The sequence below is a fragment of the Kitasatospora sp. NPDC004745 genome (assembly GCF_042873275.1).
Classification (GTDB): domain Bacteria; phylum Actinomycetota; class Actinomycetes; order Streptomycetales; family Streptomycetaceae; genus Kitasatospora.
Genome location: NZ_JBIALK010000005.1, coordinates 1 through 57,671, shown reverse-complemented (window position 1 = coordinate 57,671; position 57,671 = coordinate 1). Strand labels below are relative to the sequence as shown.

Sequence of the window (57,671 nt, the reverse complement as noted above, 5' to 3'; positions counted from 1 at the left end):
TGGCCGTCAGGACCGTCGTGGTGCGTGCGTGCCGTCCGGTCTCCTGCCCGTCAACGGGCTTGCGCTACCGGCGTTATCAGGCCGTAGTGGCCGTCGTAGCGGCGGTAGAGGACCCGGGTGCGGCCGACACCACCACCGGAGCCGCCGCCGTCACCCGCCGGGGCCGCGGCCTCGGCCTCGGCATACGGGACGAACGGGGCGCCGGTGAGCCAGAGTCGCCGGGCCGCCTCCGCGAGGCCGTCCGGCCGGCCGTCGTCGGCGCCGGTGGGCCACGGCTCGACGGCACCGCTCAGCGGGCAGCGCCGGACCAGGCCGTCCCGGCCGGTCGCGGCGTCCGTGAAGAGGTGGAAGCGCCGGTCCAGCGCCAGCAGTTCGCGGGCGGCCTGCTCCGGCGTGCGGCGGGCGAGGACGACGGCCTTGCGCCGGGCGATCCGCCGCTCGGCGAGCGGACGGGCGGCGTACTGCGGGCGGTAGACGCTCTCGTGGACGGCGGCGAACCCGATGTCGCCCTGCTCGCGCAGCCGGGCGGCGCGGCCGGCGAGGGTGCCCAGGGCGAGGTCGACGGCCTCCCGGGCCGCGCGGGTGGCGAGCTGCACCCGGACCGGTCCGGCACCGTCCAGGTCGACGTCGGCCTGGGCGAGCACGGGCCGGGTCACCGACGGATGCAGGGCCCGGGTGAGCCGGATGCGCAGCAGCCGGGTGCCGGGGCCGAGCGCGGCCGCCGTCTCCAGCGCCTGCGCCCGCGCGTACTCGGCGTCCTCGTGCGGGAGCTCGCCGCGGATCTCCACCCGGACGTCGAGTGCGGACGGGTGGCGCAGACGGGTCATCAGGTTCCTCCTTCTCCGCCACCATGCTGGCCTCCGCACGGCCGGGCGGCGAGGGTCCAAAGACCCTGCCCGCCGGGTCCGCTACGGGACTTCCGGACGGATCCGTCGTCGCAGGTCAGCGCCGTCCCGGGGGGCGGTCCGGGGTGGTCCGGGCGCTGGCCCGTTGGAGTGATCCGCCCGCGTTCGGCGCAACGCCCGTCCAACCCGGCGCGTTTCCCATGGCGTGCGCCCTCTGGCGAAGGTGCGCGCGGGGGTCCCGCGCTGGCCGGCCCCCGCCTCCCGGCCGGCTGCCGGTGCCCCTCCCGGCACCGGTCGCACCGGCCCCTCTGGTGAGAGGTGATGTCATGACCCTGATGACCGAGACCCGGAAACCGGTCGTCCCCCCGAGAGCCGCGCCGCCCTCGCCCGGACCGGCCCGCACGGCCGTCCCCCCGCTCGCCCCGGGCGCCGTCCCCGGGCTCGGCCACGCCGGCGCGCTGCTGCGCGATCCGCTGGGCTTCCTCGGCTCGCTCGCCCGCCACGGCGGGGTCGTCCGCGTCCGTCTCGGGCCGCGCACCGTCTGCGTGGTCACCGACGCCCGGCTGGTCCACACCCTGCTCGTCGCGCTCGCCCACGACTGCCCGCGCGGCGCCGTCCAGGACACCCTCAGGACGGCCTTCGGCGACGGCCTGCTGATGTCCGAGGGCCAGGCCCACCGCGACCGGCGCCGGGTCCTGCAGCCCGCGTTCGGGCCGGACCGGATGGCCGAGTACCTCGCCGTGATGCACCAGGTCACCGAGGAGCGGGCCGGCCGCTGGCGCAGCGGGCAGGTCCTCGACGTGGCGAAGGAGATGAACCACCTCGCCCTCGAGATCGTCACCCGCTCGCTGTTCGACGCCCGGCTCAGCGAGGACGCCACCCAGGCCTTCCACCGGGCGCTTCCGGACCTGGTGAAGGGCCAGATCGTCCAGTCGCTCTACCCGCACCCGGCCCTCGCCCGACTGCCGCTTCCGGTCAACCGGCGCTTCGACGCCGCGGTCCGGGTGCTCAACCGGGTCGTCGACCAGGCCGTCCACGGGACGGGACGCGGCGAGCGGCCGGCCGCGGGCCACGGCGCCACCCTGCCCGCGCTGCTGCGCGCCGCCACCGACCCGGCCACCGGGCGCCCGCTCACCGAGGCGGACGTCCGCTCCGAGGCGATCACCATGTTCGGCGCCGGCACCGAGACCGTCTCCACCACGCTGACCTGGCTGCTCGACGAACTCCTGCGCCACCCCGAGGTGGAGACCCGACTGCTGGCCGAACTCGACCGGCACCTGCCCGCCGGCACCGTGCCCACCCCGGAGGCGCTCGGCCGGCTCGCCTACACCCGCAGCGTCACCCAGGAGGTGGTGCGGCTGCACGCCCCCAACGCCTTCCTGATGCGCACCGCGCGGGTGCCGGTGGAGCTCGGACCGTACCGGATCCCGGCCGGCACCGAGCTGCTGTACAGCCTCACCGCCCTGCACCGCGACCCGCACCTCCACCCGGACCCGCTGCGGTTCCGCCCGGAGCGCTGGCAGGACGGCGGCGGCGCCGGGCGGCCGTCCTTCCTGCCGTTCGGGGCAGGCAAGCACAAGTGCATCGGGGAGGCCTTCGCCTGGGCCGAGCTGACCGTCGCGGCGGCCGCGATCCTGCGCCGGTGGCGGCCGCTGGCCCTGCCCGGGGCTCGGGCCCGCGAGGTGGTCTGGACGACGGTGCAGGCCCAGGGGCTGCGGGTCCGGCTGGTCCCGCGCGGCCCCGGGGGCCCGCGTCCGGACGGGGCGGCCGACGCCGGGGCGGACGCGCTGGCGACCCGACCGGCGGGCGGCGCCCGGCCGGTGGACCGGTGCCCGGTCACCGCGCCCCCGCCGCCACCCCCGTCACCACGCACCCCGGCCACCGCAGCCGCCCCGGTGCCCGTGCCCGTGCCCGCCTCGCCCCTGCGGCACCGAGCCCCGCGCCGCCCCGGCGAACTGCACACCGCCGGGCTCCGGCACGCGGACTGGGTGCTCGAGCGGGGCCTGCTCACCCCGGCCGAACTGCCCCGCTACCGCGCCTACGCCCTGCACCGGCTGATCGGCCACGCCTTCCCGCGCACCCGCGGCGACGACCTCGACCTGCTGGTGGACGTCCTGGGCTGGTTCACGATCCTCGACGACCGCTTCGACGGCCGGCCCGGGCGCCGACCCGCCGAGGCCCGCGCCCTCGTCGATCCGCTGACCGCCGTGCTGCACGGCACCCCCGGCCCCGCGGAGCACCGCCCGCAGGCCGTCGGCCGGACCGGTCCGGAGCCCGACGGGGACGACCGGCTGCTCGGCGCCTGGCGGGACCTGTGGGACCGCCAGACCCGCGGAATGTCCCCCGCCTGGCGCGCCCGGGCCGCGCTGGAGTGGCAGACCTGCCTGGAGACGTTCCCCGCCGAGGCCGGACACCGCTCCCGCGGTACCGTCCCCGCCCTCGGCCTGCCCGAGACGATGCGCCTGCGCCGCCACGGCAGCTGCCTCTACCCGTTCATGAACATACTGGAACGGGTCCACGGCGCCGACGCCCCCGCCGCACTCCACGCGGACCCGGCGCTGCACCGGCTGCGCGCCAACACCGCCGACGCCGCCACGCTGATCAACGACCTCTACTCGCTGGAGCGGGAGGAGCGCCAGAGCGCGGCCGCCTTCAACACCGTGCTCACCGTGCAGCGGGCCCGCGGCTGCACCCGTGGCCGGGCCGTCGGCGCCGTCCGGGCCCGGATCGCCCGGTTGCGGAGGCAGAGCGACGCGCTGCGCGCCGAGCTGGGCCGCCGCCACCCGGCGGGGCGCTGGTACCTGGACGGCACCCGCGAGCTGGTCGAGGGCGCCCAGGCGTGGACCAGCACCAGCGACCGCTACCTGGTGGCGGAGGACGCGGGCCACTGAGGCGCACGCCCGGCGGCCGCGCAGCGGCGGTCGATCACCGGCCGTCGATCACCGGCAGCCGCTCACCGGCCATCGCTCAGTGGCGGTCGCCGAGCGCGAACAGCAGCAGGACGAAGCCCGCGAACAGGTGCGTGGCGAAGATGTAGATGCCGGCCCGGATCAGCATGGCCCGGCGCCTGTTCCGCTCCTCGCTGGTGCCGTCGCCCGGCCGGGCGGCGGTGCCGTCGCTGCTGTCGCTCATGGGCGGGGTTCTCCTCGGGTCGGCCGGCCGGTGGGCGCGGGCTCAGCGGGTCGGCCGGCCGCCGGCGGCGCGCAGCTCGGTGAGCAGCGCGCCCTGGTCGGTGATCAGCTCGGTCAGGATCCGTCGTGCGGCGCGCAGCAGGTCGGCCACGTCCGGGGTGCTGAGCGCGTACACCACGGTGTTGCCCTCGCGGGTGGCCACGACCAGCTGGGTGCGACGCAGCACCGCGAGCTGCTGGGAGAGGTTCGACGGTTCGACCTCGATCTCGGCCAGCAGCTCGCGGACGGGGCGGGGCCCGTCCTGGAGCAGTTCCAGCACCCGGATGCGGACCGGGTGGCCGAGGGTGCGGAAGAACTCCGCCTTGGCCTGGTACAGCGGGACCGGCATCGTCCGCGTCTCTCCCCTCGGGTGCGGCTGGGTGGGCGTCCGGCCGGGCGTCCGCACCGCGGCCGGCAAGCATCATCGCGACGGATGAAGATTTCTTCAAGTCGTCACAGTGATCGCGAACGGGCGGCACCCTGCGGCCGAGGAGCCCGCCGGCGTGCCGTCGCCCCACCGCCAGGGCGCGCCCGGCGGAGCCCGCCGGGCGCACGACGCCGCGCGGAAACACCGGAAGCCGAGCCCGGGACGCTGCCAACTCCCGGACTCGGCCGTCATGGTGACGTCCCGTCAGCAGACTACAGGTACATCCACCGTGACCGGGGCCGGACCCCGCCAGATCGCTTCCACACCGAAGGTCGCGTGGACGGTGGAGCCGCACGGGGCCGTGGCGGCGATGCCGTCGACCCGCAGGGCGCCGCCCGTGAACACGGCACGCCCGTGCACCGAACCGAGCTGGGCAGCGCCGACGACCTCGGCCGACAGGGTGGTCAGCAGTTCCTGCGGCTTCGGCGGCCACGGGGTGTCCGGGGTGGGCGGACCGGCCAGGCCGATCTTCCCGTAGATCACGACGCCGTCGCCGGTGACGTCGGCGCAGACCTTGGTGGACAGCCCGGCCTGCAGGCCGCTGTAGCCGCAGGTGGTGACCGTGGCGGTGTCGGTGGCCGCGGCGGCCGGTGCGGCGAGCGCCGGGACGGGCGCGCCGAGCAGGGCGACGGCACCGGCCGCGCCCACCGCGATCCGGGTGATGCGGTTCATGGGCTCCTCCTTCGGAGGGTGTGAGGAAACGTATCAGAACAGGTGATGTGGCACATGTGACATTTCACAGCTGCCAGAAGGAAACTTTGCCATGCGATTCCTTTGCCATGACTCGCTTTGACCCTTGGAAGTACCGAGCGGACTCAAATCCGACCTTCGATGGCGCAATCACGCCCCGGGCCCACCCGGGGCCCTCCGCCCCGGTTCGCCCGGCTCAGGACAGGGCTCGCCCGGCTCAGGACAGCGAGGCGCGCAGGTCGTCGATCCGGGCCACGGCCGCCGCGAAGGCGCCGCGGTCGAGACGGCCCGAGCCCAGCGCCGCGGCGAGCGCCTCGGTGGCCTGCTCGGCCTGCTGCGGATCACGCGCCGAGCAGAGGATCAGGTCCATCCCGGCCGCGGCGGCGGCCACCGCGCGGGCCCCGGTGTCCCCGTAGGGGTCGAGGGCGCCGGCCTCCAGGGCATCCGTGACGGTGACGCCCTCGAAGCCCAGGCGCTCGCGCAGCTCGCCCTGCACCACGGTGGGCGACAGCCCCGCCGGGCGGGCCGGGTCGAGCGCCGGATAGACCGCCCAGGAGGCCATCACCAGGCGCACGCCCGCCGCGATGGCCGCCCGGTAGGGCTCCTCGCCGCGGGCGCGCAACTCCTCCAGCGGCACCGGCAGGGTGACCGGGCGCGCGTCGGTGTTCTCCTCCTGCGCGGCCGACCCCAGCCCGGGGAAGTGCTTGGCGGTGGCGGCGACGCCCAGGCCCTGCTGGGCGGCCAGGAACGCGCTGCCCAGCCGGGCGACCACGGACGGGTCCCGCCCGAAGGAGCGCTCGTGGTGGTCGATGAAGTCGTCCGGGGCGCCGGCGACGTCGAGCACGGGGGCGAGGTTGACGTTCAGTCCGGCGTCCGTGAGGGTGGCGGCCGCGCCTGCGCCGGCCTCGGTCGCCGCGTGCAGCGGGTTCGGGGCGGCGCCGACCCGGCGGGCGGAGAGCTCGGGCGCACCGGGCAGCCGGCGCACCCTGCCACCCTCCTGGTCGGTCATCAGCAGCAGCGCCCCCGGAACGCGGGACTCGGCCGCCGCCTGACGCAACTGCCCGACCGCTTGAGCCAGTTGTTCGGGGCTCTGGACGTTCTCGCCGAACAGGATGACCCCGGCCGCCCGGCCCTCCCGAATGGTCCGCAGCACCTCGGGCGGCGGGGTCGGGCCGGCGTAGGAGAGCACGATCCGGCGCCCCGCCAGCTGTCGGTCCCGCTGCTGCGCGTCCGCTCCGGACACCGCCACCGTCCTCTCCGCAGGCGCCCGCCGCGACACCGGGGCCGACCCGGCCGGCACCGGCCCGAGCACGGCCGACAGCACCACCAGCACCGCCCCGAGTCGGACGGTGTACCGGAGCGGGTTCATCACGCCTCCAAGGGGGCGGGGGTACGGTCCGTCAGCGTACCCAAGCCCGGCCGCCGCGGCGGCCCGCGCCACGCGCGGGCGCGGGCCCCGTCCGGCCCGGTCGCCTGCCGGCCTCCTGCCGGTCGGCGCCCGGCCGGCGACCGCGCGGGGCGGCGGTACCGGCCGGTCGTCGGCGCGCGGCATCAGGTGGCCAGGCTGGCCACCGGCTCCAGGCCGTAGGTGCGGGCGTAGCCGTTCTCGACGCCCACCAGCAGGTCCACGACCTCGAAGTAGCGTTCCCAGAAAGGGGTTTCGCGCAGTGCGTCGATCAGCAGCCGGTAGGCGTCGTGGTCGTCCGCCTCCCAGACCCAGACGTCGGTGACCCGTGCCGAGTAGAACTCCGTGTCGTAGAAGCGGGAGCGGACGCCGCGGGTACGGGCCTCGATCACCGGGACGACCCGGGTGGTGAAGTCCTCGACGCGTTCGGCAACCGTCATCGCCAGCCACTCGGGCGTGGTCTTGACCAGGATGAACGCGGTGACGGGTGCGGTGCGGTCAGTGGACATCGGTGGCCTCCGGGGCGGCGAGGACGGCGGGCTTGAGGGTCTGTGCGCACCACTGCGCGAATCCGGTGGCCGGGCCCGCCAGCGGCGAGCGCTCGACGCCCGAGTCCAGGCCCTCGTCCTTGGCCCGCTTCATCTCGACGAGGGCCTCGACGAACGCCCCGTCGAGGCCGTAGCCCAGCAGGTCGGACCGCAGCTCCCCGAGCGGCTTGCGCCGGTAGCGGACCGGCCGGCCCAGCTCCTCGGTCATGATGCGGGCCAGGTCGTCGGGCGACAGGTCCTGCGGGCCGAGCACCGGGACGCTTCCGACGCCGCTCCACGAGCGGTCCAGCAGCAGCCCGGCCGCCGTCGCGGCGATGTCGGCGACGGCCACCAGCGGCACCGGGCGGTCCGCGGCGAGGGTGTCGGTGAAGACGCCCTCCGCGCGGATCGAGTCGGCCTCCTCCAGCAGGTTCTCGTAGAAGGACGGGTTGGCCAGGGCGCGGTAGGCCACGCCCGAGCCGGCGATCAGGTCGTCCATGGCCAGGGAGGCGGTGACCAGTCCGGCCCGGGCGGCCAGCGGGGTGCCGCGGCCCAGCGCCGAGACGCCGACGACGTGCCCGACGCCGAGGGCGGCGAACGCCCGGGCGGCCGGGCGGGTGAAGCCGCTGAACCCCGCCTCGGGCGTGACCGAGGCGTCCGGGGGCACCAGCCAGAAGACGGCGTCGGCCCCGGTGAAGGCGCGCTCGACGGTCGCGGGGTCGCCGTGCGAGCCGGTGACCACCTCGACCCGGCCGCGCACGGCCGCGGGGAGCCGGGCGGGATCGCGGACCACGACCCGCAGCTCCTCTCCGTGGGCGGGCGCGGCGTCGACCAGCAGCGACAGCAGTCGCCTGCCGATGTTTCCGGTGGGGGCGGTGATGACGATCATGAAAACCTCTGTGTCCGGATCGGATCTCTGGGGCCCCCTCATCGTGCGGACCGCCACCGCATTGCCACAATGGGAACCTCAGCAAGGAATCATTGCCCGAAACGGAACGATGCCGGTGAGCAGCCCAGTCCCGAACCTCGACGCCAATCTCGCCGTCGCCCTCGACGCCCTGCTGGCCGAGCAGAGCGTCACCCGTGCCGCCGCGCGGCTGCGCACCTCCCCGGCGGCGATGAGCCGCACCCTGGCCCGGCTGCGCCGGGTGCTCCAGGACCCGCTCCTGGTGCGGGCGGGGCAGGCGATGGTGCCCACGCCCCGCGCCGAGGAACTGCGGGACGAGGCCGCCGCGGTGGTCCGGCGGCTGGAGGCACTGCTCGCCCCCGGCGGCGGGACCGACCCCGCCGAGCTGCGGCGCACCTTCACCGTCCAGGCCTCTGACCTGGTCGGCGCGGCGCTGGCGCCCGGTCTGCTCGGCCTGGCCGCGCTGCAGGCGCCGGGCGTCTCGCTGCGGGTGCTGGCCGAGGAGTGGGAGGCCGGGCCGGCCCTGCGCGAGGGCCGGGTCGACCTGGAGGTCGGGGCCATCGACCACGTCGACCCGGAGACCCGGGTCGACGAGCTGGTCACGCTGCGCATGGCGGCCGGCGTCCGGGCCGGACACCCGCTCGCCGAAGGGCCCCTGACGCCCGCCCGGCTGGCCGCGGCCGAGCACGTGGCGGTCAGCCGGCGGGGGCGCTTCACCGGCCCGCTGGACGCGGCCCTGGCCGACCACGGGCTCAGCCGCCGGGTCAGCGCCGTTCTGCCCGGGCACCTGGCGGCGATGACGCTGGCCGCGGCCGGCGACGTGGTCTGCCTGGTACCGACCGCGCTGCCGGGCGAGCCCCCCTCCCCGCTCAGCGACGCGGCGCACGCACTGGGGCTGCGCCTGCTGGAGATCCCGGTACCGCTGCCGCCCCTGTCGATCGGCATGGCCTGGCACCCGCGGCACACCGCCGACGCGGGCCACCGGTGGCTGCGCGGCGCCGTGCGCCGGGTCATCCGGCCGGGCCGCGCCGCGGGGAGGGGCGGGTCCGACGCCTCCTGAGCCGCACGGGCCGCGGCGCGGACCGCGGGGCCGTCCGCCGCTCACCGTCGCCCACCACCGACCGTCAGGTGCCCGGCCGGGCGACCGGCTCGCGGTCGGCCCCTCGGTTCGCCGTCGCCGTCGCCGTCACCGGCGGGTGAGGCGCCCCAGCACCGCGACCCCCTCCTCGATCTCCCCCGGCGCACCGGCCGCGTAGCCCAGCACCAGCCCCGGCGGGTAGGGCAACCGGGTGTGCCAGGACAACGGGTGCACCTTCACCCCGTGCGCGAGGGCCGCCGCGGCCAGCTCGGTGTCGGAGCCGTGTGCTCCGGGCGGGAGGGTGACCATCAGATGCAGGCCGGCCGCCGCCCCGTGGACGGTGGCACCGGGCAGGTGGGTCCGGACGGCCGCGATCATCGCGTCCCGGCGGCGGCGGTGGCGGCGGCGCAACAGCCGCAGGTGGCGCTCGAGTCCGCCGGACTCCATCAGCCGGGCCAGCACCAGTTGCGGCAGCACCGGGTTGCCCAGGTCGGCGAAGCGCTTGGCCTCCAGCACGGCCGCCCGCAGCCGCGGCGGCACCAGCAGCCACCCGGTGCGCAGGGCGGGAGCGAGCAGCTTGGAGACGCTGCCCGCGTAGCAGACCTGCTCGGGAAGCACGGCGCGCAGCGCGGGCAGCGGCGGGCGGTCGTAGCGGTGCTCGGCGTCGTAGTCGTCCTCGATGACCAGGCCGCCCTCACCCGCCCAGCGCAGCAGTTCGCGCCGCCGCTCGCCGCCCAGGACGACGCCGGTCGGGTACTGGTGGGCGGGCGTGAGCAGGACGGCGGGGGCTCCGGTGGCGCGCAGCATGTCGACCCGGACGCCCTCCGCGTCGACCGGGACGGGCGGGGTCGCGTCCAGCCAGTGCGCGAGGTGCTGGCGGGCACCGAGCGAGCCCGGGTCCTCGACGGCGACCTCGGTGACGCCCGTGCGGCCGAGCGCCCGCCCCAGCAGGGCAAGGGCCTGGGCCGTCCCGGCGACGACCAGCACCTCGTCCGGGTCGGCGCGCACGCCCCGGTTGCGGGCCAGCCAGCGGGTGACGGCCAGCCGCAGCTCGGGGGTGCCGCGGACGTCGCCGTAGCCGAGGTCGTGGGCCGCGAGGCCGTCCAGGACGGCGCGCTCGGCGCGCAGCCAGGCCGCGCGGGGGAAGGCGGTGAGGTCGGGGCGGCCGGGGGTGAGGTCGATCCGCGCGGGGGTGCCGCGCAGCAGGTCGAAGACCTCGGCGTCGGGCTCGCCCCGGAAGAGCTCCGGCGCCACGCGGTCGGGCGGGGCGGGCGAGTGCGGGGCGGGCGAATGCGGGGCGGGCGCGGGCGTCACGGGAGCGGGCGTCACGGGAGCGGGCGGCGCCGGGTCCGCGACGACGACCGTGCCGCCCCGGCCCCGGCCGGCGAGCCGGCCCTCCTCCGTCAGCCGCCGGTAGGCATCGGTCACCACCCCGCGGGAGACGCCGAGTTCGGCCGCCAGCACGCGGGTGGCGGGCAGCCTGCCGCCGGCCGGGAGGCGGCCGTCGGCGACGGCCTCGCGTAGCCGGCCGGCCAGCCAGTCGGTGAGGCCGCCGCGCGGGGCGTCGGCGGTGTCCAGCTGGAGGAAGTCGGCACCCGGATCCGCCGTTATGGACCTCTCGGCCCGTGCGTCTTTGGACCTGTTCACCGGGCCATTGTGGCGCGAGGGTGGGGCCATGACCACGGAGACGGCAGGACGGAACGATCAGCGGGACGACGCGGCGACAGCGTACGTCCACGGGTACTCGGACACCGAGGCGCAGCGGCTCGGCGACCAGGCGGACACCCTCGCGGAACTGCTGCACGCGGGCACGGCGTACCCGGCGGGCAGCCGGGTGCTGGAGGCGGGCTGCGGGGTCGGGGCCCAGACGGTGCACCTGCTGGCCGCCAGCCCGGGCGTGCTGCTGACGGCGGCGGACATCTCGGCGGACTCGCTGGCGCAGGCCCGCGTCCGGGTCGCCGCGCAGGCGCCCGCCGCACGGGTCTCCTGGCACCACGGGGACCTGCACCGGCTGCCTTTCGCGGACGGCGCGTTCGACCACGTCTTCCTCTGCTTCGTGCTGGAGCACCTGGCCGATCCGGCCGCCGCGCTGACCGCGCTGCGCCGGGTGCTTCGGCCCGGCGGCACGATCACGGTGATCGAGGGCGACCACGGCTCGGCCTTCTTCCACCCGCGGAGCCGGGCGGCCGACGACGCGGTCGAGCTGCTGGTGCGGCTCCAGGCCCGGGCGGGCGGCGACGCCCTGGTGGGGCGCCGCCTGCACCCGCTGCTGGCGGACGCCGGATTCCAGGACGTGACGGTCCGGCCGCGCACGGTCTACGCCGACGGCGCCCGCCCCGCGCTGGTGGAGGGCTTCACCCGGCGCACCTTCGTCCCGATGGTCGGGGCCGTCCGCGCGGAGGCACTGGCGGCCGGGCTGACCACCCCGGAGGCCTTCGACCGGGGTGTCGCCGAGCTCGGCCGCGCCGCCGAGCCGGGCGGGACCTTCCACTACACCTTCTTCAAGGCCGTGGCGGTCAACCCGTAGCGACGCCCGGCGGGTGGAGCGGGGCGCCGCTCCACCCGCCGGTCGGAACGGCGGCGCTGCTCCGCGACCACCGGGAACGGCAGCGCGACCCCGCGACCACCGGGAACGTCAGCGCCGCCCCTGGCACGGGCAACCCCGGTGCCGCCCAGCGCCCACGGGAACGTCAGCGCTGCTCCGGGCTGTCGCCGAGGGCGGCCAGCATGGCGCGCATCGCGTCGACGAGGGCGGCCGTCCGGGCCTCGTCGAGGCCCGCGAGCAGCCGGCGCTCGGTGGCCAGGTGGTCGGGCAGCGCGCGGTCGATCAGCGCGTGGCCCTCGGGGGTGAGGGCGACGACGCGGCTGCGGCCGTCCTGGTCGCTCTGGGTCCGGGTGACCAGGCCACGGGCCTCCAGCCGGTCGAGGCGCTGGGTGATCGCGCCGGAGGTGACCATGGCGGACTGCATCAGGCCGGTGGGGGTGAGGCGGTAGGGCGGGCCACTGCGGCGCAGGGTGGCGAGGACGTCGAAGGAGGCGGCGTCCAGGCCGTGCTCGCCGAAGGTGCGGTTGAGCTCCCCGTCGACGAGCCGGTACAGCCGCTTGAGCCGGCCGAGCACCTCCATCGGGGAGACGTCCAGGTCTGGCCGCTCGGCGGCCCATTGCGCGACTACTCGGTCCACGTGATCTGCCACGGGTTCAGGGTAGGGGATGCCGCCCGGATTCCTTAGCAGTGAGATAACTGTGAGCCATGTCACGCCGGACCGGCCGTCACATGCCTTAGCGCCGAGATATGTTGGCTTAGTGCTAAGGAATCGACTCGGAATCGTGCTGGTGACAGCCATCGCCCCCGCAGTGTGGGGGTCGACCTACCTCGTCACCACCGAACTGCTCCCGCCCGGCCGCCCGCTCCTCGCCGGTGTCCTCCGCGCCCTGCCCGCCGGGCTGCTGCTGATCGCCCTCACCCGCACGCTGCCGAAGGGCAGCTGGTGGTGGCGCTCACTGGTCCTCGGCGCACTGAACATCGGCGCCTTCCTCGCCCTCCTCTTCATCGCCGCCTACCGCCTCCCCGGCGGGGTCGCCGCCACCGTCGGCGCCGTCCAGCCGCTCATCGCCGCCGGGCTCTCCGCCGCACTGCTCGGCGACCGGCTCACCCTGCGCACGGTGCTGTCCGGCATCGCCGGCATCGCGGGCGTCAGCCTGCTCGTCCTGCGGGCGAGCGCCCGGCTCGACGCCGTCGGCGTGGCCGCCGCCCTCGGCGGCGCGGTGGTGATGGCCACCGGTGTCGTCCTCGCCAAGCGCTGGACCTCTCCCGCCCCGCTGCTCGCCACCACCGGCTGGCAGCTCACCGCCGGCGGCCTGCTGCTCGTCCCCGTCGCCCTGGTCGTCGAAGGCGCCCCGCCCTCCCACCTCAGCGCCGCCAACCTGCTCGGCTACGGCTACCTGAGCCTGATCGGCGCGGCCGTCACCTACGCGCTCTGGTTCCGCGGGATCCGCGCCCTGCCGCCCACCTCCGTCGCCTTCCTCGGCCTGCTCAGCCCCGTCGTCGCCACCGCACTCGGCTGGCTGGCGCTCGGTCAGGACCTCTCCCCGCTCCAGGCCCTCGGCGCCGTCGTCGTCCTCGGCTCGCTGCTCGCCGCCCAGACCCAGCGACCGCGACCCGCCGCCACGGCGGCCGCCACCGCACCCGAACCGGCGGCCGCCACCGGCCCGCAGCTCCGGTCGGCCGGCGAGGCGCTCCGCGAGAACGCCTGACCCCTCGCAACACCCGCCTCACCGCACCCGCACCCGCACCCGCACCCGCACCACCAACCCGAGGAGATCCCCATGCGCATCACCGTGTTCGGCGCCACCGGCAACGTCGGCCGACGCGTGGTCGCCGAAGCGCTCGCCCGCGGCCACCGGGTCACCGCCGTCCTGCGCGACCCGGCCAAGCCGCACGGCCTCCCGCCGGCCGTCACCCTCGCCGTCGGCGACGCCCGCCGGCCCGAGGACGTCACCCGTCTCGCCGCCGGGCAGGACCTCGTCGTCAGCGCCACCCGTCCGGCCCCCGGCAACGAGCCCGAACTGGCCGCCGCCACCCGCGGCCTGCTGGCCGGACTCGCCGGGTCGGACGTCCGGCTGCTCGTCGTCGGCGGCGCCGGCAGCCTCACCCTCCCCGACGGCACCCCGCTGGCCGACGCGCCCGACTTCCCCGCCGAGATCCTGCCGATCGCCCGCGCCTGCAACGAGCAGCTGGACCTCTACCGGGCGGACACCGTCGTCGACTGGACGTACCTCAGCCCCGCCGCCCTGCTCGAACCGGGCGAGCGCACCGGCCGCTTCCGGCTCGGGCGGGACGAACTGCTCGTCGACGGCGACGGCGCCTCGACGATCTCCATGGAGGACCTCGCCGTCGCCCTGCTCGACGAGGCCGAGCAGCCCGCGCACCGCCGCGCCCGGTTCACCGCCGCCTACTGAACCGGGGGCGGGCCGCAGGTCCGGGGTGTACCCAGCACCACCCCGGACACGGACGCGGGCATGATCGACCGTCACGAGGCGCTCGGACAGGATCGACTCCGTGAACACCACGCCGAGCATCACGCCTGACAACGCCCAGCACAGCACCCGGACCAGCGCCAGGGCCGGCGCCGAGGCGACCGCCCCCGCACCGCGGGCGGTCGCCTCCCGCGTCCGCCGCGCCGCGGTGACCGTCGCCGCCGCCACCGCCGTGCTCACCGGCCTCGCCCTGCCGGCCGGCGCGGCCCCGACCGGCAACCCCGGCGACTCCGACCCGGCACCCGCCCGCTACACCCGGCAGACGCTCGCCTGGGCACCCTGCGCGCAGCAACCCGCCCTGGAGTGCGCCACCATGGCCGCCCCGCGCGACTGGCACCACCCCGGCACCGGGGCCGACCTCACCATCGCCGTCTCCCGGCACCGCGCCACCGACCCGGCCGCGCGGAAGGGCACCCTGCTGATGGCCGCCGGCGGCCCCGGCGGCTCGGGCCTGCTGCGCCCGGCCGACCTCGCCACCGCCGCACCCGCCGTCGGCGCCGCCTACGACATCGTGGGCTTCGACCAGCGGGGCGTCGGCGCGAGCACCCGCGCGGCGTGCCAGACCCCGCAGGAGTTCCAGGACTTCCTGGCCGGCGACTACCGGGACCAGTCCCCCGCCGCGATCGACCGCGTCATCGCCAACTCCCGTAAGCTGGCCGCCGGTTGCCAGGAGCGCAGCGGCGACCTGCTGCCCTACCTGAACACCGGGCAGACCGCCCACGACATCGACCTCTTCCGCTCCCTGCTCGGCGAACGGAAGATCAGCTACTACGGCCCGTCCTACGCCTCGATGATCGGCGCCTACTACGGGACGCTCTTCCCGCGCCGCGTCGAACGGATGGTCCTGGACAGCAACATCGGCTTCGACGGCAGCTGGGAGACCTTCGAGCTGGGCCAGCCGATGAGCTTCCAGCGCCGCTTCGACGAGGACTTCGTGCCCTGGCTCGCGGCCCGCGACGCCACCTACCACTGGGGTTCCACGCCCGAGCAGGTGCAGGCGCACTGGGAGCAGCGGCGCGCCGCGCTGCACGACCGGCCGATCGTCGACGGGCCGTTGACGATCGGTCCGAACCAGCTCGACAACGGCGCGATCAGCGCGATCTACCGGGCCGACTTCTTCCCGCTGCTCGCGCAGGCACTGACCGCCGTCGACGACTGGCAGACCGCCGACCCGGCGGCCAAGGCGATGGCCCGGAAGGCCTTCGGCCAGTACCTCAGCCCGGAGTTCCTCGCCGAGTACTTCTCGGTGACCTGCTCCGACACCCCGTGGACCAGGGACCTCGACACCTGGGTCGAGCGCGGCGCGCAGAACGCCGCCCGCTGGCCGCTGGCGGGTGCGCGCACCCTCGCCTTCAGCGCCGTCTGCGCGGCCTGGCCGGTCGCGCCCGCCCCCGAGGTCACCGTCACCGGCGCGCACCTGCCACCGGTGCTGATGCTCAACTCGGTGCACGACCCGGCCACGTACTACGAGGCCGCGGTCGGCGCCCACCGGGCCCTGCGCGGCTCCCGGCTGGTCACCGTCACCGGGAACGGCGACCACGGCCAGTACCCGGGCACCAACTCCTGTGTCACGCAGACCGTCGAGCGCTACCTGCTGGACGGCCGCGCCCCGGAGCACGACCTGGTCTGCCCCTCCCCGCAGGCGGGGTGACCGGCCGGCGGCCGCTCGGGCGCGAGCTCACGCCTGAGCCCCGGACCGCAGCCTCGTGCGGAGCCAGGCGCAGGCGGCCGCCAGCCCCGCGAATCCGCCGACGACGAGCTTGATGCCGGCCTTCGCGACCATCCAGCCGATCCACGGGACCCCGAAGCCCAACCAGTGGAACACGGCCAGCAGCACGGCCGCACCGCACACGGCGGCCAGCACCGTGGTGACCACGGCGGCGGTCCGCGAGAGCTCCCGCGGACCGTCGTCGGGGCCGCCCGTCGGCTCGGGCGTCAACTCGGCCGCCCGGTCGGCGAGTCCGTCCGCCGGACCGTGCGGCTTCTCCATCGGAACGCCCACCGGGCCACCGGCCCGGCCGGCCGTCCTGTCGTTCGTGTCCCCATCACCCATGCGGGCGATCCTACTCAGCGGCCTCAGCGGCGGCCGTGATGGGTGTCGCCGAGGTGCTCGCCGGTCTCGTCGTCGGGAAAGCTGACGGCCAGGGTCACCCGGTACTCGTACACGTCGTCCCGGTGCCCGGGCACCCGCGCCCAGGCGAGCGAGTGCACCTCCGCCTCGGGGGCCTGCCGGCACCAGGAGGCGGCCTCCTCCAGCGCCCGGGCCGCCGAGCGGCCCGTGCAGACCACGGCGGTGTACGCGGCGACGGCGACGTCCCCGCCGCCGCGGCCGACCCTCGACACCGCCCGCACCGCGGCGGCGGCCTGGGTCAGGTCGCGGGCCAGGTCGTCGACCACCCGGCGGGGCGCGGGCAGGACGAGCGTGCCGTCGGCGGCGACGGTCTCCGGCAGGTTCGCGCTCACGGTCTGGGCCTCCATCCGCATCGTCACGGGGCACAGCATGCCGGGCGGTGATTCCTGGCATGCCCACTTTCACCAGAACGTCACCCGTCCAGGGCGGAGTTGGGGCCGCCCCCTGGCGTCCGGGCGCCCGTCCTGCTAAGGCACGCCGATCGGGGCGCCAGGCATCGGCGCAGGTCAGCGCGGTCGCCGGCGGGCGCCGCCGGGGAGCCCGGAACGACGCGCACGTACCACCCCCGTGCCCCGGACCGCCCGTCCGGCCCCCTCCGCGCGCGGCCCTCCGTCGTTACGCTCCCGGTCAACTCCCGTTACGGAAACCGGAGATCCCGCCGACCTCCAGCCCGTAGCATCCCTGCCTGTACCGCCTCCGCGAGCCGATCGGGCCCGACGGACAGGACTTTGGGGGAATCGCATGCACCGCAACTCGGTTATCCGGTACGGCCGTCGGCTCGCCTGGGTGCCGGCCGCCGCACTCACGGCCGCCGTCCTGACCGGCTGCTCGTCGTCCTCCCCGAAGAACGACTCCGCCGCCCCGCCCGCGACGACCGCCGCCACCGCGCCCGCCACCGGCGCCACCGGGCCCGCCACCACCGCGGGCACCCCGCCGACCGGTGCGCCCGCCGCGGCCACGCCCCCGACCGGCGCGCCCGGCACCCCGGCACCCGCCGGGAAGCGCCCCGCCGACGCCTGCACCCTGCTGACCTCCCCGCAGGTCGTGCAGGCCATCGGCACGACCGGCCCCTTCACCGGCACCCACCCCGACCCGGGCACCGACGGCACCCGCCCCTGGGGGTGCACCTGGGGCTCCCGCGAGTCCTACGCCGCCGTCCGCGAGGTCCCGCCGTCCACCCTCGCCACCGTGCAGGCCGACCCCGACCTGACCGTCACCCCGATCAACGGCGCGGGCCGCCAGGCCGTCCTCGCGACCCGCAAGGGCGGCGGCCACCCGGTCGTCTACCTCCAGGCGGACGGGCACGTCTACTCCGTCGAGGCCGTCAAGAGCCGCGCCCCCGGCGACGAGGCGAACGCCCCGGCCGAGGTCGTCGCGGAGACCGTGCTCGCCGGGGTCCTGGCCACCCGGCTGGCCTCCTGACCCGCACTGACCTGCGGCGTCGGCCCGGCCGCCGCAACCCGCAGGCCATCCGGCGGCCTCTCCGCCGTCAGATCGTCGTGATACTAATCGTTGCGACGGTGGGAGCCGTCGGCCGACGGCGGGCACGATGACGTGTACCCGTCCGTTCCGGGGAGGAGCGGACGGCAATGGGGAGGGGCAGGGCATGACGACGAGGTTCGGCAAGGCCCGGGGCGGGCGTGCGACGCGGCTCGGCAAGCGGGTCACGGGGACGGCGGCGGCCTTCACCGCACTCGCCGCCCTGACCGGCTCTCAGGTGACGGGCCTCGGCCTCGCCTCCGTCGCGGCCGCCGACGCGGCCACGCCGCCCGGCGCCACCACCCAGGGCGGCGACCGCTACGGCACCGCCTCCGCCCCGGCCGGCACCGCCACCCCGGGCGGCACCTTCGGCACCGGCGTCCCGGCCGACGGCGGCGGCACCGTCCTGCTGCCGCAGCCCCCGAACACCCTGCCCGGCGCGCCGGCGCCCGGCCCCTTCGCGGCCACCGGGCCAGCCCTGCCCTCGACGGTGTTCGCCGCCTACCGCCAGGCCGAGGCATCCGCCGCCCAGCGCTCCCCCGGCTGCCACCTGCCCTGGCAGCTCCTGGCCGCGATCGGCCAGGTCGAGTCTGGCCAGGCCAACGGCGGCCAGGTGGACGCGGCCGGCACCACCCTCACCCCGATCCTCGGCCCGGCCCTCGACGGCAACGGCTTCGCCGCGATAGCCGACACCGACGGCGGTCGCTTCGACGGCGACGCACGCTGGGACCGCGCCGTCGGACCGATGCAGTTCATCCCCTCGACCTGGGCGACGTGGGGCGCGGACGCCAACGGCGACGGCAAGGCCGACCCGAACAACGTCTTCGACGCCGCCGAGAGCGCCGGCCGCTACCTGTGCGCCGGCGGCCGGGACCTCGCCGACCCGGCGCAGCTGGACCGCGCGGTCCTCAGCTACAACAACTCCGGCGAGTACCTGCGGACGGTCCGCACCTGGATGGCGCACTTCGGCAGCGGCACCGTCACCACCGTGCCGAACCGGCCCTCCCCGCTGCTCCCGACCGCCTCCTCGCCCTCGCCGCTGCTGCGCCCGACCGGCGCCGCCACCGGCACGACGGGCGGCGCCGGCACCACCGGACCGGTCGCCCCGAGCACCGTCGCCCCGAGCCCGAGCGCACAGCCGACCTCCCCGGCCCCGACCCAGCCGTCGGACCAGCCCTCGCCGCAGCAGCCGGCCCCGCAGCCGACGACCAGCCCGAGCGCCGCCCCCACGGAGACGCCCACCACCGCGCCCACGCCGACCACCACCCCGACGGGCACCACCTCGCCGTCGGCCACCCCGACGGGCACTCCCAGCGGCACCGCGTCCCCGACCGCCACCCCGACCGGGACGCCGAGCGGCACGCCGACGGCCACCCCCAGCGGCACGCCCACCGCGACGCCCACCGGTTGCCCGAGCCCGACCGCCACGGCCACCGCCACGCCGACCGGCACGCCGTCCCCGACCGCCACCCCGAGCGGGACTCCGGCGGCCACCCCCAGCGGCACGCCCACCGGCTGCGCCACCGCGACGCCCACCGCCGCGGCCACGCCGACCGGCACCCCGTCGGTCCCGTCCGCCGCGACCGCCCCGGGAGCGGGCACGACGCCGAGCGCGTCCCTCTCCCCCTCGGCCGCTCCGACGGCCCGCTGACGGCACGACGAAGGCGGCGGCCCGCACCGGGTGGTGCGGGCCGCCGCCTTCGTCGTCCTGCGGTGCCGTGCCGTGGCCGTCGTGTCACCGTCGCCGTGTCACCGTCTCCGGGCCGCGGCGGCCCGGTCACAGGTGCTTGACCAGCTCCGGCATCAGGTCCTGGAACGTCCGCCCGCTGGCCGGCTGCCCGATCGCCGTCATCTGCCAACCGGCCGGCGTGCGCTGCACCTTCGCCATGATCTGCGCGGTGTACGGTCCGCCGCCGGTCAGCGTGTAGCGGGCCAGCTCGGCCCCGGTCTGCTCGTCGACCAGCCGGCAGAACGCCGCCTCGACCTCCTGGAAGGTCTGGCCGGTGAAGGAGTTGACGGTGAAGACGATCTGGTCGACCTCGGCGGCCATCCGGGTCAGGTCGACGGTGATCGACTCGTCGTCGGTCGCGTCGCCGGCGCCGCCGACCAGGTTGTCGCCGCTGTGCCGGACGGATCCGTCGTTGCTGGTGAGGTGCTGGAATGAAGACCACGTCGACCGGCCGCCCCTGGGAGAAGAGCACCGCCGAGGCGTCCAGGTCGATCTCCCGGCCGGCGGCCAGCAGCTTGGCGAAGAAGCCCTTGGGCTGCGCGGCCTTCCAGCCGAGGCCCATCCGGACAACACCCAGCTGCCCGCCGCCCGGCTTCTCCAGGCTGATCTTCTGCCCCTTGGCCAGCGAAACGCTCATCGCGCCCTCCTCGTTCCTGCCGCCGCTCGTGCCGCGTTCCCGTCGCGCCCGGCCGCCGCTCGTGCCGTGAATCTACAGCACTGTCGAAGGCGTTCCGATCATCCGACGGGCGTACTGCGCAACCCCTACCCCGCAGCCCCGCACCCCTCACCACCTGCACTGGTCCGAACACTGTCAAGCGCCGCGGGGAGGACCCGCCCTCCGTACCCGAGCGATCCGGCTCGCCCAACCGGGGACACGGCGGTCCGACGTCTGGCGTAGCCGTCGACGCGGCCCGAACACCCGGGCGATCCGGCGTCTAGGGTCGGCGCGGAGGCGCCGCCCACCGGGAGCACGGCCGCCTCCGCACCGAGCGCACCGCGCACGCTCCCGGGATCCGCCGACTCACGCTGGGGGACCACCATGTCCGAACCCGAAGGAACACCGCCCGCACCCGCCACCTCCCGCCCCGGCCGCCGCCGCCTGCTGCGGGCCGGCCTCGGCACCGGCGGCGCACTCGCCGCCGTCCGCCTGCTGCCCGGCGGCCGGGCCTGGGCCGCCGCCCCCGCCGCCGGCCTGAGACCCGCCCCGGCGGCCCCGGCCACTACGCCGGGCGCGGCGGGCGGGGCCCAACCCTGGCCGGACTGGGCCCGGTTCGCCCGGATCGCCGACGGCACCTTCAACGAGCCCGCCGACATGCAGAGCGCCGTCGACGCGCTGAAGGCGCAGAACGTCAGCGTCGTCGAGCTCGACACCCTGCTCTCCAACTGGCTCACCGACGCCGAGTTCGCCGCCCACATGGCCGAGGTGAAGACCTTCACCGGCCTCGCGCACGCCGCCGGTCTGAAGGTCGTCATGTACTACCCGTCGCTGGAGCTGATCTCCCCCGGCGGCGAGAAGGGCCGCTCGTTCTACAAGAACGACCAGGGCGGGAACTGGGTCCAACGCGACCTCGCCGGCCGGCCCAACGTGTTCTACGGCAGCGTGGTGGTATGGGTCGACCCGGGCGACGAGAGCGTCTGGCTCAGCCCGAACTCGCCCTGGCGGGACTACTACCTCAAGCGGATCAAGGGCGTCGCCGCGACCGGCGTGGACGGCATCTGGCCGGACGTCCCGATCTACTTCGACGGCGTGCTCTCCTGGTGCGACGCCTCGACCTGGGGCGCGGCCGCCTTCAGGGCCGACACCGGCCTCGCCCTCCCCAAGGCCGCGGACTTCGCCGACCCGACGTTCCGCCGCTACGTCGAGTGGCGCCACCGCAACCTGCTCCGGTTCCAGCTCGACATCGCCGCCGCCGGCCGCTCCGTCAACCCCGACCTCGTCACCTTCGTCGAGACCGTCTCGATGGACTACCGCTACGCCACCTCGATCGGCCTCGACGGCGGCTACCTGCGCCAGGCCGAGGGCGCCGTCAGCCAGGTCTGGGAGGTGGACATCCTCGGCAACTACGACGGCATGCGGCACGCCACCGCCACCGACTGGGTCTGCCTGATCTCGATGTACAAGTACGCACGCGGCGCCAGCGGCACCAAACCCGCCTGGGCCTTCTCCTACGGCTGGCAGGCCGACGACGCCTCCCTGGTGATGTCCCAGCTGATCGCCGCCGGCTGCAACCCGTACGAGGTGAAGACCCCGTTCAAGAACGACACCGTCGACGCCGCGATGCGCACCCGGATGTACGCCTTCGTCCGCGCCAACCAGGAACGCCTCTACGACGCCGCCCCGATCGCCGAGGTCGGCGTCTACCACTCCAGCCCGTCCCGCGACTACGTCGCCCCGGGCGCGGGCATCGGCATGTACGCCAACGCCACCGCACCCGCCGGGATCACCGACTGGTGGGGCGGCGACGACCCGGAGCAGAGCTGCGCCGCCGTCCCCTGGCTGGGCGAGTTCCGCGGCACCGTGAAGGCCCTCGTGTACGCGCACGTCCCCTTCGACACGGTGCCCAGCCCCGGCCTCACCGCCGCCGACCTCACCCGCTTCAAGGTCCTGCTGCTGCCCGACCTGCAGGCCGTCTCCGACGCCGAAGCGGCCGCGCTGCGCGGCTTCGTCGCCGCCGGCGGCACCATCGTCATCACCGGCCCGGCCCCCACCGCACTCGACGAACTCGGCGGCCATAGAACCGAGTTCGCCCTCTCCGACGTCCTCGGCCTGCGCCGCGCCGACCCGCTCCCCGCCACCCGGCAGAACGCCTACGGCGCCGGCACCTGCTGGTACGTCCGCAACCGGGCCGGCCTCAGCTACCTGACCAGGACCGACCAGGCCTCCGCCGACCAACTGCTCGCCGCCGTACGGCAGTCCGCCCCGCCCGCCGTCACCCTGGCCGGCGACCGCCGGATCTACCTCGACGCCCGGCGGCTCGGCGCCGACACCGTCGTCCACCTGGTCAACTTCACCAACTTCGGCGACACCCCGGCCGCCTTCCGCACCACCCCCGCCAACTGCACCCTCTCCTACACCCTCCCGCCCGGCACCACTCCCACCGCCGTCACCGTCGCCACCCCCGACGGCACCGACCCCACCCCCAAACCCGCCCCCCACACCGTCACCGGCACCACCCTCAGCATCCCCCTCACCCTGACCCAGTACTCCGTCGTCACCATCACCACCCGCTAGAACGCCCGCGGGGCGGCGCCCCGAACCACCCGGAGCCCCGCCCCACGGACGTCCTCGTTCACCTCATCGCGGCCTCACGGCCGTCCCCTTCAGGGAGTGTGCTGCTCGTACTGCAGGCTCCACTGCTGGTTGGCCTGCACGCCGGGGCAGTCCCAGATGCCGACCCGGGTGCCCTGATCGGTCGCCCACCCGGGCAGCTCGAGGCACCGGCCACCCGGGTTGCCGGCGGGATCCACCGTGGCGGGCAGCACGATCCTGCCGTCGGAACGGACGCTCCACTTCTGGCCACTGCCACCGGTGCAGGTCGCGAGGACGACCCGGGTGCCGTTGCCGAGCGCGTCGTCCTTGGTGGACAGGCAGTAACTGCCAGCACGGATGGTGCCGTCCGTCGCCGGGCTGAACCGCTGGGCGGCCGTCTCCCAGCAGCTGTAGATGGCGACCTCGGCACCGTCGTGGGGCCCGCCGACGGCATCCATGCACTGCCAGCTCGCGGTGGCGGGGTGCACGGAGACACTGGCGTCGGCGTAGCCGAGGAACTGCCAGTCACCGAACCCGTCGACCTTGTTCCTGGTGCCGTCGCTGCTCTTCCCGGGGAAGACGGTGATGGCGTTCGCGCCGTTCACCGCCCAGAGGTCCGGGTAGCCGTCGTTGTTGAGATCGGCGGCACCGATCTGCGGCTGGGCCGCGGTGGTCCAATTGGCGCCGGTCAGGATCGGTGTGCCGGCGTCGGGCCTGGTCAGCGCGGAGTAGTCGACGGTGCCGTCGGCCTTCCAGGTGAGCGGGTAGGCGTAGACGGTGCCGTTGGTGCGGTGCCGCGCCCATATGGTGGTCTGGTACGTCGGGTCCGTGGTCCCGGGCACCGTCGTCGCCCCGTTGGCGGCACCGGGAGTGAGGAGCTCGTAGTCGTTCCAGCTGCCGCTCGTGGTGGGGATGAGCGTCGCGCTGTCGAGGCCGTCGCTGAGGCCGTTCGGCTGGAAGAGGTAGAGGTTCCCGTTCTCCACGGTCAGGAGGGCGGTCTGGGTCATCATGACCCGGTGGGAGGGGTTGTTGGGCTCGCCGCCGACCGACTCGCCCTCCGGGGTGCCGATCGCCACGACCTGGGAGACGTTGCTCCAGACCCTCTGCGTGTAGGCGGCGCAGCGTGCGCCGGTGCCGTAGGTGGTGCAGCTGGTGGGGCGGTTCAGCGAGGCCGATGCCTGGGCGCCGAAACGGCCCGTGCCGTCGTTCGGGATCAGGTACAGGGCGTCCTTCAGCTGCGGCGCCTTGTCCTTGGTGTAGTGCGCGACGATCTGGTCGACCGGCTGGCCGACGGCGAAGGTGCCGTGATGGCTGATCTGGAAGTCGGCCCAGGTGGCGCCGAAGTCACGGTTGCCCGGCGCCGCGGAGGCCGGGGCCACCAGCGAGTTCACCGGGTCCGTGGTACCGCCGATGATCCGCAGGTCGCCGTTCTTGTCGGCCAGGACGATGTCCGGCTGCTGGTCGTTGGTGACGTCGCCGAACAGCGGCTGGGTGCCGGGCTTCCAGGGGACGTAGAAGTTGTAGAGCGCCGGCTGGCTGTAGTTGCCGGCGTTGTCCATGGCCCACGCGTAGAGCGTGTTGGTGCCCCACTGCCGCGGCTGGTAGTCGTAGGGCTGCCCGGGCGCGAGCGTCCCGTTCTGCCCGCAACGCCAACCGACGACCGGGGTCGGGTCGTTGCTCACGCGCACGCAGGCGATGCCGGAGGCCTGCAGACCCTGGCCGGGAGCCGGGTCCTCGGCGTTGACGGTGAACCTGCCCCAGTCGTTCATGTACTTGGCCGGAGTCGGGTTCGGAGTGCCGGAGGGCGGGAAGTCGGTGGAGCTGATGCTCACCCGGGGGTTGGTCCGGTCGATGCGGAAGTAGCACGCAGCGCTGCCGGGCGAACTGAGGGTGCCGTCGCTGGACTGGGCGTACCAGCCGTACTGGTGGCCGTCGCTCAGTGCGCCGGGGGAGACGGCTTCGGCGGGGCTGTTGTAGGGCCCGCCCCAGTGTCCGTCGGTGAAGGAGTAGTTGCCGTCGTTGTCGTCCCACATCCGGTAGCTGGTGTAGAGGGACTGGCCGGCCGGGGAGTAGCTGTTCGCGATCAACGAGATGCTCTGATTGCTGCTGATCCAGCCGGGGTTGTCCCAGGGGTGGGTACCACCGCTGGTGCACTCATTGGTGCTGTTGTTCCACGCGAAGCCGGGTGCGGGGCTGGTCCGCGGGTACCAGACGGTCGGCGTGATGTCGTACGTGGTGGTGATGAACGGGTTGTTGGCGATGTAGTGGCGGTACGAGGCCTCGAACTCGTTGTTCATCGGCGCGATGCCGACGGTCCACCACGGCCACTGGCCGGCGACGGCCTGCTTCATCATGGCGGTGACGTCGATGGCCAGCGGGCCGGTGCCGGTGAGCCACTGGCCGTTGACCGTCGGGCAGTTCTCCATGACGGCGGTCTTACTGGTACCGCAGGGCTGGTCGTTCCAGCTGGTGTGCTCGTAGATGGGCTTGGGCGCCGAGTACACCACGAACGGCGTGTTCGTACCGGGGCTGGAGGCACCGGTGACCTGGGCGTTGAGCGTGGAGGTGAAGACCGTCGGCGGGCTCTCCGCCCCACCGGGCTTGGTGTAGAGCGCGGGGTTGATGCCGAACTGGAAGTAGGCGCGCTGGCGTCCGGTCACGCCGCAGTCCAGCGCCGGGTCACTGCTGTGGTAGCCGCAGAACCCGGTGGCCAGGTTGGTCTTCTTGTTGAAGTTCTCGGCGGTCTTGTGGTTCTCCTGGACCTCCACCGACCCCTGGACCGAGCTGGTCGCGACCAGGGACGGGTCGAGGTACCACGGGCCGGTGCCCGACCCGAGTGCGCCCTGGTTCGGCGTCAGCTCGATCGCCGCCGGGGTGACCTTCGTGCCGATGGCGGCCACGTTCGCCCCGTCCCCCGGCGCCTCGGCGGAGGAACGGATGCCGCCCGCCGGCGCAGATCCGGGGTCGGCAGCAGGAGCCGCAGCAGCGGCCTTGGCAGACTTCGGCGCCGTGGCGGGCGCCGCGGTCGTCGACGAGTCCCACTGCAGCGCCGACGGGGAACGGAAGCGCAGGGCGCCCTTGTCGTCCTTGACGTCGATGCGGCCCTGGTCGTCGGCGGTGACGGTCAGGCCCTGGGCGGTGATCGGGAAGCGCAGGGTCTTCAGCGCCGGGTTGACCGCCGCCTCCGGCGTGCGGACCACGATCACGTCGCGCCATCCCCCGATGGACAGCGCGGTCAACTGGAGGTCGACGCCGGGCAGGACGTCGGCGTAGGTGGCGGTGGATCCGTTCAGTGCCGGCTTGGGCAGCGGGAACGGGGCACCGACCGAGAGCTTCTTCCCGTCGGCGGTGGAGATCGTGGCCATGGGTCCGCCGCCACCGCCCGAGAGCGCCAGGGCCGTGTTCGAGACGGCGGGGCCGACGGTGCCGTCCGCGTTCGCTCGCAGGGTCGGGTCGAGGTCGGCCCAGGCACCGTTCTGCCGGGTTCGCACCGGCTGGGCGTTGTCCGTCGTGGTGAGGGTGCCGTTCGCGTTGGCGACGGTCTTCGACACCTCGTTGGTCATGGCCTCCACGACGACCGCCTTGCCGGTCGACCGGGCCTTGGCGACGGCGTCCACCATCGCCTGCTGCAGGGGTGTTCGGGCCGGGCCCGGCGTCGGGGGCACCAGCGGCGGGACAGTGCCGCTCGGGCCGTGCGGGGCGGGCGGTGCGGCATCGGCGGCGACCGCGGCAGGCGCGGTCAGCAGACCGACGCTCAGGGCGCAGCTCGCCGCGAGGGCGGCGAGTCGCGCCGCTCCCCGACGCGCCGAGCGCGGTGGAGGCATGTTCGGAAATGTTCGCGAAGTGATGGACATGTCTGCTTCTGGGTTCCCCTCCCATGCGCGATCCCCCTCCGGGAGATGCGTTCGGGTCGGAACGATGCGTCCTGACCAGTGGGTAGGTCAAACGCTTTGCAGGATTGGGTTGACATGTCCGGATAAGAGTAGACCTCCAAGTCAAGACTTCATAAACATCCCCTGCACGGCTCTCGAACAGCCTGGCGACGTGTCAGAGGCGGCACGTAGTGTCACGTCCAATCTGGCACACAGCTATGTCCATGTGACGCTGTGTCGACATCAGCGAGGGAGCGCAGGTGGGGGTCTTGTCTGCCCGGAAACGGGCTCGGACGACAGCAGCACGAGGCCGGTGGCGGTCACCCGTCATGGCCGCCATGGTCGCGCTGGCCATGACCGGGGTGGCCGTGCCACCCGCGGCGGCGTGGACCTATCCGGCGCCCGAGGGGGAGGTCTGGACACCGCCCCGCACACCGCTGGGCGGCGCCACCACCTCCGTGGAGGGACACGACGCCAAACCGGCGGCCAAACCCGCCGCGAAGCCGGCCGACTGGAAGCCGGAGACGGCACCGCCCGTGGTGACCGGGACGGAGACCGTGACGCTCGGCCCGGACAGCCCGGGGGCGAAGTCCGCCCGGTCGGCGACCGGCGGCGCCTCCCCGGCCTCCGGCGGTGGCACCGGCTCCAAGGCCGGGGCACTCGCCGTCTCGGTCGCACCCGGAAACGGTACGGGCGAGAGCGCTCACACCGTCACCGTCCAGGTGGCCGGTCAGGACAAGGGGAAGGCCGCGGGTGTCACCGGCCCCCTCGTCGCCCTGACCGACGCCGAGGCACCCGGCAAGGGCGACGGACGTGCGGCGAGCGTCACGCTCGACCTCAAGGCGCTCCAGGCCGCAGGCTGGTCGGACCGTGCCACGCTCGTGGCACTGCCCTCGTGCGCGCTGACCACCCCGGAGCGGGAAGAGTGCCGAACCCGGACACCCGTCCCCGCGACGCTCGACGGGCAGGGCAAGGTCACTGCGGACGTCAAGCTGCCCTCCGCATCCAGCCCGCAGCAGCCTTCAGGAAAGGCCAACCCGCAGGACGCCGTCAACGCGTCCTTCACATCCGCGCAGAGCCCGGCCACCGCTCCCGCACCGGCCGGGCGAGCGCTCGTGCTGGCAGCGGCTCCCGCTCCGTCCGGCCCCGGCGGGTCGTACACCGCGACACCGCTCTCGCCGTCGGCGGGGTGGAAGGCAGGGTCGAACTCGGGCAACTTCACGTACAGCTACCCGATCCAGGTACCGCCGTCCCTCGGCGGCGCCGCCCCGGCCGTGGGACTCGACTACAACTCGGCCGCGGTGGACGGCAGGACGTCGGCCACCAACTCCCAGTCCTCGTGGGTCGGTGACGGCTGGGGCTACGAACCCGGCTACATCGAGCGGTCCTACCGCGGCTGTGACAAGGCCGGCATCACCGGCTCCACCGACCAGTGCTGGGCCGGCCAGAACGCCACGCTCTCGCTCGGCAGCCGCTCCGGCACCATCGTGCGCGACGACGCCACCGGCGTCTGGCACCTGCAGAGTGACGACGGTTCCAAGATCGAGCAGCTCACCGGCGCACCCAAGGCGGCCGGCGACACCGACTACCGGGACATGGAGTACTGGCGGATCACCACGACCGACGGTATCCAGTACTACTTCGGCCGCAACCACCTCCCCGGCGGCGACGGCAGCGATCCGTCCGCGAACTCGGTCCTGACCACCCCGGTCTACTCACCGAACAGCGGCGACCCCTGCTACGGCGCGGGCTCCGGCAAGAACTCGTGGTGCCAGATGGCCTGGCGCTGGCAGCTCGACTACGTCGTCGACCCGCACGGCAACCTGACCACCTACAAGTACGCCACCGAGGGCAACAAGTACAGCCGCGGCGGCGCCCAGAACAACGGCAACGGCAGCCTCACCGACTACCAGCGGACCGGCTACCTCAAGGAGATCGGCTACGGCCAGCGCCTGGACGACCAGAAGGCCGCCAAGGGGGCGCTCAACCCCGCCGCCAAGGTCCTCTTCACGGTCGACGAGCGCTGCAAGGCCTCCGGCTCGATCACGTGCGCGGAGAGCCAGCGCACCACCGCCAACGCCGACGCCTGGCCCGACGTGCCGATCGACCAGATCTGCACCGGTTCCGGGGCGTGCTCGAACTACGCGCCGACCTTCTTCACCACCAAGCGCCTGACCGCGATCACCACCCAGGTCCTCGTCGACTCCGCCTACCGCGACGTCGACACGTGGGCGCTGTCCCAGTCCCTCGCCGACCCCGGTGACGGAACCAAGCGCACCCTGCAGCTCGACTCCGTCCAGCGCACCGGCTCCAACGGCCAGGCGCCGATCAGCCTGCCGGCCGTCTCGTTCACCTACGTGATGATGGCCAACCGCGTGGACGGCCTCGTCCCGGCCGCGCCGATGTTCATGCGCCCGCGCATCCAGGGCATCACGACCGAGACCGGCGGCCGCATCAACGTCATCTACAGCGACCCCGAGTGCTCCCGGGTCAACAACCACATGCCCGCCTCCGAGGACAACAACTCCATGGCGTGCATGCCGGTCAAGTGGTACCTCCCCGGCCAGTCCTCGCCCGACCCGGTCAACGACTGGTTCAACAAGCCGCTCGTCAGAACCATCACCGAGCAGGACCTCGTCGCCACTCCGCCGATCGGCAGGACCACCGAGTACACCTACAACGGCGGCGCCGCCTGGCACCGCAACGACGCCGAGTTCACCGACCCCAAGACCCGTACCTGGGACAACTTCCGCGGCTACCAGTCGGTGACCACCACCACCGGCAGCGGCTCGGTCAGCGAGGCACCCAAGACTCAGCAGACCACCACCTACCTGCGCGGCATGGACGGGGACTACCTCCGCAACGGCAGCCAGCGCAGCGTCCAGGTGGCAAGCCCCCTCGGCGGGAACGTCGCCGACAACGACTGGCTCGGCGGCCGCGTCGTCGCCACCGAGACCTACGACAAGGCCGGCGGCAGCGTCCAGTCCGTCTCCGGCACCACCTACAACGGCCAGCAGATCACCGCGACCCACACCCAGAGTGCAGGCTCGTCGAAGGTCTACGCCCGCTACCCGGACTCCCAGACCACGGACGTCTCCAAGGCGAAGCTCGCCGACGGCAGCTGGCGCACCTCCACGGTGACCACGACCACCGACCCGACCCGCGGAAACCGGGTGACCCAGGTCAACGACAAGGGCGACGGCAGCGCCACCGCCCCCGAGACCTGCACCACCTCCGGCTACGCGACCAGCGACAACCCGCAACGGCTCATGCTGGTCTCGGAGATCGTGACCGTCCAGGGCCCGTGCGGCACCGTGCCGTCGGCCTCGAACACGGTCGCAGGAAACCGGACGCTCTACGACGGCAAGCCGTTCGGCCAGGCGGGCGCCACCGGGGACCCGACCAGTACCCAGGTGCTCGACCACTTCGACCAGGCCGGCGGCCCCGTCTACGCCCACCAGGGCAGCGCGGCCTTCGACGCCTACGGGCGGAGCACCACGTCCGGGACCACCGACGGATCCACCTACGACCGCTCCGGCAAGCAGCTGAGCGGCCCTTCGGTCACCCCGGCCGTCACGACCTCCGCCATCAGCCCGGCCTCCGGCGCCCTGCCCACCGAGGTCCGGAGCACCGGTCCGCTGGGGTCCGACTGGACGACGACCGTCACCCAGGACCCGGCCCGCGGCTCCCCGTTGACCAGCCGGGACCTCAACGACCGCGTCACCACCGCGCAGTACGACGCCCTCGGCCGCATCACCGCGGTGTGGGCGCCGGACCGGCCGACCGACGGCGCGGCGAGCAAGAAGTTCACGTACACCGTGCGGGGCACGGACGGGCCGGCAGCCGTCAAGACCGAGACGATCAACGACGACGGCGTCACCTACTCCGCGACCATCGACCTGCTCGACGGCCTCGGGCGCCCGCGCCAGAGCCAGAGCACCAGCGCCGCCTACCCGACCGGCCGGCTGATCACCGACACCGTCTACGACACCCACGGGTGGGTCATCAAGACCTCCAACCCGTATTACGAAGGCGGTTCCTTCCCCACCGAGTCGATCTTCGTCCCGGTCGGCGACGGCCAGATCCCCGGCCAGACCTGGAACACCTACGACGGCACGGGCCGGGTACTGCGCGCGGAGTTCCGCTCCTACGGCAACCTCCAGTGGGCCAGCACCAACGCCTACCCCGGCGCCGACCGCACCGACGTCACCCCGCCCACGGGCGCGACCCCGACCTCGACCGTCACCGACGCCCGCGGCCGCACCGCGGCCGTGTGGCAGTACCGCACTCCCACCGCCACCGGCAACGCCGCCGACGCGGACGTCACCACCTACGGCTACACCCCGGGCGGCCTCGCCTCCCGGCGCACCGACAGCAGCGGCAACACCTGGAACTACACCTTCGACCTGCGAGGCCGCCAGACCTCCGCGTCCGACCCCGACACGGGCACGACCCGGACCTTCTACGACGCCAACTCCCGCGTCGACCACACCACCGACGCCAAGAACACCACCCTCGCCTACACCTACGACCTCCTCGGTCGCAGGACCGGCTCGTACAACGGCAGCGTCGCACCGGCGAACCAACTGGCCTCCTGGACGTACGACACGATCCTCAAGGGCCAGCCGACGTCGTCGACCCGCTACGTCGGCGGCTCCGACGGCGCCGCCTACACCAAGGCCGTCACCGGCTACGACACCGCGTACCGGCCGCTCGGCAGCTCCGTCACCATCCCTTCCGCCGAGGGAGCACTGGCAGGCACCTACACCACCGCCAACACCTACAGCGACGTCATCGGCGCCCTGAAGAGGGTCAGCATCCCCGCCGCAGGCGGCCTCCCGGCCGAGACCGTCAGCTACGGCACCACCATCACCGGACTGGTCACCTCGGCGGCCAGCCTCGGCAAGGCGGTGATCGCCAAGGTGAGCTACGACGCGCTCGCCAGGCCCGTCCGGTCGACCGTCGGCGAGTACGGCACCCAGGTCGTCGCCACCACGCAGTACGACTGGGCGACCGGGCGCGTCATCAACAACTTCGTCGACCGCCAGCTCGGGACGGTGTCGGTCGACCAGACCAGCTACACCTACACCCCGTCCGGCCGAATCACCTCGGCCACCACGGTGCAAGACGCCACCGCCACCGACACCCAGTGCTTCACGTACGACTACCTCGGGCGGCTGACCGGCGCCTGGACCGACACGGGCGGCACCTCCACCACGGCGGACTGGACCGACTCCGCCGGTGCGACGCACGGCACCGGAAGCTCCTCCACCGTCCCCGGAGTCGGCGGCTGCAACAACGCCAACGGCCCCGCCACCACCAACCCCGGCGGACGCAGCATCGGCGGCCCCGCCCCGTACTGGACCACGTACAGCTACGACGCGACCGGCAACCGTACCGGCCTCGTCCAGCGCGACATCACCGGAAACAGCCTCAACGACAGCACCACCACCCAGACCTTCGGAGCCGCGAAGAGCACCAACAGCCCCACCAACGCGCCCAACACCGGCGGCGGAACCGGCGGGCCCCACGCCCTCCTCACCTCCACCAGCACCGGGCCGGCCGGCACCAAGACCGTCTCGTACCAGTACGACGCCAAGGGCCGGACCACCTCCATCACCGACACCGGCGGCACCAGCACCCTCACCTGGAACGGCGAGGACAAGCTCGACAACCTCGCCAGGACCGGGCAGACCGACGCCACCACCTACCTGTACGACGCGGACGGCAACCAGCTCATCCGCCGCAACCCGGGCAAGACCACGCTCAGCCTCGCCACCGACGAGCTCACGCTCGACACCGGCAGCGGCTCGCTGAGCAACGTCCGCACCATCGCCGCCCCCGGCGGCCTCACCTACACCCGCGTCACCGCGGCCATCGGCGGCGGCAAGGTCCTCATCCAGGCCTCCGACCCGCACGGCACAGCCAACCTTCAGATCAACACCACGTCCGACCAGGCCGTCACCCGCCGGCCCAGCGACCCGTTCGGCAACCCCCGCGGCACCCAGCCGCAGACCTCCGACTGGGCCGGCACCAAGGGCTTCATCGGCGGCAGCAAGGACGACACCACGGGCCTCACCAGCCTCGGAGCCCGCCAGTACGACCCGGCGACGGGACGCTTCATCAGCCCCGACCCGATCCTCGACGCCGCGAACCCGCAGCAGTGGAACGGCTACGCCTACAGCGAGAACGACCCCGTCAACCTCAGCGACCCGAGCGGTCTCAAGTCTGAGGAATGCGGCACGCTCTACGACTGCCACGGCGGAACCATCACGGTCAGCAACACGGCGGCGACCAGTGACTACGTCAGCGTCGACGCCCAGCACCGCTACTACGAGACGGCTGTCGACACCAGCCGGGCGTCGAACCGGGAATACGTCTACACCCAGGTCCTGAAGAACGGCAGGGTCAAGGACCGCCGTGCGAGCGGCTTCGACGTGGTCAAGGGCTTTGCGAGGGCCGGATGGGCCATCGCGAAGGAGGTCACACCGCTCGGCGACGCCCAGGGATGCATCGAGGGGGACAAGGCCTCCTGCTTCTGGGCCGCCACCTCGCTCGTCAAGGGCAAGTGGGTTGCGGAGATCGCCGGAACGGTCATCAAGGACCTCCGCAAGGCGCCGGAGATCCCGACCCCGAAGACGCCGCACGGCGGATCCGCGCCGGCCGGCTGCCCCTGGCCCGCGCACAGCTTCCCTCCGAGCACACCGGTGCTGATGGCGGACGGAAGCGCCAAACCGATCGGCGACCTCCAACCCGGTGAATCCGTCACCGCGACGGCCCCCCAGACCGGCGAGACGACCGCCGAACCGATCACAGCCAAGATCACCACGCCCGACGACACCGAGTTCACCGAACTCACCATCGCCACACCCCACGAGGACGGCACCACCTCCGAGGCGACCACCCTCGTCTCCACCGCCCACCACCCGTACTGGGACGACACGGCCCACCGCTGGACCGAGGCCAAGGACCTCCAGCCCGGCCACCACCTCACCACCCCCGACCACACCCCCCGACTCATCCTCCACACCCGCCCCTACACGACCACCCCCCAACCCGCCAACGACCTGACGGTCGCTAACCTCCACACGTACTATGTGCTGGCGGGGGCTACGCCGGTCCTCGTTCATAACTGTGACGTTGTTGCTGCGGTACTTTCGGAAGCAGAAGCAGTTGCTGACCTTTCGGGATCTAAGCGCCCGCAGGTAATTGAAGCTCTGCAAATTCCCGGAAATGCCCCGATCGTCGCTTATAGCGATGGAGGGGCAGGAGTTCGGCGGGTTCATCCAGCCATTCGAGGACTCCTCAACTCCATCCCAGCTGATCAACGTGGAGTTAATCACGGAGGTTGCGGTTTGGTTCAGTGTTTGACTGAAGCCCTAGATGCTGGACTGGACCCGACTGGGGCCACCGCTGCAGCGACATTGGGGCGAACCAGAACAAATAAGAGCTTCCAAAAGCTCATTGGGCCTTGCGAAAGCTGCCAAGTCCTGGTCGATCATTACGACATCAATTTCAGGAGGGCAAAGTAGATGCCTCGATTCTCCCCGGAGACGGAGAGCGTCCTTTTGTGCGCCGGCTGGACTCCGGGGCGAAGAGTTGACCTTTCCGACTGGAAGACATCGGTACGAGAATTCGTTTGGCACGCTGCGGCGGAGAACTTCCTTAGCGAGTTCGGTGGACTTAGAGTCGATATCAGTGGACCTGGAGTTACATGCGCACGAGAGCCGTTCGAGTTTGACCCGGAGCTTGCCATCGGAGAGGGGGACAGATTCGCAGAGCTCTCCGAGTCGCTTGGTCATAATTTCTTCCCCCTGGGAGAAATAGGGAGAGGAGAATTCTTCTTGGCAATCGACGAGGAGGGCGTCATCTATCTCCTTGGCGCCGGTTCAAAACGGCACGGGAAAGCAGATCTGGCCCTGGAGAACCTCATCACGGGAATTGCCCCGAAGGAAATAGTTTCTCCCTTCTAGAAAGCTTCCCGGCAGCCCCTCCGATTCCATCTCGGTGGAGCTGCCGGGGGCTTCCTTGACTTCCAGGGAAGCGCTCCGGATACGCCCTCAGTGATCGTTGATGCTCCGACTTCTAAGTTCAGGATCGGCAAGATCCGGGCGGTTCATCCCAGCGCTCAGGCGCTTGAGACATGAAATCTGATGCGTCACCAAAATGGGAGCGCATCGACCTGACCCAAGAACACAGGAGGCCCTACCAGATCTTCCCGGTAGGGCCTCCTGATCGTTTGACGTCACCGGTTGACGTCACCGGGTAGGGTTCAAGATCCCACTTCTCGGTGGATCGTCGCCGTCGCGGCGACTGTCAGGCCCCGTGTCGGGGTGGCTGAGGGCGTTGCCGAGGAGGTCGATGGCGTTGCGTTGGATGCGAAGTCTGACGTGGGTGTAGACGGTGGCGGTGACGCCGATGTGGGCGTGGCCGAGGAGTTCTTTGATGACGACGAGTTCGACGCCTTGGTCCAGGAGGAGGGTGGCGGTGGTGTGTCGGAGGTCGTGGAAGCGGATCCGGCGGAGGCCGGCTTGATGCAGCAACGTGGCGAAGCGTCGGTTGAGGGTGCTGGGTTCGATCGGGAGCACGGTGCTGGGCGCCGTGAAGATGTAGCCGCGGGGGTTCCAACGCAGTCCTGCGGCTTCTTGCTCGGCCTGCTGGCGGGCGCGGTGCGCGTGCAAGGCCTGGACGCAGGCGGCGGGCAGGGCAATGCGACGTTCGGAAGCTTTGGTCTTGGTCGGGAACAGCACCAACCCGTTGTCACTCGTTCGTTGGAGCGTGCGTCGGATCACGGCCGTGCCGGCGTTGAGGTCGATGTCCTCCCAGGTGAGGCCGAGGAGTTCGCCCCGCCGCAACCCGGTGTGGAGGGCGAGGTGCACCACAGGGTGGAGTGGGTGGTCGCGGGTGGTGTCGAGCAGTTGGCGGGCCTCTTCTGCCGTCAGGGGTTCGAACCGTCGCGGCCGGGGTGTGCCGAGGCGGACGTTGCGGGCGACGTTGCGCGGGATCTCCTCTTCCTGGACGGCGTGTTCCAAGGCGGTCTTGAGCACGGTGTGGATGTAGGTGAGCGTGAGCGCGCTCAACACCCGCCGGCAGCAGTCGCCCACCGCGCAGCACCGCTGCTTCGCCGGCGTTCGCTGGTGGTCGGTGCGGCGGGCGCAGCACTGGCAGCGGGTGCGTAGGCCGTCGAGCCAGGTGCGGATGTCCCTGGCGGTGACCTTGGAGAGCTTCTTCGCACCGAGGCCCGGGATGGTGTAGAGGCGGGCGACGGCCGTGTAGCGGGTGTGGGTGGTCTCGCGCACGCGGTGCACCGCGACGGTGTCGAGCCCGTAGGTGATCCAGTTGCCGACGGTGCCTTGCGCGTGGACCACAGGGACGCCCCGGTTACTGGCGGCCTTGGCTTCGGTGAGCTTGTCCGTCGCCTGTTGGCAGGTCCTGCCGTAGACGTGGAGCCGCTGTCGGTTCCCGTTGGCGGCCAAGACGTAGGCGCTGGATGCCGTGGAGGAGCCAGTTGGCGCAGGTGGGCGAGCAGGGTTCGTGGCGGAGTTCGGCGGCGAGGCGGTCGACGTGGTCGCTCTCGGTGGTGCCGGTCGGGGTGTGGCACTCGGCGACGGACTTGGTGAGGTACTTGGTCAGGTAACGGACGCAGCGGGCGGCCTGCGGGGAGCCGACGAGGACGCCTTGGGCGTCGAGCTGGGGGCCGAAGCGGAGTACGTGCGCGGGCCGGGCTTCGGGGTCGTCGTCGAGGAGGTCGAGGGCTTCGTCCCAGGTGGGCAGCGGTTCGTGGGTGGCCGGGTTGAGGAAGGCGCCGTGTTCGGGTGACCAGTGCGGCGGCGCGTCGGGGGCGTAGACGGGGTGGTCGGCGGGCGGCCACCAGACCTGGTGGTCGGCGGGCGGCCACCAGACCTGGTGGTTGGTGGCGGCGACGACCTGGCGCAGTTCGGCGCGGGAGACGGTGCCCCGCAGGGCGAGGTGCAGGTGCGGGGCGAGGCGGCGTTGGGGTTCGACGACGGCGAAGTACTGGACGTCGTGGCCGACGAAGCGGCGCAGGTTCTGGACGAACCGGTCGATGAGCTTGGGGAAGTGGAGGGCGTCCCGTGCGGCCCGGCGGTAGTCGTAGGTGGTCGGGTCGACGGGGGTGCCGTCGGCGCGGACGCGTCCGTACGAGGGGAGGGTGAGGGTCAGGAACAGCGAGGGGCGGAAGGTCCGCCCGTCGGGGGTGGTGTACGCCTTGCCGAGGGTGCGGTTCTCGACCGGGCGGCGGGGCAGGTCGCTGCTGTCCTGCCGGCGTCGGGTGGAGCGGACCCGGCGGGCTGCCGGGGCGGGGGCGAGGGTGCCGCGGACGCCGGTCTCGGCGAGTTCGGTGTCGATCTCAACGAGCAGCAAGACGAGTTCGTCGGCCTCCGCTCCGGTGGCCGCGGTGTGGGCCTTGGTCAGGTCGGCCCGCAGTTCGGTGAGGTACTGCTGCGCGGCGGTGGCGGCATCGGGTTCGAGGACGGGCTCCTCGGTGAGGTGCCAGCCTTCGCGGCACTGGGCGGCGCGCAGGCGGCGCTTGCGTTCGGCGCAGCTGGGGCAGAGGCTCGCGCGGGTGGCGCCGCACGGGATGTCGACGAGGTCGGTGTGGCCGGTGGCGGTGTCGGTGCGGCGCAGGGCCACCGGCCGGACGCAGACGCCGTGTTCCTCGGCGACCTGACGGAGCACGGAACGGGCCAGGGGCATCCGGGCCCGTTCCGCGCGGGTGGTTCCGGTCATCAGCGGTCTTCCGAGTAGCAGAAGACGTAGAGGGTCCCATCAGGCGGACCAGGTCGTGGCCGGTGGTGATGGGCGGGAAGCCAGCGTCCTCGATCCGGCGGGCGATGTCGACGAGCAGGCCGCGGGTGAAGCGCGGGTCCTGGCCGTTCGCCGGCGTGGGGACGGGGTAGTTGGCGGCGCTGGGCAGGCGACGGTTGGACATGGCGGTACCTCCGGTCAGGGGTGGATGGTGGCGAGGGTCTTGGTGAGCCAGGCGAGCAGGTGCTTGATCAGGGAGGAGGCGCAGGTCTCGGCGAGGAGGAAGCCGAAGACGCCGCAGAGGATCAGGTGCGTGGCTTTCAGGGCCTGGTGCCGGAGGAGGACGGCGATCAGGGCGCCGAGGAACAGGACGAGCGAGCCGGTGACGATCACGGCTGTGCAGCTCCTTCCGAGGACGTTTCCACGTAGTTGTCCAGGGGGCTAGACACCCCATAGACGGACTGGTTGTCGTACCGGGCGACGAGGGCCTCGATCTCGGCATCGGAGACGTAGGCCGCCCGCACGCGGACCGGGGTCGGGCTGCCCTCGTTGCGGACGTAGCCGACGCCCGCGCCGGTCGTGGGGTCGGGCGAGATCAGGTCCGCGTACGCGCCCCGGTCGCGGGCGCCGCTGCCGAGGACCATGTCCACCTGCGCGGCTTCGTCCATGCGCAGGGCGATCCGGTCGGGGAACAGGTTTCGGAGGTTCATGACTTCCTTGCGGGGGTCCTGGAGGGCCCCGACGAGGCAGAACCCGAACGAGCGGCCCTGGCTGGTCAGGGTCGCGATCGCCGCTTCGGCACGACGCCGGAGGTCCCGGTCGGGCTGGTAGGCCGTGAGGAAGGCGAGTTCGTCGACCATGACGACGACGAACGGCGAAGCCGCGGTGGGAACGTGGGCCCGGAGGCGGCCGGCGAAGGCCAGGGCGCGTTCCTGCATCCGGTCGACGGCTGCTTCGAGCAGCTCGACCATGAGCTCGGGGTCGCTGGCGTACCTGGTGAACAGGCTTGCACCGAAGGACAGTTCCATGCGCTTCGGGTCCAGCGCCCAGATCTCCACCAGGCCGGCGGACGCTCCGGGCAGCAGTTCCCGGACCACGCCCCACAGGACGGATCCCTTCCCGGAGCCGGTGACCCCGGCAACCAGGACATGGGTGCCGTGCAGTCGCAAGTGCCAGGGCCCGCCGTCCTCCTGGGCGCCGATCCTCACCGACCGCCACGGGACTTGACCGAGCGGTTCGGTCGCAGCTCCACCTCCGCCGCCACGTCCGCCAGGTGCCGCCGTGCTCGGCGGACCAGCCTCAGGGCTGCCACCAGTGTCCGGAAGCCCAGGTGCCGAAGCCGCCCAGGCGGACGCGGCGGCCTTCCGCGTTCCGCCCGCCACACGGCGAAGGCGAAACCGGCACCTGCCCGCCAGCGCCCGGACCCGACCGAACCACCCCCTCAGCCGGCTGCGGAGCGTTTGCCGCACCGGCTTGGGAGTTCGGCCGGTGGCCGTGAACGGCTTGGCGAGCGGGTCGAAGGTCCACGCCCGCAGGACCACGGCCCCGCGACGGGGGCTGGTCACTTCCACCCGGTGGACGCGCCAGGCGTGCGCGATCCCGTGCGCGTGCTGGGCTACCTGTTCGGGGACCTGGCCTGGGAGCAACCCGATCAGGACGTCCAGGCCGCCGGGGTGCTTGCGCATCCGTGCGATGCGCGGCCACACGTACTCGTACGGGGCGTCGAAGCGGGGCAGCGGTGCCTGCTGCCACAGTCCCAGGGAGTAGCTCAACTCCGGTTAGCCGCGCCGGATCCGCGAGCGCAAGGACTTCGCCCGGTACACCAGCCGGCCGACGGGACCGGCGACGAGGGCCGCGATCACCAGCAGCCCGGCGTTCGGGCCGAGGTGGACCACAACCCACGAGTAGCCGATCAAGGCGGCCAGCAGGGCCAGGAGCACGGACTTGAGGGTGCTGCTCAACTTGAACATGTCTGTGTTTCACCTCAGTTCACACCGTGAGGGGGGTGGGTGGCGCCGTCCGGCGCGCGAGTCGACGTGCGGCCGCGCGCCAGGACGGGCGAAGCCGAGGTCAGGCCGCGGACTTCGCGGAGGAGCGGGCCGGGGCGGGCACCCTGACGCCGGTGGCCTTGAACGAGTAGGCGACCCGGCCGCTGTTGTTGACGTAGGCCGTCACGGTCAGGCCGTCGAACTCGACCGGTCGGAAGGGCAGGCCCGGAGCCGCGTCCGGCAGCACCGGAAGGACCGGGGCCACGACCTTGACGCGGGCGGAGGTGTCGCGCGCCTCCGGGTCCGGGTCGACCACCGCGACGACCCAGAGCGGGTGCCCGGTCGACTTGTCGCGCGCCTGCACCTTCGCGCCGCTCTTGCTCGCCTCGAAGTCGGCGACCGGCTCGACCGAGACGGCGAACGCGCCGGCGGGGAAGACGTCCTCACCGGGATCCACCCGCAGGGCACGCTCGGCGTCGTCCACCTGATCGTCAACGACCTCGCCGACCTCTACCAGCAGGCCGGCACCGGCCGGTTCTCCGTCCTGCTGAACGTCGACTACAACCCCCAGGACAACGAGCCCGTGCGCGTCCGCCTACTGTCGCCGTTCTACCGGCACGAGGCAGACTGACCGGGTGCATCTGGAGATCGCCACCGAACCCGCCCGCCAGGACCGCCCCAACGAGGACTTCGTCGCGGCCAGTCCGAGCGCCGTCGTCCTGCTCGACGGCGCCGGAACCCCGCCCGGATCCGACTGCGGCTGCTCCCACGGCGTGGCGTGGTTCGTGACCCGGCTCGGCGTCAACCTGCTCGCCGGCGTCACCAACCAGCCCGACCGCGCCCTGACCGACTGCCTCGCGGACGCCATCACCACCACCGCCGCACTGCACGCCGAGTGCGACCTCACCCATCCCGGCACCCCGTCGGCCACCGTCATCGCGGTCCGCCTCACCGACCAGGACCTCCAATACTTGGTCCTCGCCGACTCCACCCTGATCGTCGAACACACCGACCCCGCCACCGGACCCGTCGCCATCACCGACGACCGCGAGGCCCTTGTCGGCGCCGCCCTCCGGGGCTCCATGGACGCCGTCCCCACCGGCACTGCCGAACACGGCGAAGCCCTCCGCCGCTACGTCGAGGCCATGCGCGCCCACCGCAACCAGCCCGACGGCTTCTGGGTCGCCGCCGCCGACCCCACCGTCGCCCACGCCGCCCTCACAGGCACCGTCCCGCGCACCGAGGTCACCGGCTTCACCATGGTCAGCGACGGCGCCTCCCGCCTGGTCGACCGCTTCCACCTCGCCGACTGGCCCGAGGCCCTCAAGCTCATCCACGACCAGGGCCCGGCCGCCCTCATCCGCGCAGTCCGCACTGCCGAACTCGCCGACGCCGACGGCAAACGCTGGCCCCGCGGCAAGGCCCACGACGACACCGCCGTCGCCACCGTCACGCTGTAGTCCGCGAGCCCCGAAGCCCAGCCGGAGTCACTGCCGAATTCCGCTCTACAAGGTCAAGGGCGCGCGCCCTGCGCGCGCCGCTGCCCCGCCCCGGGCGGCCGACGCCGGGCGTGCGGGCTGGCGCCCGGTCCCGGCGCGACCGCCCGAACGGGGCAGCAGGTGGCTGGGGCCGGCGGCTCCGCGGTTTTACCCACCTCCCCGGCCAGGGACCCGCGTCGAGCAAGACCGGGGGGCCACTCGGCCACACTGCGGTCAGGCCCAAAAGCCCTGACCGAGCCGCAGAAGCTTACGGCCCCCCGATCATGCCCGACCCCAGACCGGACAGGACACCGGCCAAAACCGCTCCACCGCCGGCGGTCGCATCTGACGGCCCGTCGTGGTGTAGACCACTGACAGCAACGCTGACGGCAACAAGCCCGGACAACAACGCACTTCCACGCACCTCCGCACACGAGTAGATTCCCGCTCACCTGCGAAAACGCAGGCCGGAAGGGGCCGCCTCCCACACGTACTATGTGCTGGCAGGCGCCACGCCGGTCCTCGTCCACAATTGTGGGGAAATCGCCAGTGGTGCGGCGGGAGGAGCCGGGGAGGCTGCGCAAGAAGCTCAGGAGACTGTGCTTCATGGGCCATTCCACCGCCTCTCCGGCGGGAGTACCCAGACCACGGAGACCCTCTCACTTGTTGAAGCATCTGGCGAGTTGTGGGGGAATCCGTCGAGGATCTTCTGGCCAGAGGAAGAGATCGTTCAGGCGTGGCGTGGAGCGCTCCCCGAGAACGCCCCTCCTGGGAGTTTCGAGTTCTACACCACAGTGCATCCTTATCCCGAACGAAATAGTCTCCCAAGGCAGGCATGGTGGCCAGCTAGCCTGCGTGGAGTGAGTTCGGCAAACGGCGGCGATGTGGCAAAGATACCGGTCGTGGTATCCCGATCCGTGAGGTAGCAATGATTCCGATGAGCTTGGAAAGCTGGATTCCATCCAGGCCTGGGATGTGTGCTCAACTAAACATCGGCAGAGAGGAAATTGAGGCTCTCGGCGGCTCAGTCGAGTCTCCCATTGGGGATATCGGGGAGACGGAAATCTCCATCTTTGGCCTGAATTCCGGGAGGATTGTTGCACTTGTAAGGATCGCCGGTAATCCCGCGTCTGGATATACGCTAATGCTCAATGAGGGTGGCGACCCCGGCGAGGCGCTTCGGGAGTTCTTGGCGGAGTCCGAGATTGACTCAAGCGCGGTGACATGGGTACCCGACCTCCGATGACTGAGTCGTCGAGTGGGTTGGCTACCCGGAGCTCACGCGCCTGATATGTGACGCAGACAGTGAAATCGGACGTGCATGAAGCCCTCCCTGGAGCAATTCCATGGAGGGCTTCATGGCGTCTTGACGGCAGTAGTTGACGGCAACGTCAGCAGACAGATGCTGCGAGAGCGGCGGGTCGCCACCATCGTCGGCCCCAGTTGCGTTATCGACGGTCTGCCGCCCGTGCGGCTGAGGGCGTCGATGGCGTCATCCCGGAGGCGGCGCTGGACGTGGGCTTACACCGTCGCGGTGACGCCGATTTGGGCATGACCCAACACCTCAGTCGGTCCTACGTTGTTGATGGGTTGGACGGGCCAGTCGTATGGTCCTGAGGCCCAGAGACGCCGGGTATGGCTTTCAGTCGGTTGCCCTCGATGGTTCCCATCACCTGGCCGCCCGGCGTCTCACGACGACTCGGCCGCTGATTAGGAGCTGCGAGCCCCTCGCGGGTGCATCGCTGAGTAGGACCACGCTGGCGAGGTCGTCCGGACGAACAGTGCGCATCGAACGACCGGAGGAACAGGTGGCCCGGATCTGGGCGGGGACGGACATCGGCAAGACCCACCACCACTGCGTGGTGCTGGACGCCGAGGGCAGGCGGCTGCTGTCGCGCCGGGTCCTGAACGACGAGCCGGAGCTGCTGGCCCTGCTCGCCGACGTCCTCGCCCTGGACGAGGACGTGGCCTGGGCGGTGGACGTCGCGGACGGTATGGCCGCCCTGTGGATCAACATCCTGCTGGGCCACGGCCAGCACCTCGTCTACATACCCGGCCTGGCGGTCAGCCGGGCCTCGGCCGGCTACCGGGGAGGCGGCAAGACCGACGCCAAGGACGCGATCGTCATCGCCGACCAGGCCCGCATGCGCCGCGACCTCACCGTGCTGCGGCCGGACGACGAGCACGCCGTCGAGCTGCGGATCCTCACCGGCCGGCGGGCCGACCTGAGCGCCGACCGCACCCGCCGGATCAACCGCCTGCGCGGTCAACTCACCGGCATCTTCCCCGCGTTGGAACGATCCCTCGACCTGGACAACCAGGGGCCGCTGATCCTGCTGACCGGCTACCAGACGCCGGCCGCGCTGCGGCGCACCGGCCGCACCCGGCTGACGACCTGGCTTCGCAATCGCAAGGTCCGCGGTGCCGAGACCCTGGCCCAGACCGCCACGGAGGCCGCCGAGCGCCAGCACACCGCCGTCCCCGGGGAGAAGATCGCCGCGCAGGTGGTCCACACCCTGGCCAAGGAGGTGATGGGCCTCAACGAGCAGATCACCCAGATCGACAAGCTCATTGCGGCCCGGTTTCGCGAACACCGACTCGCCGAGGTGATCGCCAGCATGCCCGGCATCGGCCCGCTGCCGGGCGCGGAGTTCCTCGCCGCCACAGCCGGCGACATGAGCCGGTACGGCACCTCGGACCGCCTGGCCAGCCTGGCCGGAGTCGCGCCGGTCCCGCGCGACTCCGGCCATGTCAGCGGCAACCTCCACCGCCCACGCCGCTACCACCGAGGACTGCAACGCGTCTTCTACACCTCCGCGCTGATCAGCATCCGCAGCTGCCAGGCGTCCCGCCGCTTCTACGAACGCAAGCGAGCCGAGGGCAAGCGCCACACCCAGGCCGTGCTCGCGCTGGCCCGCCGACGGGTCAACGTCCTGTGGGCTCTGATCCGTGACGGATGGTGCTATCAAGGCGACCTCCCAGTCACATCAGCGGCTTGACAACAGCATTAGGAGGTGGTGGAGGCATCGGCGGCGGCGTTCCGGCTGGTGCCGGGGAGGTGACGGCGGCCGCGTGCGGGGTGCGGGTGGTGCCTGAGGGTGAGCGGAGTCGGCGTCGTCGCACTCAGGGATCTCGGAGAGGAGAATCGAGCGGTTGCCTGCCGCTGTCGGCGGTGGCGCCGGTGCCGTGAGGGGGCGTCAGGTGTCGCCGGGGAGGAGGTGTTGGGGGAGTTGGTGGAAGGTCCAGGGGCCGGTGGTGGGGCGGGTGAGGGTCCAGATGAGGTCGAAGCGGTCGGGCCAGGTGGTGGGGGCGCCGCTGGTGGTGGCGCCGAGGGCCTCGATGATGCGGGGGATCCGGGAGTGCTCCCAGCTGATCAGCACGGGTTGGGCGCCGGCGAGGGCCGCGGTGGCCAGGGCGGTCTCCTGGGACTCGGCGTGGGTGGTGTCGACGGTCAGTCCGAGGCGGGCGGCCAACGGGGTGACGGTCTGGCGCATCCGGTGGGCCCCGGCGAGGGGGCCCCGGTCGGCGGCGGCGAGGATCCGGGCCGGGGTGCGCAGGCCGGGGGCGGGCGGGTCGAAGAGGGTGGGCAGGGCCTTGGCGCGGGCCCAGCCGCGTTCGGTGAGGGACTTGCCGTCGTGGGCGCCGTTCTCGTCGAGGCCCGGGTGGTCGCCGTCCGGTTTCTCGCCGTGCCGGACGATCATCACGAAGGCGGCGCCGCCCGCGTCGCTCGCCCGGGCCGCGGCGGCCTCCCCGGCCTTGTGGCCCGCGGCGGTGGAGCAGCCGGCCAGCAGTGGCGGGACGGCGCCGGCGGCGGCCGCGGCGGCGAGGCCGGTGAGCAGGGTGCGGCGCCCGGGCCGCGGGGCGGGCGCGCTCACGCGGTGCCCCGTTCCAGCCGTACGAGTGCGTCGATCGCGACGCCGCGGCCCTCGCGCTCGTGCCCGCGCTCGTGCCCGCGCTCGTGCCCGCGCTCGTGCCCGGGTTCGAGGCCGGGTTCGAGGCCGACCGGCCGGTGCACCCGTTCGGCGCGGACGGTGCGCAGTCCGCGGTCGGCGAGGTCGGCGAGGACGTCCTCCGGGGTGAACAGCACGGCCGGGTCCTGCGGGCCGCCGACGCCCTCGGTGAGGTTGCTCAGGTCGTGGCCGACGACCAGGAGGGTGGCGCCGGGGGCGAGCGCGTCGGCGGCGTGACGCAGGGCGGCCCGGCGGTCCTCGGCGGGGAGCTGGAGGTAGGCGACCAGGATCAGGTCGTAGCCGGCGGCGGGGGCGTCGAAGCTGCGGGCGTCGCCGTGCCGCCAGGTGAGCCGGTCGGCGACCTCGTCGGGCAGGTCGGCGGTGAGCCGTTCGGCGCGTTCCAGGGCGACGGCGGAGAAGTCGAGGCCGGTGACCTCCCAGCCCCGGGCCGCCAGCCAGATGGCGTTGCGGCCCTCGCCGGCGGCCAGGTCGAGCGCGTGGCCGAGCGATCGGCCGGGGGCGCCGGAAGGGGTGCCGGAAGGGGTGTGTGCGGGCTGGTGGTCTGCCAGTTCGCGGACCACCCAGCGGTTAGGCTCGATGCCCCAAAGCAGCTCGCTCCTGGCGTAGCGGTCGTCCCAGTCCTTGCTGTCCATGGCGAGTCCTCCGTCCGGCGGGCCTGCTCGGTAGCGGTCAACCTACCCGCCCCGGGTCCGGGCGGCCTGGAGCGGTCCGGCAGGCGGACATCCTCGACGGCGGGAGCGGACACCCTTGACGGCGAATATTGGTCCAGTCCAATCTGTGATGTCGTGACGCGAGCGGGTCAGTCGGCCCGCCGCGCCCGCGCACCGTCCGTCAGCCCGCGCCACCCTGCCCGCGCGCCCCCACCGCGCCCGGGCCGGCTCCCCCGGCCCACCCGGGCCACGCACCGCCGGAAACCCCACACATCCGGAGGACACACCGCATGCACGACCGCGTCATGCCCGCACGGCCCGCCGAGCGGGCCACCGGCCGCCGGGCCGCCTCGCGCAGACGGGCCACCGCCCTCGCCCTCGCCGCGACGCTCAGCACCAGCGGCGCCGCGCTCGCCCTGACCCTCGGCCCGGCCTCGGCCGCGACCGTCAACCTGCTGGCCAACGGCGACTTCGAGACCGGCACGCTGGCCGGCTGGACCTGCACCAACGGGTCGGTCGTCACCACCCCGGTGCACGGCGGCGGCCACGCGCTCAGCGGCGCGGCCTCGGCCTCCGACACCGCCCAGTGCCAGCAGACCGTCGCCGTCCAGCCGAACACCACGTACACGCTGTCCGGCTTCGTCCAGGGCAGCTACGTCTACCTCGGCGCCACCGGCACCGGCGTCAACGCCTCCACCTGGACGCCCGGCGGGACCGGCTGGAACCAGCTGAGCACCACCTTCACCACCGGCGCGGCCACCACCTCGGTCAGCGTATTCACGCACGGCTGGTACGGCACCGGCACCTACTACGCCGACGACCTCACCCTGACCGGCCCGGCCGGGCCCACCTCCACCGGCAGCCCGACCGCGACCGCCAGCCCGACGGTCACGAGCAGCCCGACGGCGACCACCAGCCCCACCGCCAGCGGCAGCCCGACGGCGACCACCAGCCCGACCGCGACCGGCAGCCCCACCGCCTCGACCAGCCCGACGGCCACCGGCAGCCCCACCGCCACCGGCAGCCCCACCGCGACGGCCACCGCGACGGCCACGGCCACCGGCCCGGCCGGGGACGGCAAGGTCACCACGCCCACCGGCCTCGCCGTCGGCAAGGTCACCTCCGGCGCCGTCGTGCTCACCTGGAAGCCGTCCACGCTGACGTCCGGCGACGGCCCGGTCGCCTACAAGGTGTGGTCCAACGGCCAGCTCGTCGCGACCTCGATGGGCACCTCCGTCGCCGTCAGCTCGCTGCTGCCCGGCCGGAGCTACACCTTCAGCGTCCAGGGCTACTCCGGCGGCCACGCCTCCGCCCAGTCCGCCGCGGTGAGCACCACGACCGCGGCCGCCCCCGCCCAGAAGCCGGTCCGCTCGGCCTACTTCGACCAGTGGGGCATCTACGAGAACGCGTACACCCCGAAGAGCGTGGACACCAGCGGGGCCGCCGCCAAGCTGGACGTCGTCCACTACGCGTTCGCCAACATCGACCCCACCAGGTTCACCTGCTTCCAGGCGGTGAAGGCCTCCGACTCGGCCAACGAGTCCAACCCCAACGCCGGTGACGGCGCGGGCGACGCGTACGCCGACTACCAGGCCGACTACAACGCGGGCACCAGCGTGGACGGCAGCGCCGACACCTGGGAGCAGCCGCTCAAGGGGAACTTCAACCAGCTGCGCCAGCTGAAGGCCAAGTACCCGAACCTGCGGTTCACCATCTCGATCGGCGGCTGGACGTACTCCAAGTACTTCTCCGACGCGGCCGCCACCGACGCCTCCCGGAAGGCCTTCGTCTCCTCCTGCGTCGACATGTTCCTCAAGGGCAACCTGCCGACCGGCGTGGCCGGTGACGCCTCCGGCGGCGCCGCCTCGGCGGCGGGCCTCTTCGACGGCGTCGACCTCGACTGGGAGTACCCGGCCTCCGCCGGCGGCCACACCGGCAACCACTACTCCCCCGCCGACAAGCAGAACTTCACCCTGCTGCTGAAGGAGTTCCGCACCCAGCTGGACGCCCTCGGCTCCGCCCAGGGCAAGCGCTACCTGCTGACCGCGGCGCTGCCCAGCGGCCAGGACAAGATCGCCCAGCTGGAGACCGACAAGATCGGGGCGTACCTCGACTACGCCGACGTGATGTCCTACGACATGCACGGCGCCTGGGACGCCAAGGGCCCGACCAACCACCAGGACCCGCTGCACGACAGCCCGGCCGACCCCACCACGCCGATCACCCCGGGCACCCGCAAGTACAACGTGGACACCATGCTCGCCGCGTACACCACCGGCCTGCCGGAGTACGGCATCCCCGGCGGGTTCCCGGCCGGCAAGATCGTCCTGGGCATCCCGTTCTACTGGCGCGGCTGGACGGGCGTCCCGGCCGGCTCCGACTTCGGGCTCTACCAGAGCGCGACGGGCCCGACGGCCGCCAAGCCGCTGAGCCAGGAGGCCGGACTGGCCGCCTGGAAGGAGCTCAACCCGACCGCCGCGAACACCCACTGGGACCCGGTCACCGAGAGCAGCTGGGTGTACGACGGCACCAACTTCTGGACGGGCGACACCCCGCAGGCCGTCCAGGCCCGCGGCGCCTACGCCAGGAGCAAGGGTCTCGGCGGCATGTTCGCCTTCTCGCTGGAGAACGACGACGCCTCCGGCACCATGCTCAACTCCCTGGACTCCAGCCTGCGCTGACGTCCGGCACCGGTGACGGCGGAGGGCCCGCGCGGAGGTCGCGCGGGCCCTCCGGCCGTGGCGGGTCGGCTCCGCCTCACCGGGCCCGGGCAGCCCGGGCGACTCGGTTGCGCCACACCGGCCCGCGGCGGTTCAGTCGCTCAGCCCGAGGGACGGGAAGAGGTCGACGAACGGCTGGGTGGTCACCGAGACGCTTCGGCCGAACGGGTCGTCGAAGTCCCAGATCATGAACAACAGGAAGGCGATCAGCGCGCTGAAGCACCCCGCTAGGACCAACTCCCTTGGGGTGCGCCGGATCTGCAGCGCGAACAGCATGCCGACGGTCACCACGGCGCCGCTGATCAGGCCGAACCAGACCACGCCCGGCATGGTCGGTCCGGCGTTCTGGCCGCGGGAGTTGCGGGCGGCGTCGGCCTGGCTGATCCGGTCCATGATCGGCTGGTAGGACTGCGCCTCCAGCTCGGAGGCCGGCGTCCGGGTGGCGACGTCCGACCGCAGCTTGTCCAGCAGTTCGGTGCCCTTGTCGGAGATCTCGCCGTTCTCGCGCATGTAGTCCCACTCGACCTTCACCACGTACGAGACGTAGGCGTCCACGTCGGCGCGGACCTTGTCGCGGAACTCGGCCGGGTAGATCTGCGCCCGGTCGCTCACCTCCTGCAGGGCCTGCGCCTCCTGGAACACGTCGTCCTGGGCGGCGCCGCGCGCCTCCCAGACACCCGCGATGGCGAGACCGAGCACGATCGCGTAGACCACGCCGATCATCATCGTGATGTACTCGATGACGTCCGGGGTCTCGTCGGCGTTCTTCTCGGCTCCCACCCGGCGGTGCCGCAACAGCACCACGGCGACCACGACGGCACAGGCCGCCGCCATGGCGATGGCCAACGCCACCCATTCGGACATGGGAACTCCCTTCTCTGACTTGGCTCGTGACGGAACTGAAGGATTCGGGGACGGACCGGGCACGGGACGGCCCTGAACGGGTGGACCGGAGCGGACCGGTCCGGAGCGGCCCCGGACGGAAGGAACCGGAGCGGACCGGAACGGGCACCGACGGATCCGGACGGGCCGGCCCCGGCGGTACGCCGGTCAGGACCGCCCGGAACGGCCTCGGCCGCGACCCGGCCGCAGCGCGGCGGCCGCCAGGACGGCGGGCACGGTGACCAGCAGCATGGTGGTGGTCGGCGGCGCACTGTGGTGGGCCTGCACCGGGGCCGGGGGGTTCGCCGCCCGGACGCGGTAGACCGGCGGCGCGGCGGGGGCCGGCGCGGCCGGCGGGTCGACCCGGGGGACCACCGGTACGGGTGGGGCCGGCGGCGCGGGCGCGGGTGGCGCGGGCGGGGGCGGGGCCGGCACGGCCGGTGCGGGTGGCGGCGGGGGTGACGCGGCCGGCGGGGTGGGCACGGGCGTCGGGCTGGGCGGCGGCGTCGGAGCCGGGGGCGTCGAGGGGGTCGGGGAGGCCGTGGGGGTCCGCGTCGGAGTCGGCGTCGGGCTGGGCGGCGGCGAGGGCCTGGGTGTGACGCTCGGCGACGGGGTGGGGGTCTGGCTCGGCGTCCGGGTGGGGCTCGGAGTCGGGGTCGGTGTCGGGGTCGGTGTCGGCGTGGGGGTCGGGCAGGGATGCGGGTGGTGATGGTGGTGGTGCCACCACCAGTCCCCGTCGTCCCAGTCGTCCCAGTCCTCCGGTCGGCCGGGCTGGTGCCGGGATCCCGCGGTGGGCCGGGGCGAGGGCGTCCCCGGTAAGGGCGCGGCCTTCGGGGTGCGGCACGGGTGGTGCCCGTGCGGGGGCCGGTGGTCCTGGTGCCGCGCGTCGGCCGTCGGGGCTACGGTGACCCCGACCTGGACGTCGACGTCCACGCCGACGCTGACCTGTGCACCCGGCCCGACCTGTACCGAGACGTCCGTGTCGGTGCAGACGCAGGTGTCCACCACCGGGCCGTGCGGGTGCCCCCCGCCCTGGTGCTCGGTGCCGGACGCCGAGGCTCCGCCGACCAGCGCGCAGATCGCGACCACGCCGACGGCGGCGCCGACCAGTCGGGTCCGTCGCCCGGGGGCCGCTCCCCCACCGCCGTCGAGCGATATCCGTCGGGACTGCCGGCGCTGCGGCATGGGTTCCACTCACCTCTCGGGTCGCCTGGGACGGAACGGGATCCGACGCGCTCGGGCGGGGCCGGGGCCACCTGGTCCGAGCGGACGTGATCAGCCGGACGGCCCGCCACCCGGGCGGGCCGTCCGTCATCAGTTCAAACGATCTTCGAGCCGACCGGTTACGGCCCCGGCTCGTTGTGCAGCGTCCTCAGTGGCGGCGGTGGGCGATCTCGACGTTCTCCAGCACACCGACCGCGTCCGGCACCAGGATCGCGGCCGAGTAGTAGGCGCTGACCAGGTAGGAGATGATCGCCTTCTCGTCGATCCCCATGAAGCGGACCGACAGCGACGGCTGGTACTCGTCCGGCAGGCCGGTCTGGTGCAGGCCGATGACGCCCTGGTTGTCCTCGCCGGTACGGATCACCAGGATGGAGCTGGTGTTCTCCTTGGTGATCGGGATCTTGCTGCAGGGCAGGATCGGGACCCCGCGCCAGGCCGGCACCTGCTGCCCGCCGAGGTCGACGTGGTGCGGGTAGAGGCCGCGGGCGTTGAACTCGCGGCCGATCGCCGCGATGGCCTTGGGGTGGGCGAGCAGGTAGTCGGGGTCGCGGCGGCGGTTGAGCAGCTCGTCCAGGTCGTCCGGGGTGGGCGGGCCGGAGTGGGTCTGGATCCGCTGGTCGAAGTCGGCGTTGTGGAGCAGGCCGAACTCGGGGTTGTTGACCAGCTCGAACTCCTGGCGCTCGCGCAGCGCCTCGATGGTCAGCCGCAGCTGGTGCTCGGTCTGGTTCATCGGCTGGTTGTAGAGGTCGGCGACCCGGGTGTGGACCTTGAGGATGGTCTGCGCGACGCTCAGCTCGTACTCGCGCGGCCTCAGGTCGTAGTCCACGAAGGCGCCGGGCAGCTGGTACTCGCCGTGGTGGCCGGCCGACATCGCGATCTCGGCCTCGCCGCGCTCGTTCTGCGCCTGCTGCGGCAGGGCCAGGAACGACGCGAGGTGCTCCTGGAGACTGGGCGCGTTGTCGCGGATGGCGGCGAAGGCGTCCCGGGTCAGGGTGAGGGCGACACCGGCGGTGGCGGTCGTGGCGGTGAAGTCCCAGACGGCGTCCGGGTCGAGCAGGGCGTCGTCGCCGAAGCGGTCACCGTCACCCGCCACGCCGACCACGGTCTCGTCGCCGTACTTGCCGGTGCCGATCTTGTTGATCTTGCCGTGGGCGATCAGGAAGATCCGGTCCGCCGCGTCGCCCTGGGTGGCGAGCACCTCGCCGGGGCCGAAGTCGCGCTGCTCGCAGCGGTCGGCCAGGGCGGTGAGCACCTCCTCGTCCTCGAAGCCGCGCAGCAGGGCGAGTTCGCCCAGTTCGGCGGGGATCACCCGGACCTGGGAACCGGTCTTGATGAACTCCACCACGCCGTTGCCCACGGTGTAGGTGAGCCGACGGTTGACGCGGTAGGCACCGCCGTGGGCCTCGACCCAGGGAAGCACCTTGAGCAGCCAGCGGGAGGTGATCTCCTGCATCTGCGGGGCGGACTTGGTCGTGGTGGCGAGGTTGCGGGCAGCGGCCGTCGTGAGGCTGGACTGCTGCGGGACCTGCTGTGTCTCCGGGCTCGTGTCCACGGGCATCGGCAGGGGTCTCCATTCATCTGGTACGGATCACGCGGTCAGGGTCGTACGGGGTCAGGTCCGTACCGACCGCCCTGGCACCTCTGGGCGTGACGAATCATCAGACCCGCGTACTGGTGGGGGTGTTGGCGGCTCATCGCGATCGCGCCACCGTCTCCCCGGTGGCCCATCCGGAACCCTAGATCACCACGGCCCGGCCCGGCCCGCACGGAGGCCGACTACCCCCCGATAGGGTGAATCTGGAGCCTTCCCGTCGCGATCGGGCCCCAGGTCGCGAGAACATCCGTTCGCTGCCGGGAACCCCGTGCCGCCGGGGCCCATCGGCGGTACCCGAACCACCGGGCACCGGCTCCCCGCGGCCGTGCCGGGGAGTCAACCCGACGCACCGGAGGACGGGTTGCCGTCCCCCGCCGGGCGGCCGACCGCCCCTCGCACGGGCCGGCCCACCGCTGCGCAGGGCTGCCGGCGGTCCTGCCGTCCGCCCCGCCGCCTACCGACCGCTCCCCCGGCCGTCGCCCCGACCGTCCCGCCCGCCGCGGCCGCCGCGGGCCCGGTGGCGGCGGTACCAGAGGGCGCCGACCACCGTGGACAGCACCGTCACCACCAGGAGGAGCAGCGGCCACCGGCTGTCCCCGATCCGCAGGCCCGCCAGCAGCACCCCGAACACCGCGCCGACCGTCAGCAGCACCGAGAACACGGCCTGCACCGTGGCGCCCAGCACCCCGGGGTGAAGCCCCCGCCGCGCCGGGCGGTTGCGGCCGGCGCCGCCGAAGTGGAACGCGACCGCCCGGTCGGCCAGCCGGTCGGCGGCCTTCGCGTAGGACACCCCCATGTACGGCAGCCAGACCAGCGGGACGACCATACCGACCAGCAGGGTCAGTCCGAGGGCGGCCCAGGAGGCGGCGACCCGCCACCGGGGCGGCGGCGGGTCGGTGCCCTCGCCGGTCAGGCCGAGCAGCCGGGCCATCCGCCACAGCAGCCCGCCGAGGCCGCTCAGCCCGCCCTTCTTCGGCGGCCCGGCCCCGGCGTCGTCGGCCGCCGGAAGGCCGGCCAGCGCCCGCTCGGCCGCCGGGACGTCCGGGTGGACCCCCTGCAGCACCAGCAGCTCGGCGGCCCGGGCCGGGGCCGCCGGGTCCTTCCCCGCCAGCGCGGCGAGCTCCAGTATCAGCTGGCCCTGCTCGAGCAGCGCCGTGCAGAAGGCGAACGGCACCAGCCAGATGAACGGCCCGCCGACGAAGGACCCCTCCCCGACGCTGACCCGCCGGGCGTGCTCGACGGCCGCCTCCACCAGCTCGGCCTGCGAGGCCTCCGGGTGCCCGGCCCGGAGGCCGGCGACGTGCCGCGCCGCCCGCGGGCCCCGGTGCCGCACCGCGAACACGGCGAGCTGCTCGGCCATCCGGGACGGGTGCGCGCGGATCGACCGGAGCAGCTCCCCGACCGGGGGCTCCGAACCGTGGGTCGCCTTCGCCGCCATGGCCCGCCTGTGACCGTCCGTGACCGTGGCGCCGCCCCCGGGGCGGCGCCCCTGCTGTCAGCGTAGGCCCGGGGTGCCCCCGCGTCCCCTCAGGCCACCTCCACCCCGTGACGGACCCGGTCGAAGCGGCCGGCGGCCAGATCCTCCTCGGGGATCCAGAAGGAGACGTTGACGGCCTCGCCCCAGGCCGCACCGGCCGCCCAGGCGTCGACCTGGAGCAGCGGCCGGTGCCCGTCGTAACGCGCCGTGTCGGTGTCGCACCAGCCGAGGACCCTGACGTCGGGCCGGTCGAGGTGGTCGGCGAGGTCCCGGGCGAGGTCGAGGGCGACCAGGAAGTCGTCGGGGAAGAGCCGCTCCAGCTCCGGATCCTGGTAGGAGGGCGCGGACAGCGCCCAGCGCGCCCGGACCGGCGCCTCGGCCAGCACCGCAACGGCCCCCTCCGGCGGCGCGGCTCGCGTCGGCGCGGTCACGGGGACGTGCAGGACCCGGCAGTCCCGGCCGGCGAAGTCGGTGAACCCGTCGTCGTGGAAGAACAGCAGCAGCCCGTCGGCGGGCAGCGGCCGGCTCCCCCCGCCCGCCCGGAAGGCCTCGGCGAGCCCGGCGCAGTCCAGCCGGGCGACGAGCTGCATCGGACGGCCGGCGTGCTCCGGCCAGTCGACGCCGTCCGGCAGGGCGGGCAGCCCGCCCAGGCACCCGGCCGCCGTGCCCTCGGCCGCGTCCGTGGTCAGCGCCAGGGACGGGCGGAGCAGCCGGTCGACCTGCGGTGCCGTCCGGGCGTCCACCCGCGCGCGGATGGCGGCGTACATGCCGTACGGCATCGGCGGCACCGGGGCGTCGGCCGGACCGGCGGGCGGCGGTGACGGTGGTGGAGGCGGTGACGGCGGTGACGGTTGCAGCGGTTGGGCCATGGGCGCAAGCCTGCCACCCGGGTCCGACACCGCGGACGGCCCGTCAGGTGCCGGTACGGGGGCGGCCGGCACCTGACGGGTGAACGGGGGATGCGCAGTGGGGGTGCGACGGCGGGCGCCGTCGCTGCGGGGCGGGGACGGCGCTCGCCGGGCCGCTGCGGGCGGCGGGGCGGGCGACGGCCGGGGGTCCGTCAGGAACAGGCGATCTGGCTGCCCGGGATGCCGACGATGCCGGAGTTGTTGGCCTCACCGCCCTTGTACTCGTAGTAGAGGTACGAGTAGAAGTCGATGCGGGTCCGATCACCGCAGGACGAGTCCGGCGCCACGCTGTAGGTGACCGTGAAGCTGCTGCTCTCGCCGGGGGCGAGCGGCACGTTGTACCGCGCGATGCCGCCGTGGACGTTGTCGCTGCAGCCGTTGGTCTGGGTGCCGCAGGCCGTCGCGGTGTACTTGAGACCGGTCTCCAGGGTGGTCTGGTAGGTCGGCTGGACGCTCTGGTAGACGAACTGGATCGGCGTGTCGTACGGGTTGCTGAGGGTCAGGGTGAGCGTGAACTCACCGCCCCGGACGGTCGTCTGCCGATCGGAGACGGCCGTGAAGGGCAGCGGGGTGTCGGCCTGGGCGGGTGTGGCGGAGAGGAGCAGACCGACGGCGAGGGCCGGGCACGCCGCGAGGGCGGCACGGCTCAGAAGTGTTCTGCGCATGCCCAAGGAGCGTAGGGGGCGGTACCGCTTCCGATGCTCCGCTCCGCCCCGATCCGTACCGACGCAGCAGTCGGCGGCGGACGCCGGGGACCGCTCTGCCGCGTTCCGCCCCCGCCGTCCGCTTTGGGGCCCTATGCTTCGCCGGCCCGTTCGACCGGAGGTCCCGACGGCTCCGCCCTACCCGACGTCCCGACGGCTCCGCCCGACCGGACTTCTCGACGGCTCCCGCCCGCCGCCCGTGTCCGGAGGCGTTCCCGCGGGGGGCGGGGTCAGTCGGGCGGCGGCAGGACGTCGCAGAGCGCGGCCAGCGCCGCCGGGTAGGCGTGGTCGGAGGGCGTGGCGTAGCCGACGACCAGCCCGTCACCGGCCGGCACGGCCTCGGCGCCGGCACCCGGGTGCCGGTAGTCGGCGAGCCCGTCGAGGGCCAGCCCGCGGCGGGCGGCGGCCTCCAGCACCGAACGCTCGGTGCCGGGCTCCAGTCGCAGGACGGCGTGCAGACCGGCGGCGATCCCGGAGACCGCGACGTGCGGGGCGCGCGCGGCCAGGGCGGCCACCAGCTCGTCCCGGCGCTCCCGGTAGCGGCGGCGCATCCGGCGCACGTGCCGGTCGTAGCCGCCGGAGTCGATGAACTCGGCGAGGGTCAGCTGGTCCAGGGCGCTGGCCCAGGCCTCGCGCTCGCCCTTGGCGGAGAGCACCCGGTCGACCAGGTGGTCCGGCAGCACCATCCAGCCGAGCCGGATCGCGGGCGAGAGGCTCTTGCTGACCGAGCCGAGGTAGACCACCCGCTCCGGGTCCAGGCCCTGGACGGCGCCGACCGGCTGCCGGTCGTAGCGGAACTCGCCGTCGTAGTCGTCCTCCAGGAGGAGCCCGCCGCGCCCGCGTGCCCAGTCGACCACGGCCGCCCGGCGCCCGGCGTGCAGCGGGCCCCCGGTCGGGAACTGGTGCGCGGGGGTGAGCAGGGCCGTCCTGACCTCCGGGTGCAGCGCCAGCTCCCCGACCTCGGCGCCGTCCTCGTCGATCGACAGCGGCACGGTGGAGACTCCGGCGGAGGCCAGCAGCCCGTGGTGGAAGGCCAGTCCGTACGCCTCGACGGCCACCGGCCCGTTCGCCCCGGGCGGGAGGACGGCCGCCGGGCCGGAGAACAGCAGCCGCAGCGCGTGGGCGAAGCCTGAGCAGACCACGATCCGGTCGGGGTCGGTGCGCACCCCGCGGGCGCGGGCCAGGTACTCGGCGAGGACGGTGCGCAGTTCCCGCCGGCCCTGCGGATCGCCGGGCCCGAAGGCCTCGTTGGGCGCCGCGGTGAGGGCACGGCGGGCCGCGGCGAGCCAGCCGGTGCGCGGGAAGGACGCGGCGTCGGGCTGCCCCTGGCGCAGGTCGTGCGCGGGGCCCGAGCGCTCCGGCGGCCGGCGGGCCCCGGCCGGCGGCACGGGAGCGGCACGGTCGGCGACGGTGGTGCCGGAGCCCTGACGGGCGGTCAACCAGCCTTCGGCGACCAGTTCGGCGTAGGCCTCGGCGGCGGTGTTGCGGGCGAGCCCCAGGTCGGCGGCGAGGGCCCGGTACGGCGGGAGTCTGGTCCCGGGCGCGAGCCGGCCGCTGCGGATCGCCTCGCGCAGGGCCGCCATCAGCGCGGCGCGGCGGCCGCCGGTGACGGGGAGGTCGAGGTGCAGGTCGCTGCCGGTCGGGTGGGCGGGCCCGGTGGGGTGCACGCCCGGCGTTTCCGTCATGGTCACGCACCCTACCCGGACCCGCCGGGGCCCCCGCGAGCGGTCCGGGCCCGCCCGTGGAGCCCCGCGGGGCATCCGCCGAAGGGCCTCAGGGGACGACGGTGACCGGCCAACGGCCCGCCTTCACCAGGCGGACGGCGACCGAGCCGATCACCCGGTGGCCGGCCTGTTCGGAGGTGCCGACCACGACGGCGTCGGCCCGCAGCTCGTCCGCGAGCTTGGCCAGCCCCGTGTAGGGGTCGCCGCGCAGGGTGAGGAAGCGCCACTCGACGCGCCACACCTCCCGCACCCGGTGCTCGGCCTCGCGCAGGGCCGCGAGCAGTTCCTCGGCGATCTCCTGGGTGGTCTCCTCCACCGCGGCGCCGGCCAGGGCGGTGGCCGCGCCGAGGACGGGCTGGACGTAGGCGACCGCGAGGACGGCGCCCTGCCGGCGGGCGAGTCCGGCGGCGTAGGCGGTGGCGCGCCAGGAGGAGTCGGAGCCGTCCAGCCCCGCCAGGATCACCTTGGGGCCGTCGGTCCCCAGCTCGAAGCCGGCGGGCGCGACGGCCGCCCCGGGGTCCTCGGCGCCGCCGACGGCCTCCGCGTCCTCTGCATCGCTCTCGTTGCTCATGGATCGAGGCTATTCCGGCCACGGTGCGTGACGGCGCCGGGTGGTCCGGGTGAGGGTTGTGGTGCGGGCCACCCGGGCGGCGGGAGCCGGCGGCGGCTTCCGCACCGGGTGTGGGGCGGGTGGTCACGCGCTGTCGACGATGTGCGCGGCCTCACACGGCTCCCGGGGTGACCGGGGCCACTTTCCGGCCCGATTCGATCTTGAAAAATGGGGCATTTAGCTTCAAATCATCCCAATTCCTTGATCCTTACGACCGGTAACAGCACCCTGACGTGCCCAAACCTTCGAATCCTTGAAACCCCCACCACCACCCCCGTAACTTCGAACCCGTTGCACCGAGCACACAGCCCCCGGGCCCACCGCCCAGGAGCCCCCACCGGTGCCGAACCGCGCGAGCGACGCGTTCCCCGCAACCACCACCCCCACCCGGGGCCTGGTTCCGCACGCCCGCACACCCCGAAAGGAC

General features: G+C 73.3%; 42 protein-coding genes and 2 pseudogenes. 16 read left to right on the top strand and 28 right to left on the bottom strand.

The window, feature by feature from the left end; genetic code table 11:
• Positions 1–50: 50 nt before the first annotated feature.
• A complete protein-coding gene (locus ACFYUY_RS11445) occupies positions 51–827 on the bottom strand; it encodes a sigma 54 modulation/S30EA ribosomal C-terminal domain-containing protein (RefSeq protein WP_387900089.1) in 777 nt (258 codons plus the stop codon).
• 344 nt (positions 828–1,171) lie between these two features.
• Between ACFYUY_RS11445 and ACFYUY_RS11440 the strand changes: the two genes are divergently transcribed.
• The gene (locus ACFYUY_RS11440) at positions 1,172–3,736 is read left to right on the top strand and encodes a cytochrome P450 (protein ID WP_387900087.1); all 2,565 of its coding nucleotides are present in this window, start codon (positions 1,172–1,174) and stop codon (positions 3,734–3,736) included.
• Positions 3,737–3,812: 76 nt separating this feature from the next.
• Here the strand turns inward: ACFYUY_RS11440 and ACFYUY_RS11435 are convergent, their stop codons facing one another.
• The 6 genes from ACFYUY_RS11435 to ACFYUY_RS11410 all read right to left on the bottom strand — a co-directional run bounded on the left by ACFYUY_RS11435 (position 3,813) and on the right by ACFYUY_RS11410 (position 7,953).
• Entirely contained in the window at positions 3,813–3,977 is a 165-nt protein-coding gene (locus ACFYUY_RS11435; protein ID WP_360220611.1) for a DUF6126 family protein, read from the bottom strand.
• Between the two features lie 42 nt (positions 3,978–4,019).
• Entirely contained in the window at positions 4,020–4,364 is a 345-nt protein-coding gene (locus ACFYUY_RS11430; protein WP_360220614.1) for a metalloregulator ArsR/SmtB family transcription factor, read from the bottom strand.
• A gap of 282 nt (positions 4,365–4,646) precedes the next feature.
• Complete coding sequence (locus ACFYUY_RS11425; RefSeq protein WP_387900084.1) at positions 4,647–5,114, bottom strand: hypothetical protein; 468 nt, start codon at positions 5,112–5,114, stop codon at positions 4,647–4,649.
• Positions 5,115–5,349: 235 nt separating this feature from the next.
• The gene (locus tag ACFYUY_RS11420; RefSeq protein WP_387900082.1) at positions 5,350–6,501 is read right to left on the bottom strand and encodes a glycoside hydrolase family 3 N-terminal domain-containing protein; all 1,152 of its coding nucleotides are present in this window, start codon (positions 6,499–6,501) and stop codon (positions 5,350–5,352) included.
• A 182-nt stretch (positions 6,502–6,683) separates the two neighbouring features.
• Positions 6,684–7,046, bottom strand: coding sequence for a darcynin family protein (locus tag ACFYUY_RS11415; RefSeq protein ID WP_387900081.1), 363 nt, complete (start codon positions 7,044–7,046; stop codon positions 6,684–6,686).
• The gene (locus tag ACFYUY_RS11410; protein ID WP_387900079.1) at positions 7,036–7,953 is read right to left on the bottom strand and encodes an NAD(P)H-binding protein; all 918 of its coding nucleotides are present in this window, start codon (positions 7,951–7,953) and stop codon (positions 7,036–7,038) included. Before ACFYUY_RS11410 ends, ACFYUY_RS11415 begins: the two co-directional genes overlap by 11 nt.
• Positions 7,954–8,062: 109 nt before the next feature.
• Between ACFYUY_RS11410 and ACFYUY_RS11405 the strand changes: the two genes are divergently transcribed.
• Positions 8,063–9,031, top strand: a complete 969-nt coding sequence (locus tag ACFYUY_RS11405) for a LysR family transcriptional regulator (RefSeq protein WP_387900077.1) — start codon at positions 8,063–8,065, stop codon at positions 9,029–9,031.
• 126 nt (positions 9,032–9,157) lie between these two features.
• Here ACFYUY_RS11405 and ACFYUY_RS11400 read toward each other — a convergent pair whose 3' ends face one another.
• The gene (locus tag ACFYUY_RS11400; protein WP_387900076.1) at positions 9,158–10,696 is read right to left on the bottom strand and encodes a PLP-dependent aminotransferase family protein; all 1,539 of its coding nucleotides are present in this window, start codon (positions 10,694–10,696) and stop codon (positions 9,158–9,160) included.
• A gap of 28 nt (positions 10,697–10,724) precedes the next feature.
• Between ACFYUY_RS11400 and ACFYUY_RS11395 the strand changes: the two genes are divergently transcribed.
• Positions 10,725–11,576: a methyltransferase domain-containing protein gene (locus tag ACFYUY_RS11395; RefSeq protein WP_360220635.1), complete on the top strand. Its 852-nt coding sequence runs from the start codon at positions 10,725–10,727 to the stop codon at positions 11,574–11,576.
• Positions 11,577–11,739: 163 nt separating this feature from the next.
• On the opposite strand, the gene ACFYUY_RS11390 is transcribed toward ACFYUY_RS11395, so the two are convergent.
• Positions 11,740–12,243: a MarR family winged helix-turn-helix transcriptional regulator gene (locus ACFYUY_RS11390; protein WP_387900074.1), complete on the bottom strand. Its 504-nt coding sequence runs from the start codon at positions 12,241–12,243 to the stop codon at positions 11,740–11,742.
• 109 nt (positions 12,244–12,352) lie between these two features.
• Here ACFYUY_RS11390 and ACFYUY_RS11385 point away from each other — a divergent pair, with 109 nt between their 5' ends.
• The 3 genes from ACFYUY_RS11385 (at position 12,353) to ACFYUY_RS11375 (ending at position 15,737) form a co-directional block, all read left to right on the top strand.
• Positions 12,353–13,303 (top strand): EamA family transporter, encoded by a 951-nt coding sequence (locus tag ACFYUY_RS11385; protein ID WP_387900073.1) that lies wholly within the window; start codon positions 12,353–12,355, stop codon positions 13,301–13,303.
• Positions 13,304–13,375: 72 nt separating this feature from the next.
• On the top strand, positions 13,376–14,008 hold the full coding sequence (locus ACFYUY_RS11380) for an NAD(P)H-binding protein (protein ID WP_360220644.1): 633 nt from the start codon (positions 13,376–13,378) through the stop codon (positions 14,006–14,008).
• Positions 14,009–14,108: 100 nt separating this feature from the next.
• The gene (locus tag ACFYUY_RS11375) at positions 14,109–15,737 is read left to right on the top strand and encodes an alpha/beta hydrolase (protein WP_387900071.1); all 1,629 of its coding nucleotides are present in this window, start codon (positions 14,109–14,111) and stop codon (positions 15,735–15,737) included.
• A 27-nt stretch (positions 15,738–15,764) separates the two neighbouring features.
• On the opposite strand, the gene ACFYUY_RS11370 is transcribed toward ACFYUY_RS11375, so the two are convergent.
• The gene (locus ACFYUY_RS11370; RefSeq protein ID WP_387900069.1) at positions 15,765–16,139 is read right to left on the bottom strand and encodes a hypothetical protein; all 375 of its coding nucleotides are present in this window, start codon (positions 16,137–16,139) and stop codon (positions 15,765–15,767) included.
• A gap of 23 nt (positions 16,140–16,162) precedes the next feature.
• The gene (locus tag ACFYUY_RS11365) at positions 16,163–16,576 is read right to left on the bottom strand and encodes a hypothetical protein (protein ID WP_360220653.1); all 414 of its coding nucleotides are present in this window, start codon (positions 16,574–16,576) and stop codon (positions 16,163–16,165) included.
• Positions 16,577–16,958: 382 nt separating this feature from the next.
• Between ACFYUY_RS11365 and ACFYUY_RS11360 the strand changes: the two genes are divergently transcribed.
• A complete protein-coding gene (locus ACFYUY_RS11360; RefSeq protein WP_387900067.1) occupies positions 16,959–17,639 on the top strand; it encodes a hypothetical protein in 681 nt (226 codons plus the stop codon).
• Between the two features lie 184 nt (positions 17,640–17,823).
• Entirely contained in the window at positions 17,824–19,347 is a 1,524-nt protein-coding gene (locus ACFYUY_RS11355; protein WP_387900065.1) for a lytic murein transglycosylase, read from the top strand.
• A gap of 126 nt (positions 19,348–19,473) precedes the next feature.
• Here ACFYUY_RS11355 and ACFYUY_RS11350 read toward each other — a convergent pair.
• Positions 19,474–20,062: pseudogene (locus ACFYUY_RS11350) on the bottom strand (TerD family protein).
• Positions 20,063–20,464: 402 nt separating this feature from the next.
• Here ACFYUY_RS11350 and ACFYUY_RS11345 point away from each other — a divergent pair.
• Positions 20,465–22,657: a hypothetical protein gene (locus ACFYUY_RS11345; RefSeq protein ID WP_387900064.1), complete on the top strand. Its 2,193-nt coding sequence runs from the start codon at positions 20,465–20,467 to the stop codon at positions 22,655–22,657.
• An 89-nt stretch (positions 22,658–22,746) separates the two neighbouring features.
• Here the strand turns inward: ACFYUY_RS11345 and ACFYUY_RS11340 are convergent, their stop codons facing one another.
• The gene (locus ACFYUY_RS11340; protein ID WP_387900062.1) at positions 22,747–26,499 is read right to left on the bottom strand and encodes a ricin-type beta-trefoil lectin domain protein; all 3,753 of its coding nucleotides are present in this window, start codon (positions 26,497–26,499) and stop codon (positions 22,747–22,749) included.
• A 377-nt stretch (positions 26,500–26,876) separates the two neighbouring features.
• Between ACFYUY_RS11340 and ACFYUY_RS11335 the strand changes: the two genes are divergently transcribed.
• Positions 26,877–34,079: an RHS repeat-associated core domain-containing protein gene (locus tag ACFYUY_RS11335; protein ID WP_387900060.1), complete on the top strand. Its 7,203-nt coding sequence runs from the start codon at positions 26,877–26,879 to the stop codon at positions 34,077–34,079.
• Entirely contained in the window at positions 34,080–34,520 is a 441-nt protein-coding gene (locus ACFYUY_RS11330; protein ID WP_387900058.1) for an SUKH-3 domain-containing protein, read from the top strand.
• Between the two features lie 285 nt (positions 34,521–34,805).
• On the opposite strand, the pseudogene ACFYUY_RS11325 reads toward ACFYUY_RS11330, so the two are convergent.
• The 6 genes and pseudogenes from ACFYUY_RS11325 to ACFYUY_RS11300 form a co-directional block, all read right to left on the bottom strand.
• Positions 34,806–36,038: pseudogene (locus tag ACFYUY_RS11325) on the bottom strand (tyrosine-type recombinase/integrase); the annotation flags it as partial.
• Positions 35,929–37,263, bottom strand: a complete 1,335-nt coding sequence (locus tag ACFYUY_RS11320) for a replication initiator (RefSeq protein ID WP_387900468.1) — start codon at positions 37,261–37,263, stop codon at positions 35,929–35,931. The pseudogene ACFYUY_RS11325 and the gene ACFYUY_RS11320, both read right to left, overlap by 110 nt.
• 249 nt (positions 37,264–37,512) lie before the next feature.
• Positions 37,513–37,707, bottom strand: a complete 195-nt coding sequence (locus tag ACFYUY_RS11315; RefSeq protein WP_387900056.1) for a hypothetical protein — start codon at positions 37,705–37,707, stop codon at positions 37,513–37,515.
• Positions 37,704–38,522, bottom strand: coding sequence for an FtsK/SpoIIIE domain-containing protein (locus ACFYUY_RS11310; RefSeq protein ID WP_387900054.1), 819 nt, complete (start codon positions 38,520–38,522; stop codon positions 37,704–37,706). The genes ACFYUY_RS11315 and ACFYUY_RS11310 overlap by 4 nt, the downstream gene beginning before the upstream one ends.
• A gap of 570 nt (positions 38,523–39,092) precedes the next feature.
• The gene (locus tag ACFYUY_RS11305) at positions 39,093–39,284 is read right to left on the bottom strand and encodes a hypothetical protein (RefSeq protein ID WP_387900052.1); all 192 of its coding nucleotides are present in this window, start codon (positions 39,282–39,284) and stop codon (positions 39,093–39,095) included.
• Between the two features lie 100 nt (positions 39,285–39,384).
• On the bottom strand, positions 39,385–39,666 hold the full coding sequence (locus ACFYUY_RS11300) for a hypothetical protein (RefSeq protein ID WP_387900050.1): 282 nt from the start codon (positions 39,664–39,666) through the stop codon (positions 39,385–39,387).
• On the opposite strand from ACFYUY_RS11300, the gene ACFYUY_RS11295 reads away from it, so the two are divergent.
• The 4 genes from ACFYUY_RS11295 (at position 39,637) to ACFYUY_RS11280 (ending at position 43,779) form a co-directional block, all read left to right on the top strand.
• Entirely contained in the window at positions 39,637–39,933 is a 297-nt protein-coding gene (locus ACFYUY_RS11295) for a hypothetical protein (RefSeq protein WP_387900049.1), read from the top strand. The two genes, ACFYUY_RS11300 and ACFYUY_RS11295, sit on opposite strands and share 30 nt — an antisense overlap.
• 4 nt (positions 39,934–39,937) lie before the next feature.
• On the top strand, positions 39,938–40,762 hold the full coding sequence (locus ACFYUY_RS11290) for a protein phosphatase 2C domain-containing protein (RefSeq protein WP_387900047.1): 825 nt from the start codon (positions 39,938–39,940) through the stop codon (positions 40,760–40,762).
• Positions 40,763–41,717: 955 nt separating this feature from the next.
• Positions 41,718–42,026: a hypothetical protein gene (locus tag ACFYUY_RS11285; protein ID WP_387900045.1), complete on the top strand. Its 309-nt coding sequence runs from the start codon at positions 41,718–41,720 to the stop codon at positions 42,024–42,026.
• A 562-nt stretch (positions 42,027–42,588) separates the two neighbouring features.
• On the top strand, positions 42,589–43,779 hold the full coding sequence (locus ACFYUY_RS11280; RefSeq protein ID WP_387900466.1) for an IS110 family transposase: 1,191 nt from the start codon (positions 42,589–42,591) through the stop codon (positions 43,777–43,779).
• Positions 43,780–43,977: 198 nt separating this feature from the next.
• Here the strand turns inward: ACFYUY_RS11280 and ACFYUY_RS11275 are convergent, their stop codons facing one another.
• Positions 43,978–44,655 carry a hypothetical protein gene (locus tag ACFYUY_RS11275; RefSeq protein WP_387900043.1) on the bottom strand — a complete coding sequence of 226 codons (678 nt, stop codon included), beginning with the start codon at positions 44,653–44,655 and terminating at the stop codon, positions 43,978–43,980.
• Complete coding sequence (locus ACFYUY_RS11270; protein WP_387900041.1) at positions 44,652–45,383, bottom strand: class I SAM-dependent methyltransferase; 732 nt, start codon at positions 45,381–45,383, stop codon at positions 44,652–44,654. The genes ACFYUY_RS11275 and ACFYUY_RS11270 overlap by 4 nt, the downstream gene beginning before the upstream one ends.
• A 308-nt stretch (positions 45,384–45,691) precedes the next feature.
• Here ACFYUY_RS11270 and ACFYUY_RS11265 point away from each other — a divergent pair, with 308 nt between their 5' ends.
• Positions 45,692–48,082 (top strand): glycosyl hydrolase family 18 protein, encoded by a 2,391-nt coding sequence (locus tag ACFYUY_RS11265; RefSeq protein ID WP_387900039.1) that lies wholly within the window; start codon positions 45,692–45,694, stop codon positions 48,080–48,082.
• Between the two features lie 132 nt (positions 48,083–48,214).
• Here the strand turns inward: ACFYUY_RS11265 and ACFYUY_RS11260 are convergent, their stop codons facing one another.
• From ACFYUY_RS11260 to ACFYUY_RS11230, 7 genes are all read right to left on the bottom strand, one after another.
• Complete coding sequence (locus tag ACFYUY_RS11260; RefSeq protein ID WP_360218986.1) at positions 48,215–48,985, bottom strand: hypothetical protein; 771 nt, start codon at positions 48,983–48,985, stop codon at positions 48,215–48,217.
• A 1,390-nt stretch (positions 48,986–50,375) separates the two neighbouring features.
• Complete coding sequence (locus tag ACFYUY_RS11255) at positions 50,376–51,785, bottom strand: family 2B encapsulin nanocompartment shell protein (RefSeq protein ID WP_360218989.1); 1,410 nt, start codon at positions 51,783–51,785, stop codon at positions 50,376–50,378.
• A gap of 490 nt (positions 51,786–52,275) precedes the next feature.
• Positions 52,276–53,259, bottom strand: a complete 984-nt coding sequence (locus ACFYUY_RS11250) for a hypothetical protein (RefSeq protein ID WP_387900036.1) — start codon at positions 53,257–53,259, stop codon at positions 52,276–52,278.
• 89 nt (positions 53,260–53,348) lie between these two features.
• A complete protein-coding gene (locus ACFYUY_RS11245; protein ID WP_360218995.1) occupies positions 53,349–54,077 on the bottom strand; it encodes a DUF1963 domain-containing protein in 729 nt (242 codons plus the stop codon).
• 281 nt (positions 54,078–54,358) lie between these two features.
• The gene (locus ACFYUY_RS11240; protein ID WP_360218998.1) at positions 54,359–54,871 is read right to left on the bottom strand and encodes a hypothetical protein; all 513 of its coding nucleotides are present in this window, start codon (positions 54,869–54,871) and stop codon (positions 54,359–54,361) included.
• 269 nt (positions 54,872–55,140) lie between these two features.
• Positions 55,141–56,595 carry a PLP-dependent aminotransferase family protein gene (locus ACFYUY_RS11235; protein WP_387900034.1) on the bottom strand — a complete coding sequence of 485 codons (1,455 nt, stop codon included), beginning with the start codon at positions 56,593–56,595 and terminating at the stop codon, positions 55,141–55,143.
• Positions 56,596–56,683: 88 nt separating this feature from the next.
• A complete protein-coding gene (locus ACFYUY_RS11230) occupies positions 56,684–57,205 on the bottom strand; it encodes a universal stress protein (RefSeq protein ID WP_360219004.1) in 522 nt (173 codons plus the stop codon).
• Between the last annotated feature and the right edge of the window lie 466 nt (positions 57,206–57,671).

Excerpts from the sequence above, each read along its gene's own strand:
- ACFYUY_RS11445 (WP_387900089.1), bottom strand. The coding sequence starts at position 827 with ATGACCCGTCTGCGCCACCCGTCCGCACTCGACGTCCGGGTGGAGATC.
- ACFYUY_RS11440 (WP_387900087.1), top strand. The coding sequence starts at position 1,172 with ATGACCCTGATGACCGAGACCCGGAAACCGGTCGTCCCCCCGAGAGCC.
- ACFYUY_RS11435 (WP_360220611.1), bottom strand. The coding sequence starts at position 3,977 with ATGAGCGACAGCAGCGACGGCACCGCCGCCCGGCCGGGCGACGGCACC.
- ACFYUY_RS11430 (WP_360220614.1), bottom strand. The coding sequence starts at position 4,364 with ATGCCGGTCCCGCTGTACCAGGCCAAGGCGGAGTTCTTCCGCACCCTC.
- ACFYUY_RS11425 (WP_387900084.1), bottom strand. The coding sequence starts at position 5,114 with ATGAACCGCATCACCCGGATCGCGGTGGGCGCGGCCGGTGCCGTCGCC.
- ACFYUY_RS11420 (WP_387900082.1), bottom strand. The coding sequence starts at position 6,501 with ATGAACCCGCTCCGGTACACCGTCCGACTCGGGGCGGTGCTGGTGGTG.
- ACFYUY_RS11415 (WP_387900081.1), bottom strand. The coding sequence starts at position 7,046 with ATGTCCACTGACCGCACCGCACCCGTCACCGCGTTCATCCTGGTCAAG.
- ACFYUY_RS11410 (WP_387900079.1), bottom strand. The coding sequence starts at position 7,953 with ATGATCGTCATCACCGCCCCCACCGGAAACATCGGCAGGCGACTGCTG.
- ACFYUY_RS11405 (WP_387900077.1), top strand. The coding sequence starts at position 8,063 with ATGCCGGTGAGCAGCCCAGTCCCGAACCTCGACGCCAATCTCGCCGTC.
- ACFYUY_RS11395 (WP_360220635.1), top strand. The coding sequence starts at position 10,725 with ATGACCACGGAGACGGCAGGACGGAACGATCAGCGGGACGACGCGGCG.
- ACFYUY_RS11380 (WP_360220644.1), top strand. The coding sequence starts at position 13,376 with ATGCGCATCACCGTGTTCGGCGCCACCGGCAACGTCGGCCGACGCGTG.
- ACFYUY_RS11370 (WP_387900069.1), bottom strand. The coding sequence starts at position 16,139 with ATGGGTGATGGGGACACGAACGACAGGACGGCCGGCCGGGCCGGTGGC.
- ACFYUY_RS11360 (WP_387900067.1), top strand. The coding sequence starts at position 16,959 with ATGCACCGCAACTCGGTTATCCGGTACGGCCGTCGGCTCGCCTGGGTG.
- ACFYUY_RS11355 (WP_387900065.1), top strand. The coding sequence starts at position 17,824 with ATGACGACGAGGTTCGGCAAGGCCCGGGGCGGGCGTGCGACGCGGCTC.
- ACFYUY_RS11345 (WP_387900064.1), top strand. The coding sequence starts at position 20,465 with ATGTCCGAACCCGAAGGAACACCGCCCGCACCCGCCACCTCCCGCCCC.
- ACFYUY_RS11340 (WP_387900062.1), bottom strand. The coding sequence starts at position 26,499 with ATGCCTCCACCGCGCTCGGCGCGTCGGGGAGCGGCGCGACTCGCCGCC.
- ACFYUY_RS11335 (WP_387900060.1), top strand. The coding sequence starts at position 26,877 with ATGGCCGCCATGGTCGCGCTGGCCATGACCGGGGTGGCCGTGCCACCC.
- ACFYUY_RS11330 (WP_387900058.1), top strand. The coding sequence starts at position 34,080 with ATGCCTCGATTCTCCCCGGAGACGGAGAGCGTCCTTTTGTGCGCCGGC.
- ACFYUY_RS11320 (WP_387900468.1), bottom strand. The coding sequence starts at position 37,263 with ATGCCCCTGGCCCGTTCCGTGCTCCGTCAGGTCGCCGAGGAACACGGC.
- ACFYUY_RS11305 (WP_387900052.1), bottom strand. The coding sequence starts at position 39,284 with ATGTTCAAGTTGAGCAGCACCCTCAAGTCCGTGCTCCTGGCCCTGCTG.
- ACFYUY_RS11285 (WP_387900045.1), top strand. The coding sequence starts at position 41,718 with ATGAGCTTGGAAAGCTGGATTCCATCCAGGCCTGGGATGTGTGCTCAA.
- ACFYUY_RS11270 (WP_387900041.1), bottom strand. The coding sequence starts at position 45,383 with ATGGACAGCAAGGACTGGGACGACCGCTACGCCAGGAGCGAGCTGCTT.
- ACFYUY_RS11265 (WP_387900039.1), top strand. The coding sequence starts at position 45,692 with ATGCACGACCGCGTCATGCCCGCACGGCCCGCCGAGCGGGCCACCGGC.
- ACFYUY_RS11260 (WP_360218986.1), bottom strand. The coding sequence starts at position 48,985 with ATGTCCGAATGGGTGGCGTTGGCCATCGCCATGGCGGCGGCCTGTGCC.
- ACFYUY_RS11255 (WP_360218989.1), bottom strand. The coding sequence starts at position 51,785 with ATGCCCGTGGACACGAGCCCGGAGACACAGCAGGTCCCGCAGCAGTCC.
- ACFYUY_RS11250 (WP_387900036.1), bottom strand. The coding sequence starts at position 53,259 with ATGGCGGCGAAGGCGACCCACGGTTCGGAGCCCCCGGTCGGGGAGCTG.
- ACFYUY_RS11245 (WP_360218995.1), bottom strand. The coding sequence starts at position 54,077 with ATGCCGTACGGCATGTACGCCGCCATCCGCGCGCGGGTGGACGCCCGG.
- ACFYUY_RS11240 (WP_360218998.1), bottom strand. The coding sequence starts at position 54,871 with ATGCGCAGAACACTTCTGAGCCGTGCCGCCCTCGCGGCGTGCCCGGCC.
- ACFYUY_RS11235 (WP_387900034.1), bottom strand. The coding sequence starts at position 56,595 with ATGACGGAAACGCCGGGCGTGCACCCCACCGGGCCCGCCCACCCGACC.
- ACFYUY_RS11230 (WP_360219004.1), bottom strand. The coding sequence starts at position 57,205 with ATGAGCAACGAGAGCGATGCAGAGGACGCGGAGGCCGTCGGCGGCGCC.